This is a genomic window from Corynebacterium fournieri (assembly GCF_030408775.1).
Classification (GTDB): domain Bacteria; phylum Actinomycetota; class Actinomycetes; order Mycobacteriales; family Mycobacteriaceae; genus Corynebacterium; species Corynebacterium fournieri.
Genome location: NZ_CP047210.1, coordinates 1,238,066 through 1,294,616, shown reverse-complemented (window position 1 = coordinate 1,294,616; position 56,551 = coordinate 1,238,066). Strand labels below are relative to the sequence as shown.

Genomic DNA, 56,551 nt, shown 5'->3' with positions numbered 1-56,551 from the left:
TTGTGGACTCGGACGTGCTTATCGAGCAAGGCGAGGGCAAGGCCTGTGGCGAGGTCTACGCCGAGCTCGGCGAGGAAGCCTTCCGCAAGCTCGAGGTGGGCTACGTCGCCCGTGCGTTGGCCACCGGCGGCGTGGTCAGCCTCGGCGGCGGCGCCATTGTCACCGAAGAGGTGCGCACTTTACTGCAGCGTCACACTGTGGTGTGGATCGACGTCAGCGCGGAGGAGGGCATCCGCCGCACCTCAGACGACGAGTCGCGCCCCGTGCTTCAAGGTGACGACCGTCAGCAGCGCTACCGCAACCTGCTGGCGCAGCGGGAGCCCTTTTACCGCGAGGCGGCAACCTTCCGCGTGCGCACCGACGAGCGCCCGCCCCAGCGCGTGGTGGCGGAGATTCTCGGTTTCATCGAAGTGGACTAGGACTAAAAGGACTACTCATGGCTGTTGTCGAGGTAACCGGGCCGAACCCGTATTCCATCAGTATTGGTCGCGACAACTTGCCGGAGGTGGTCCAGCGCGTCGAAAGTACCGGTGCCCGCCGGGCACTGGTCGTGCACCAGGCGCCGCTGCAGCAGGTGGCGGACGAGCTTGCCGCGCGGCTGCGCGAGGCGGGCATCGTACCGGTTGCGGTGCGCGTGCCCGACGCAGAGGCAGGCAAGGACCTCGACGTCCTCGCCGGGCTGTGGGAGACTCTGGGCAGTAACGGATTCTCCCGCCAAGACATCGTGATCGGCCTCGGCGGTGGCGCGGTGACCGACCTCGCGGGGTTTGCGGCGGCGACGTGGATGCGCGGCATCAACGTGGTGCAGGTGCCCACGACCTTGTTGGCCATGGTGGATGCGGCGGTCGGCGGGAAGACTGGCATCAACACCGCGGCGGGCAAGAACCTCGTCGGCGCGTTCCATGAGCCGGATAGCGTGTTTATCGACCTGGGCCGCATCGACACGCTGCCACGCGAGGAGGTCGTCTCCGGCTCTGCGGAGCTGATCAAGACCGGTTTCATCGCGGATCCACGCATCTTGGAGCTGTACCGCGACGGCGCGCAGAAGCATTGGGCGGAGTTGGTCGAGCGCTCGGTGGCGGTCAAAGCGAACGTGGTGGGCCAGGACCTCAAAGAGTCCGGCCTGCGCGAGATCCTCAACTACGGGCACACCCTGGGCCACGCCATCGAGCGGCGCGAGCGTTACACCTGGCGCCACGGCAATGCGGTGGCGGTGGGCATGATGTTTGTCGCCCACCTTGCCAAGAACAGGGGGCTTATCGACGCACCTTTGGTGGACCTCCACCAGGAAATCCTGACCGGTGCCGGCCTGCCCACCCGCTATGAGGCCGGCGCCTTCGACGAGCTGCACGATGCGATGCTGTTGGACAAGAAGAACCGCGACGGTCGCATCCGCTTTGTCGTGCTTGACGGCCTCGGCTCATGCACGAGGCTCGAGGACGCCACCGTCGACGAGATGCGAGCGGCGTATGAGGAGGTGTCGGAGTAATGAAGGTGTTGGTGCTCAACGGGCCGAACTTGAACAGGTTGGGCAAGCGGCAGCCGGAAATCTATGGGGCGACCACGCTTGCGGACGTCGAAAAGCAACTGCTCGCACAAGGCGCGGAGTTGGGGGTGGACGTGGAGTGCCGCCAATCCAACCACGAAGGCCAGCTGATCGACTGGGTGCATGAAGCCGCGGACAACGCGTGGGCCGTAATCATTAACCCCGGCGGATTTACCCATACCTCCGTCGCGCTGCGCGACGCGCTGGTAGAACTAGGGGATCACCACGGCTTCATCGAGGTGCACATTTCCAACGTGCATGCCCGTGAGCCGTTCCGGGCGCATTCGTACCTTTCCCCGATCGCAGTCGGCGTCATCGCCGGATTGGGGGTGGAAGGCTACCGGCTCGCGCTGGACTACTACGCAAGGAGGCACTGATGGCATTGGCAGATACGCGTTTTGAAGACCGCCGACGCAAACTTTCCACGAAGCTGGCGGAGCGCCGCATCGACGACATGCTGGTCACGCATTTGACCCACGTGCGATACCTGTCCGGATTTTCCGGTTCCAACGGCGCGATGCTCATCTCCAAAGACCGCACCGCCGAAATTGCCACCGACGGGCGTTACACCACCCAGATCGCTGAAGAGGTCCCCGACATTCAGGCGACGATCCAGCGCAATGTCGGCGTCGCCATGCTCGAGCGGGCACCTCAAGGCCACCGCGTCGGTTTCGAGGCCGACTACCTTTCTGTGGCCCAGCTGGAGAAGCTGCACGAGGCGTGCCCGGAGGGGGTCATCCTGGTGCCGGTTAGTGGGGTGATTGAGGATATCCGCTTGATCAAGGACAATCTTGAGCTGACACGTCTGACCGAGGCAGCGGAGCTGTCCGTGCAGGCGTTGGACGAGATGGTCCAGGCGGGGCAATTGCGTGCCGGCCGCACCGAGCGCGACGTGGCGGCGGACCTTGAGTACCGCATGCGTGTGCTCGGTTCGGAGCGGGTCAGCTTCGACACCATCGTCGCCTCCGGGCCGAACTCCGCGAAGCCGCACCACAGCGCCGGCGACCGGGTCATCGCAAACGGGGACCTGGTCACGATCGACTTCGGCATGCACCGCCTCGGCTTCAACTCCGACATGACCCGCACGTTCGCAATCGGCGAGATCGGTGCGCTGGAGCGCGAAATCTACGAAGTCACCCTGGCTGCCCAGCTCGCCGGCGTAAAGGCGTCGGTGCCCGGCGCCAAGCTCGTAGACGTGGACAAAGCCTGCCGCGACGTCATTGAGCAAGCCGGCTACGGGGAATACTTCGTGCACTCCACCGGCCACGGCGTGGGCTTGGACGTGCACGAGGCCCCGAGCGCGGCCAAGACTGGAACGGGCGAGCTGGTCGAGGGCATGACGCTGACCATCGAACCCGGCATCTACATCCCCGGCAAGGCGGGCGTGCGCATCGAGGACACGCTGATCATCACCTCTGCCGCACCGAAGGTGATCACGGAATACCCTAAGGATTTGGCCGTGCTGTAACATTGCTGTGTTTGCACACGTCCCGACACTCCCAGGAGGAAGGTACTCACATGGCAACTACCGCCGATTTCAAGAACGGCCTGGTGCTGAAGAACGAAGGCAAGCTGCAGCAGATTGTCGAGTTTCAGCACGTCAAGCCCGGCAAGGGCCCGGCGTTCGTGCGCACGAAGCTCAAGGACGTCGTCTCCGGCAAGACCGTGGACAAGACCTTCAACGCTGGTGTGAAGGTGGAGACCGCGACGGTGGACCGCCGCGACATGACCTACCTCTACAACGACGGCACCAACTACGTCGTGATGGACGACAAGACCTTCGAGCAGTACGAGCTGCCGGCCGAGAAGTTCGGCGACGCTGCCCGCTTCCTGCTGGAGAACATGCGCGTGCAGGTTTCCTTCCACGACGGTGACGCGCTGTTCGCCGAGCTGCCGATCTCTGTGGACCTGAAGATCGAGCACACCGAGCCGGGCCTGCAGGGCGACCGCTCCTCCGGCGGCACCAAGCCGGCCACCCTGGAAACCGGTGCCGAGATCCAGGTGCCACTGTTCCTGGAGACGGGCAACGTGGTCAAGGTGGACACCCGCACCGGCGAGTACCTCTCCCGCGTGAACAACTAATGCCCGATTACAAGCGACACGGCGCACGCTACCGCGCGCGCCGCCGGGCAGTAGACATCCTCTTCGAGGCCGAGACGCGCGACATCGACCCGGTGTCCATCGTGGAAGAACGCGCGCAGCTTTCCCAGGATCCGGCTAACGCCGTCGCGCCGGTGGCGGATTACACCCGCATTATTGTGGCTGGTGCCGCGGAGAAGCTAGACGACCTCGACGACGCGATCGAGCGCCACCTCTCGGAAGACTGGGAGCTGTTCCGTCTTCCAGCGGTGGACCGCCAGATCCTGCGCGTGGCCGCATGGGAGATCCTCTTCAACGACGAGGTTGACGCCCCGATCTCCATCAAGGAGGGCGTCGAGATGGCCGCCGAGTACTCCGGGGTCGACGCAGCGCCGTACATCAACGTCGTGCTCGACGGCGTTGCCCAGCGCACGGCCACGAACGCGCCGTTTGCCAGCGAGGAGGCCGAAGACGCCTACGCCGTGGACGAGGACGACGCACCTGCAGCCAGGGAACCGGATACGGACCTCGAGGACGAGGCTGCGGATAAGGCGCGCGAGGTCGCCGAATCCACCGAGGACCTGGAGGCCGGGGAACCGGCGCCAGACGAACCCCGCGGCTAGTCCTGGGGCCCGGCAGAAAGTCGAGCATAGGAGGTCGAGTACATGCCCCATTGAGGGGCGTACTCGACCTCCTTTACTCGACTTCCAGACCGCACACCAACGAAAGGAACCGAGATGTCCAAACTCACCGTCGAAGAAGCGCAGCAGTTCAAGGTGGGCCCAGATTTCCAGCTCGCGGATGTGGACCCGGCGGACACTCCCGACGCGTCCGACGTGGACGAGGCGTTCCACACCTACGACGACGAGCTGGAAGAGCTGCAGGAGATGCTCTACGCCAACGGCCGCGCGGACAACGACGACGCCGGGTCCGTGCTGTTGGTGCTGCAGGGCATGGATACTTCGGGCAAGGGTGGCATTGTCCGCCACGTCATCGGCGAGACGATGGATTTGCAGGGCGTGCACGTGCAAGCGTTTGGCCGGCCGACGGAAGAGGAGGCGGCGCACGACTTTTTGTGGCGTTTCACTGCGCACCTGCCTGAGCCCGGACAGATCGCTGTGTTCGACCGCTCCCACTACGAGGATGTGCTGGTGCAGCGCGTAAAGCAGATGGCGCCGCCGGAGGAGATTGAGCGCCGGTACGGCGCTATCGTCGAGTTCGAAAACGAGCTCGCCGCCAGCGGCACGAAGATTATCAAGGTCATGCCGCACATTTCCCGCGAGTTTCAGGCGGAGAATTTGAAGGAGCGCATCGAGCGTCCGGACAAGCACTGGAAGTACAACCCGTCCGACATCGACGACCGCAAGTTGTGGAGCCAGTTCATGGCCGCCTACCAGATCGCCATGACGCGCACGTCCACCGAGGTTGCGCCGTGGTACTGCGTGCCGTCGGACAACAAGACGTACTGCCGCAGTGTGGTCAAGGCGCTGCTTTACGACGCTCTAAAGTCGCTCAACCTCGAGTGGCCAGCCGCCGACTTCGACGCCGAGGTCGAATTGGAGCGGCTGAAAAACTCCTAGTTGTCGGAGCTGTCGGCGTCGCTGCGGGAGTCCTCGGCCGGCGCGACGCCCGCGGCCTCGGCCTGCTTCTGAATCTCGCCGACGAGTGCGCGCATGGCGTCCTGCGTTTCCAGCACGCCGTTCACGGCGGCCTTCAGTGCGCCCGAGAGCTGCTCGTCCGCGAGCCCGGCGCCGACCTGGACCTCGGACTCCGTGCGCACGACGAGGTTTTCGGTGCGGTTGACCACCAAGGCGCGGGCGTCGAGGTAAGAGCTGTTGACCTGGTTCGCCGCGAGGTAGAGCGTGGCATCCGGGGTGTCTGCGGGGGTATCCGTGACGGAGTCGGCGCGGACGATGAGCACCGAGTCGAGCAGCACGAACAGCAGGTTGTAGCCGTTGACGTTGGCGTGGCCCGCGCGGCCCGAGGGGTCGTCGGAGACCTCCACGTCGTGGCCTGCCATGGCCTTGATGACGCGGTCGATGGTCACAAGAGTTGCGTTGCTCATTGCTGCGGTTCCTCCCAGTTGACGACGGTGGGGAAAGTGCTCTTGAGAAATTCGAACGCCCGCAAGGTTGCGTCGATGGAGCTGACGATGAAGGCGCCGAGCTGGTTGAAGGACGCACCTTCGGCGACGCGCATTGCGCGGATGGCGCTGACCGCCAACTTGTCCTCGCCGCGTTCGAAGAAGCGCAGGGTGGGCGCGAAGTGCGATTGGTTGTGCTCGTTGCAGGCGTAGAGCACCTTGGGGGCGAGGTCGCGGGGGAACTCGCCGCGCCACAGCGCCTCGAAAATGAGGTGGTCGCCGTCGATGGCGATGACGATCGCGGCGTTGATGAAGCCGGATCGCACGACCTTGTCTTCGATGCGGTACTCGAGGTTTTCTTCCTCGAAGATCGCGGCGACGGCCTCCGGCGTGACCGTTTCGATCACGTTGCGTTCGGGGTGCTCGCTCGGCTGGACCGGCTCTTCGGTGTTGTCTGTAGTCACCCTTGCGAGACTAGCAGCTGCTCCCGGCCCAGTTCGTGGCGCAGTGCCGCCTCGAGGGTGGGGTAGCGCATCTGCCAGCCGCGCTCAGCGGCGACGGTGGGCACGACCCGCTGGTCCGCCAGCGCCAACTCGTGCGCGCCCTCGTCTCCGAGCAGCAGCTTCGGGCCGAACGCCGGGATGGCCAGAAGATTCGGACGGTGCAGCAGCGCGGCCAGGGCAGCGGACATCTCCGCGTTGGTTACAGGCTCCGGGGAGGTGGCGTTGACGGGGCCCGACACCGTGGTGTCGAGCAGCGCGCGGACGTAGAAGTCCGTCAGGTCGTCCAGCGCCACCCAGCTCATCCAGAAGTCGCCTGCGCCGAACTGGGCGGTCAACCCGGCGTTCACGCTCGCTTTGAGCACCGGCAGCAGTCCACCGGCGCCGGAAAGCGCCAGGCCGGTGCGGATGTGCACGGTGCGAAGCCCCTCGACGCGGGCGGCTTCTTCCCAAGCCTCGCACACTTCCGCGAGGAACCCTTCGCCCGGACCGTCGGCTTCGGTGTGGGGGAAGCTGCCGGCGTCGGTGCCGTAGTAGCCGACGGCGGAGGCGCCGACGAACACCTCGACGCCCGAATCCGCGGCCAGCCGGGCGAGTTTTCGGGTCGGCTCCACGCGCGAATCCTGGATCTTGCGCTTTTTCTCGTCGGTGAACCTGCCCATGATGGTCTCGCCGGCGAGGTGCACGACAGCGTCAACACCGCGCAGGAGATCGGGGGAGGGGTTGTCCATCTCCCAGTGGCGCTCGCCTGGGCCGGCAGCACCGCGCACCAGCGGGATCACTGTGTGGCCGGCGGTGGTCAACTGCGCGCGCAGGTGCGTGCCCACTAGGCCGCTGGAGCCGGTCATGGCCACCGTTTTCGGTGCTGTGCGGGGCAAAGATGCGATGAACTTCAGGTCTTCAAGCAGTTGGCGCTGGCGGTAGGCCCAGGCTGGGCGGAGCAGGGGTTCGGGGATGCGGGCGGAGACGTCGTCGATAAGCAGTGTGCCTTGGCCCGCGTCCTCGAACCGGTGCACGTGGCGCCACTGCGTCGCGGCGCGCACCGGCTGGTTGGCCGCAACATCGGTGAACTGGTGGCCGGCGACGTAGCCGCTATCCAGGTGGCGCGCGACCCATTGCTGGCCGGCGGGCAGCGAAAACACGGTGGTGCCGCTGCGTATCGACGCAGCTTCGCGCGCCACCCGCATCGGCAAAAACCCGGGCGTGAGCCGTGTGACGGCGCCGGGGCGGGTGTGCCACCGCCAGACGGTGTCGCGGTCGAAGGGGAGCGTGTGCTCGGCATGGATGCCCATGGTTGGAATCCTTCACGGTTGAGAAGTGCAGCTGCTAAGGTGAAACGCGGTCCCAAGACTACATCTGGCCCCGGCAGGCGGGGTCGGCTCGAAATCCTTTAAATTCCGCACTGTGAGGCGGGGAAGGAGGTTCGATGAGTGGAAACGAACGGTCGACCGTCGAGTTGTTGAACGCTCAGGACGTTGTCCGCACTGTTGCACGCATCGCGCACCAGATCATCGAGAAAACGGCACTGGACGACGCTGCCAGCCCGCAAATTGTGCTGCTGGGCATCCCCTCTGGAGGCGTGCCGCTGGCGCAGCGCATCGCTGAAGCCGTGGAGGAATTTTCCGGGGTGGCAATCCCCGTGGGCAGCTTGGACGTCACGCTCTACCGCGACGACTTGCGCAACCGGCCCCACCGCGCGCTGCGGCCCACCAACGTCCCGGTCGACATCGACGGGGCAGTGGTCATTCTGGTCGACGACGTGCTCTACTCCGGGCGCACCATCCGCGCCGCGTTGGACTCTCTGCGCGATATCGGCCGCCCCAGCGCAATCCAATTGGCGGTCCTGGTCGACCGTGGCCACCGCGAACTGCCCATCCGCGCGGACTACGTGGGCAAAAACATCCCCACCTCAAAGGACGAGGACGTCACGGTTTCGCTGACGCCGCTCGACGCCGAGGACCGCGTTGCCCTGATTCGGGCTGACTAGGGAGACATCAATGAAGCACCTCATCGACATTGCAGACCTCACCCGCGACGAGATCGTCGGCTTGATGGACGAGGCCGACCGGTTCCGCGAGGCGTTGGACGGCCGCGAAATCAAGAAGCTGCCCACCCTGCGCGGGCGCACGGTGATGACCCTGTTCTACGAAAACTCCACACGCACCCGCTCCTCCTTCGAAACGGCGGGCAAGTGGATGAGCGCAGACGTGATCAATCTGTCTGCGTCGTCGTCTTCGGTGAAAAAGGGCGAGTCGCTCAAAGACACCGCCTCCGCGCTCGAGGCCGTGGGCGCCGACGCAATTATCATGCGCCACCCGGCCTCCGGCGCGGCGCAGCTGCTGAGGAAGTGGCTGCCGGAGACGAGCATCATCAACGCCGGCGACGGCCAGCACCAGCACCCGACCCAGGCGTTGCTGGACGCGGTGACGATGCGCCAGCACATCGGCGACGTGGCTGGCAAGACCGTCCTCATCGTCGGCGACATCCTCCACTCGCGTGTGGCGCGGTCCAACGTGGACCTGCTGCACACGCTGGGCGCTGAAGTCGTGCTGGTGGCTCCGCCGACGCTTCTGCCCACCGGGGTGGAGTTCTGGCCGGCGCGCGTCGCCTACGACTTCGACGCCGAGATCGAACAGGCGGACGTGGTGATGATGCTGCGCGTGCAGGCCGAGCGCATGCAGGGCGGGTTCTTCCCGTCGCACCGCGAGTACGCCACCTTGTACGGCCTGAGCAAGGATCGCGCGGATCGCATGAAGGACTCCGCGCTGATCATGCACCCGGGCCCCATGCTGCGCGGCATGGAAATCAACTTCGACGTCGCGGACCGCGACAACGCCGTGGTGCTGGGCCAGGTGTCGAACGGCGTGTACACACGCATGGCCGTGCTGTTTACCCTGCTCTCCGGATCCGGTGAGAGCGGCAATGAGGAAGGAGCCTCCAAGTGACTACGCTCGCGCTCAACAACGTCCGGCCGTACGGCGAGGACGAGACCAACATTCTTATCGACGTCGAAGACGGCGTCATCGACTCCATGGGTGAAAACCCATTCGACGACGCCGACGAGGTTGTGGACTGCGGCGGCAACGTTTTGCTGCCGGGCCTGGTTGATATGCACGTGCACCTGCGCGAGCCGGGACGCGAGGACACCGAGACCATCGCCACCGGCTCCGACGCCGCTGCCAAAGGCGGGTTTACCGCGGTGTTTACGATGGCCAACACCAACCCGGTAATTGACCAGCCGTTTTTGGCTGAGGCGGTGTGGGATAAAGGCCAGGTGTACGGCAAGTGCGACGTCTACCCGGTCGGCTCCATCACCCAAGGCCTCAAGGGCGAACAGCTCACCGAGATCGGACTGATGGCGCGCAGCGGCGTGCGCATGTTCTCCGACGACGGCAAGTGCGTCAACGACCCGCAGCTGATGCGGCGCGCAATCGAGTACGCAAAGGCGCATGACGTGGTGCTTGCGCAGCACGCCGAGGACCACCGCATGACTGTCGGTGCCGCCGCACACGAAGGCGAGCAGGCCGCCCGCCTGGGGCTGCGCGGTTGGCCGCGTGTCGCTGAGGAATCCATCGTGGCGCGCGACGCGATCATGACCCGCGACTACGGCGGGCGCTACCACCTGTGCCACGCGTCGACGGAAGGCACAGTAGAGCTGCTGCGCTTTGCTAAGTCCCAGGGAATCGAGGTCACCGCCGAGGTCACCCCGCACCACCTCCTGCTCACCGACGAAAAGCTGGCGAGCTACGACGGCCTGTTCCGCGTCAACCCGCCGCTGCGCGAGTCACGCGACGCCGAGGCGCTCAAGCAGGCGCTTCTCGACGGCACCGTCGACGTGGTTGCCACCGACCACGCCCCGCACGGCTCCGAGGACAAATGCGTGGAGTTCGAGCACGCCAAGCCGGGCATGCTCGGGCTGGAAACCTCGCTGGCCGTGGTGCACCGCATCTTTGTGGAGAGCGGATTGGCGGATTGGCGCTTCGTGGCCAAGGTCATGAGTGAGCGTCCCGCCGAAATTCTGCGTCTTGCGGACCAGGGTCGCCCGATCGCTGTGGGCGAGCCGGCGAACCTGGTGCTCGTGGACCCGCAAGCCCCCTGGACCGCACGCGGTGCCGACATGGCGTCCAAGGCCTCCAACACCCCCTACGAAGGCATCGAATTCACCGCGCGCGTAGCTGCCACCTGGCTGCGCGGCAAGACCACTTACATGGAGAAGGATTCCTAATGAGCAACAACCGCACCCCCGCAGTTCTGGTCTTGGCGGACGGCACGTCGTACCCCGGCTACGCGTTCGGCGCGTCGGGCCGCACCCTCGGCGAGGCCGTATTCACCACGGCAATGACCGGCTACCAGGAGACGTTGACGGATCCGTCCTATCACCGCCAGATTGTGGTGGCCACCGCCCCGCAGATCGGCAACACCGGCTGGAACGACGAGGACAGCGAAAGCCACGACGACAGGATCTGGGCCGCAGGCTACGTTATCCGCGACCTGTCGCGCCGCGTGTCCAGCTGGCGGGCCCAGCGCAGCCTCGAAGACGAGATGAAGGCCCAGGGCATCGTCGGCATCTACGGTGTGGACACCCGCAGCCTGGTGCGCCACCTGCGCAACAACGGTTCGATCGCGGCCGGCATTTTCACGGGGGAGGAGGCACTGGAAGACGTCGACAAGCTGCGAGCTCAGCTCAACGAGCCGAACTCGATGGCAGGCGCGGACCTCGCAGGCGAGGTGACCACCAGCCAGCCCTACACCATCCCCGCGCGCGACAAGAAGCGCTTCACCGTGGTGGCCTACGACATGGGCATCAAGATGGCCACGCCGGAGCAGTTCGCCTCCCGCGGAATCGAGACCGTCGTGGTGCCGGCCGACACCCCGTACGACGAGATCGCGCAGTACAACCCCGACGGCGTGTTCATCTCCAACGGCCCCGGCGACCCCGCCACCGCCGACAAAATGGTGGAAATCTCCCGCCAGGTGATTGAGGCGGGCGTACCCCTGTTCGGCATCTGCTTCGGCAACCAGATCCTCGGCCGCGCGCTGGGGCTTCAGACCTACAAGATGAAGTTCGGCCACCGCGGCGTGAACGTACCGGTGAAAAACCACCTCACTGGAAAGATCGACATCACCAGCCAAAACCACGGATTCGCCCTTCAGGCGCCGGAGGGCGTCGGCCCGGGCGGCAAGTTCGACACCGACTTCGGCCCCGCGGTGATCACCCACACCTGCCTCAACGACGGCGTTGTGGAGGGCGTGGCGCTGGAAAACGGGATGGCCTACTCAGTGCAGTACCACCCTGAGTCCGCAGCGGGCCCGCACGACGCGAACCCCCTGTTCGACCAGTTCATCGACCTTATGCAGCAGCACCGGGCGCAGTAAGCAACACCAGGAAGGCAAGATATGAAACGCACAGACATCAACCACGTCCTGGTCATCGGCTCCGGTCCAATCGTGATTGGGCAGGCCTGCGAGTTCGACTACTCCGGCACCCAGGCGTGCCGCGTGCTCAAGGAGGAAGGTCTGCGAGTCACGCTGATCAACTCCAACCCGGCGACGATCATGACCGACCCGGAGTTCGCGGATCACACCTACGTCGAGCCGATTCAGCCCGAATACATCGACCGCATTCTCGCCCGCGAGGCGGAGCAGGGCCACCCGGTGGACGCCATACTGGCCACGCTCGGCGGACAAACAGCTCTCAACGCGGCGATTCAGCTCGATCGCCAGGGCATCCTGGCTAAGCACGGCGTCGAGCTGATCGGCGCGAACATCGACGCCATCGAGCGCGGCGAAGACCGCCAGAAGTTCAAGGACATCGTGGAAAAGATCGGCGGCGAATCCGCCCGCTCTCGCGTGTGCTTCAACATGGACGAGGTCCACGAGACGGTCGCGGAGCTCGGTCTGCCGGTTGTGGTGCGCCCCTCCTTCACCATGGGCGGGCTGGGTTCCGGCCTCGCATTTTCCATGGAGGACCTCGAGCGCATCGCAGGCGACGGCCTCGAGGCCTCCCCGGAGGCGAACGTGCTCATCGAGGAGTCCATTCTGGGCTGGAAGGAGTTCGAGCTCGAGCTCATGCGCGACGGCGACGACAACGTCGTCGTCATCGCCTCCATCGAGAACGTGGACGCGCTTGGCGTGCACACCGGCGACTCTGTGACTGTGGCTCCGGCGCTGACGCTGACGGACCGCGAATACCAAACCATGCGCGACCAGGGCATCGCGATTATCCGCGAGGTCGGCGTTGACACCGGCGGCTGCAACATCCAGTTCGCGGTCAACCCCAACGACGGGCGCATCATCACTATCGAGATGAACCCGCGCGTGTCGCGTTCCTCCGCCCTCGCATCCAAGGCGACCGGTTTCCCGATTGCGAAGATCGCCTCGAAGCTGGCCATCGGCTACACCCTTGATGAGATCACCAACGACATCACTGGAGTGACCCCGGCAGCGTTCGAACCGACGCTCGACTACGTCATTGTGAAGATGCCGCGGTTTACGTTTGAGAAGTTCCCGGGCTCCGACGTCACTTTGGGCACGTCCATGAAGGCCGTCGGCGAGGCAATGGGCATCGGCCGCAACTACATCCAGGGCCTGAACAAGGTCATGCGCTCGATGGAGGACAAGCCGAACGGCTTTTGGACCAAGTCCGACGAGTACATCGCGGGCGAGCGCGCGAGCGACGTGAATGCGGTGCTCGAGGACCTGAAGGTCCCCACCGACAAGCGCCTGTACGACGTTGAGCTCGCGCTGCGCCTCGGCGCCACCGTGGAGCAGGTCTACGAGGCCAGCCACATCGACCCCTGGTTCCTCGCCGAGCTCGAGGGGCTCATCGAGTTCCGCCAGGAGCTTATCGACGCCCCCGTGCTGGACGCCACGCTTCTGCGCGAGGCGAAGACGCTGGGTCTTTCGGATCTGCAGATTGCGGCGCTGCGCCCGGAGCTCGCCGGCGAGGACGGGGTGCGTGCGCTGCGCTGGTCGCTCGGCGTGCACCCGGTGTTTAAGACGGTGGATACCTGCGCAGGTGAATTCGAGGCGCAGACGCCGTACCTGTACTCGGCGTACGAGCTGGACCCGAACGCGGAAAGCGAGGTGCTCACCGGCGCCGGCGAGGATGCGGGCAAGAAGGAAAAGGTGATCATCCTAGGCTCCGGCCCGAACCGCATCGGCCAGGGCATCGAGTTCGACTACTCCTGCGTGCACGCTGCACTTGAGCTGTCGCGCGTGGGCTACGAGACCGTCATGGTCAACTGCAACCCGGAGACCGTCTCCACCGACTACGACACCGCCGATCGCCTCTACTTCGAGCCGCTCACGTTCGAGGACGTGATGGAGATCTACCGCGCCGAGAGCGAGACCGGCACCGTTGCCGGCGTCATCGTCCAGCTCGGCGGCCAGACCCCGCTGGGGCTCGCGCAGAAGCTTGCCGACGCCGGCGTGCCGGTCGTGGGCACCACCCCGGAAGCGATCGACCTGGCGGAAGACCGCGGCGAGTTTGGCACGGTGCTTGAAAATGCGCAGCTGCCGGCACCGCAGTACGGCACCGCCACATCCTTCGTGGGCGCCCGCGAGGTCGCTGCCCGCGTCGGCTACCCGGTGCTGGTGCGCCCCTCCTACGTGCTGGGTGGGCGCGGCATGGAAATCGTCTACGACGAGAACAACCTGCGCGATTACATCGAGCGCGCCACTGAACTGTCGCCGGACCACCCGGTGCTGGTGGACCGGTTCTTGGACAGCGCCATCGAGATCGACGTGGACGTGCTCTGCGACGGCGAGGAGGTCTACCTCGGCGGTGTGATGGAGCACATCGAGGAAGCCGGCATCCACTCCGGCGACTCCGCGTGCGCGTTGCCGCCGATGACGCTGAGCCCCGACGACATCGACAACGTGCGCCGCTCCGCGGAGGCGCTCGCGCACGGCATCGGCGTGAAGGGTCTGATGAATGTCCAGTTCGCGCTCAAGGACGACATCCTGTACGTGATCGAGGCCAACCCGCGCGCCTCCCGCACCGTGCCGTTCGTGTCCAAGGCCACCGGCGTGCACCTGGCCAAGGCCGCCGCGCGTGTGATGATGGGCTCCACGATTGCCCAGCTGCGCAGCGAGGGCCTGATTCCCTCTGGCTACGACGGCGGTTCGCTGCCGCTGGAGCACCCGATCGCGGTGAAGGAAGCAGTGCTGCCGTTTACCCGCTTCCGCCGCCCGGACGGTGCGCTGCTGGACACCATCCTGGGCCCGGAGATGAAGTCCACCGGTGAGGTGATGGGCCTTGCGCCGTCCTTCGGCGTCGCGTACGCGAAGGCGGAAGCGGCGGCGTTCGGCGAGCTGCCCACGGAGGGTACCGTCTTTGTCTCCCTGGCCAACCATGACAAGCGCACGCTGATCTTCCCGATCCAGCGGTTGTCCACGATGGGGTTCAAGGTGTTGGCCACGAAGGGCACCGCCCAGATGCTGCGCCGCAACGGTATCGAGTGCGAAGTGGTGCTCAAGGCGTCCGAGGTCCGCGACGGCGCGGAAGGAAAGTCCATCGTCGACCGCATCTTGGAAGGCGAGATCGACATGGTGCTCAACACGCCGGCAGGTTCGTCCGGGTCGCGCCACGATGGCTACGACATCCGTGCCGCAGCGGTCATCGCCGATGTGCCGATCATGACCAATGTGCAAGGAATCACCGCTGCAGTCCAAGGCATCGAGGCTCTGCGCGCCAAGGAAATTACGGTGACGAGCCTGCAGGAACTCGAGCACGGCAAGACGGCGGACGAGTAAATGGCGAAGCAGATCTTCAGCAACCGGCTCGTTGAGGCGGGCAGCGAGTTCGGCCGGGTGTGCGTGGGCATTGACCCGCACGCCGCGCTGCTTCAGCAGTGGGGGCTTGCGGATACTGTGGACGGCCTCCGGTCGTTCGCGGAGATCTGTGTGGACGCGTTTGCCGGTCACGTCGCCGCAGTCAAGCCTCAAGTGGCGTTTTTCGAGCGCTTCGGCGCTGCGGGCTTTTCCGTGCTCGAAGCGACGCTGGCTGCGCTGCGTGAGCGCGGCACGCTGGTGATTGCAGACGCGAAGCGCGGCGACATCGGCTCCACCATGGCCGGATACGCGTCTGCCTGGTTGGCGCCTGGCGCGCCCTTGGAGGCCGATGCGCTCACGCTGACGCCGTACCTCGGTGTCGGTTCGCTCGCGCCTGCAATTGAGCTCGCGGCGGAGCACGGCAAGGGCGTGTTCGTCATGGCGGCGAACTCGAACCCGGAGGCAGAGGCGTTGCAGACAGGGCTTATCGACGGCCGGATGCTCTCGCAACGGATGGTCGACGAGTGCGCGGAGTACAACCAGGTCGACGGCGTTGGCCACGTCGGTGTGGTCGTCGGCGCCACCGTGAGCACCCCGCCGGTGCTGGACCGCCTCAACGCCCCGGTGCTCATGCCGGGCGTGGGTGCGCAGGGGGCCACGATGGCCGATGCGGAGGCGATTGCCGGCGAAGTTGGACACCTGGTTTTTCCGAGCGTATCGCGCGCAGTGTTGACGGCTGGACCGGACGTGGCTGAGCTGCGCAAACGAGTATCTGACCTGGGAAAACAGCTGAAACGCTAGGGGTTATTTACCGCCCGGCAAAATCCCTGGTAGTTTAGTTCCGTCGCACGGTGACGTGGAGAAATGCGGTGGATAACGCGCTCTGCGGAACTGATGCCGAATAAGCAGTGTTAGACTGTGCGGAACGTGGCGAATTGCACCGATGACATTCGGCGGAGTGCGCCCCGGATCCGGCACATGTCGGACTGGACAAAATGTTCGTAACTATTACATGGAGGAACACGTGGCACTTCCACAGTTGACCGATGAGCAGCGCAAGGCAGCCCTCGAGAAGGCAGCGGAGGCCCGCAAGGCCCGCGCCGAGCTGAAGGCTTCCCTCAAGCGCGGCGAGACCACGCTGCAGGACGTCCTGAACAAGGCTGACACCGACGAGATCATCGGCAAGACCAAGGTCTCCGCTCTCCTCGAGGCTATGCCGAAGGTTGGCAAGGTCAAGGCTCGCGAGATCATGGAGGAGCTGGAGATCGCCCAGACCCGTCGTCTGCGTGGTCTCGGCGACCGTCAGCGTCGCGCGCTGCTCGAGCGCTTCGGCTACGAAGAGAACTAAGCGTGTCCGAGGTGGCTCCCCGCGGTCGGCTGGTCGTGCTGGCCGGCCCGTCTGCGGTGGGTAAGTCGACGGTGGTCAGCCGCCTTCGCGGTGCGGTGCCGGACCTGTATTTCTCGGTGTCGATGACCACGCGCGCTCCGCGCCCGGGTGAGGTGGACGGCAAAGACTACTTCTTTGTCAGCCCCGAGCAATTCCAGGGCCGGATCGATCGTGGGGAGATGCTGGAGTGGGCCGACATTCACGGCGGCTTGCAGCGCTCCGGCACTCCGGCCGGCCCCGTCAATGAGGCTTTGGATGCCGGCCGCCCCGTGCTTGTCGAGGTCGACCTCGTAGGCGCGCGCAACATCAAGCGCCTGCTGCCGGAAGCGAACACCGTTTTTCTGGCTCCGCCGTCCTGGGACATCCTGGTCGAGCGCCTTACCGGTCGCGGCACTGAGACCCCCGAGGTGATTGAGCGTAGGCTCACCACCGCACGGGAGGAGCTCGATGCGCAGGGGGAGTTCGATGTTGTGGTGGTCAACGACGACGTGGACACCGCGGTGGCTTCTATCGCCGATATCCTCCAAGGCACATCTTCCAACAACAGTTAGCGAGTGGGTTTACACGTGAGCAACACAACCAAGGACCTGTCGGAAGCGTCCTCCGCTGAGGAGACGCAGCAGGAGAGCGTCTACGACACGCCGGAGGGCATTACTGCGCCCCCGATCGACGAGCTTTTGACCAAGGTGTCGTCGAAGTACGCGCTCGTCATCTTCGCCGCGAAGCGTGCCCGCCAGATCAACAGCTTCTACCAGAACTCCGAGGACGGCGTCTTCGAGTTCATTGGCCCCCTGGTCTCCCCGGAGCCGGGCGAGAAGCCGTTGTCTATCGCGCTGCGCGAGATTGAGGCTGGTCTACTCGAGCACGAGGAAGGCCAGTAAGGTCCCGCCACTAGCGCCGAGCGCGCTGTTTGCGCCGTAACGTATCCGCCGCCGCCTAGCGATCCCGCTGGGCGGCGGCGGTTTTGTATGCTTGGAGGCCATGAGCGAAGCGTTGCACTCGTCCCGTCCTCTGCGCGTAGTCGTCGGCGTCGCCGGCGGCATCGCGGCCTACAAGGCCTGCCACCTCGTGCGCGATTTCAAAGAACGCGGCGACGAGGTGCGCGTTATCCCCACCGCCAACGCGTTGAACTTCGTGGGGGCGGCGACCTTCGAAGCGCTCAGCGGCAACCCGGTGGATACGGGGGTGTTCACCCGCGTCGACGAGGTGCAGCATGTGCGGCTGGGGCAGGAGGCGGACCTCATCGTTGTCGCCCCTGCCACCGCCGACCTGATGGCCCGTATCGCGGCGGGGCGTGCAGACGATCTGCTCACCTCGACGATCCTCGTGGCTACCTGCCCGGTCGTACTGGCTCCGGCGATGCACACGGAGATGTGGTTGAACCCGGCCACGCAGGCCAACGTGGAGGCGCTGCGCCAGCGCGGCATCTCCGTCATCGAGCCCGCGCACGGCCGGCTCACCGGCAAGGACACCGGGCCGGGACGGTTGCCCGAGCCGCACGTGATTGCCGAGCTGGCCCGCACGGTGCACCAGACAGGTCCGTTGGTTCCGACGCTGGCAGGCAAACGGGTGCTCATCAGCGCTGGCGGGACGCAGGAGAACATCGACCCGGTGCGCTACATCGGCAACCGCTCGTCCGGTAAGCAGGGCTATGCGCTCGGCGATATTGCGGCGCAGCGCGGCGCGGAGGTGACCATCGTCGCCGGTGCGACAGACGAGCTGGAGGCACCGTCCGGCGCGGAGGTGATCAAGGTGCGCTCCACCCGCGAGATGCAGCAAGCGATGGCGCAGCGTGCCCCGCACGCCGACGTTGTTGTCATGGCTGCGGCGGTGGCCGATTTCCGGCCTGAGTCCGAGGCGGAGACGAAGCTGAAAAAGGGCAAGTCCGATGGCGCGTTGTCTACCATCCACCTGGCTGAAAACCCGGACATCCTCAAGGGGCTGGTGCAGATGCGTAAGGCGGGGGAGACTGCGGCGACCATCATCGGTTTTGCGGCGGAGACCGACAACGAACTGGAAAACGGGCGCGCGAAGCTGAAACGCAAGGGGGCAGATCTTCTCATGCTCAACTCGGTTTCGGGCGGTGGAGTGTTCGGCCAGACGCGCAACCGCGGGTGGTTGCTCAGCGCAGACGGGCGTGAAGAGGAGATTCCGGACGGCACGAAGCATGAGGTCGCTGTGCGTATCTGGGATGCGATTGCGCGCCTCGCCCAGTGACATTGCGCATTTAGACAGCTTGGTCTATCGTTGGCTTCACCTTACGACGTGACGTACCCGTGCTAGCCCTGCAACTGCTGAGCTGACCAGCTGGTGCGCCGCAACGCCAATCGTCCGTTCCGACGCGAAGGAAAGACTGCTTTGTCCACCGATACGTACTTCCGCTTCTTTACCAGCGAATCCGTGACCGAGGGCCACCCAGACAAGATCTGCGATGCCATTTCGGACTCCATCCTGGACGACATGCTCTCCCAGGACCCGGATGCGAAGGTGGCCGTGGAAACCTTGGCAACCACCGGTCAGGTACACGTCGCGGGCGAGGTGCGAACTTCCGCCTACTCCAACATTGCGCGAATCGTGCGCGAGAAATTGGTGGAGATCGGGTTCGACTCCTCCGAGGTCGGTTTCGACGGGCGCAGCTGCGGCGTGAACATCGCCATCGGCGATCAGTCGTCTGAGATCCACGACTCGGTGTTGACGTCCCAGGAGGTGCGCCAGAACACGTCGACAGGAGCGGACGATCAGTTGGGCGCCGGCGACCAGGGCTTGATGTTCGGCTACGCCACCGACGAAACACCCGAGTACATGCCGCTGCCAATTTCCACGGCGCACCACCTTGCCCGCCGTCTGTCGCAGGTGCGGCACGAGGGCATCGTGGAGGGGCTGCGCCCGGACGGCAAGACCCAAGTCACCTTCGCCTACGACGGTCAGACTCCCGCGTTCATCGACACCATCGTCATCTCCACGCAGCACGATCCGGACTTCACCGGCGAGTCGCTGGAGTCCGCCCTGCGCGAGCACGTCATCGCTTGGGTGATCAAGGACGCAGGCCTTGAGCGCTACTTCCGCGAGGACACCAAGGTGCTGGTGAACCCGTCTGGTTCTTTCACCCAGGGCGGCCCGATGAGCGATGCCGGTTTGACCGGCCGCAAGATCATCGTGGACACCTATGGCGGCATGGCCCGCCACGGCGGCGGCGCGTTTTCCGGAAAGGATCCGTCGAAAGTGGACCGCTCCGGCGCCTACGCCATGCGCTGGGTGGCCAAGAACATTGTCGCCGCCGGCCTTGCAAAGCGGGTGGAGGTACAGGTGGCGTATGCCATCGGCCGCGCGAACCCGGTCGGCCTGTACGTGGAAACGTTCGGGACTGCCGCCGAGGGGCAGACCGATGAGAGCATCCAGCAGGCCGTGGAGAAGGTTTTCGACCTGCGCCCGGAGGCCATCATCCGCGAGCTGGATCTGAAGCGCCCGATCTATGCGCAGACCGCGGCGTACGGCCACTTCGGCCGCACGGACATCGACGTGCCGTGGGAGCGCACGGACAAAGTTGACGACCTCAAGGCGGCTGCGGGCCTTTAGTCGGCCACCTCGTCTGCGTTTTTGGCTGCCGCCTGGCTGTTCTGCCAGGCGGTTTTTTCCTGTTCGGAGCGCTTGTGGTTGCGCAGCGCAACAACGCCGAGGACGATGCCAACGACCACCGGGACCCAGATCTTCGAGTACTCCGCCAACCACAGCGCCCACTCGGGCACTTCGGGCAAGTTGAGATCCGGCCAGTCGATTGCAGGCAGCGGCAGATCCAGCGAGGGCAGGTCGGGCACCGGCAGGTCCATGTGCGGCGGCTGCCAGTCCGGCAGGTCCCAATCCGGAAAGTCCCAATCCGGGAGCAAGCCCAAGAGCCAACGGAACAGCCGGGAAACCAGGGGCCCGAGCACCAGGACCGCCAGCGCCCAGCCGCCCTTGCCGAGGCCTTCCGCCATGGGGATCAGGGTGCGCTTGAGCTCGCTGGACTCCATGGTTTCGCGCCTGCGGGCTCCGCGCGAGCCGGCGGGCGGGTCGAATTCGACTACGGTGGCGCCTTCGCGAAACTCCACGCTTAACAGCTCATCGAGGCCGCTCGCTCGGATTTTCAGGTGCGGTTTTTGCCGGTTGGTACCCAGGCCCACCGGCGATTCCAGCTCCTGTTTCGGGCCGCTTCCGAACAGCGGCAGGCGGGCGCTGTTCACGTCGTTGTAGCGGTGCTGCACCTCGCCCGCGACGCGCACTTCCATCCGCTCGGTGGGGTTGCCGGCCCACAGATTCACCCGCTGCAGCAGTGAACTGTCCGCGCTGGCCAGCGTGCCACCTTTGTCCTGCTCATCGCCGGGCCAACTCGGGTCTTCCGCGGCGAAGTCGCGGTCGAAGCCGACGCGGACTTCGATCAGGCCGTATTCGGGGTGGTCGAGCCTCCACGTTTCCACCAGCTATCCCTCCGCCTTGCCTTGCGACGAGCTGCCGCGAATCACCCTGGCAAGGCCCGTCGCCGCCGCGCAGGTGGCTATCGCGCCGAGGGCGTAGATGAACGTGCCGTCGTTGAAATACAGCGCCTTGGATATCCAAAAGCCCAATCCGGCAAGCAGCGGCAAGGACAGGGTGGGGCGGAACGCGAAGCCGTCGACAAGCCCGGCGATCGCCGCTACGGCGAAAATGAAGCCGACGAGCAACCACGGGCTGTTTGCGAGGGGGATGAGCAGGAGCGGGCCGAGGACGTACGCGGCGATCATCGCGTAGGGGACCGCCTTGACCCACCCGGTGCGTCCTGCGTTGTCGTCGTTGCTCACGGCGTTGTCGTCTACGTCAGTCACGGCTGGCGAGTGTAGGCGCTAATCGGCTCTCGTGTACACATGACCGGCTTCTGGGCGCGGGATCATCTCGTCGAGGCTGACGGGATTGAGGCCTTTCGCCCGCAGCCCGTCGATGACGCACTCAGCGGCGGCGACGGTGGGCTGGTGGATGTCGTGCATGAGGATGATCGATCCTTCGCGCGCGCCCGCGACGGCCTTTTGACACGTGGTGGCCGTGTTGCGGTGCTGCCAATCAGCGGTGTCGACGTCCCAGGTGGCCAGCGACATGCCGCGGGCTGCCGCAGCCGCGACCACACGCGAGTCGTAGGAGCCGTACGGCGGGCGCAGCCAGCGCGCCTCGACTGTGCCCTTGTCCTTGAGCGCGGCGTTTGTCTCGTCGAGTTGCGCGGCGATGCCGGCGTCGGTCTGCTTGGCCAAATCAGCGTGGGAAAACGAGTGGCTTCCGATGGTGTGGCCCTCGTCGCGGATGCGGCGCACAATCTCCGGATGGGCGTTTGCGTTTTGGCCCAGCACGAAGAAAGTGGCGTGCACGTCCTTGCGCTTGAGTGTGTCGAGGAGCTGTTCGGTTGTGCCGGTCACGGGGCCGTCGTCGTAGGTCACGGCGACGCAGTTGGAGCACCGCGGCGACTCAGGCGGGCGGGAGGGATTATGCGCAGGCGCCACGGCGACACCGGCTGGGGCGTCTGCATCGGCCGGGGTGGCCGGGGCAGGCGGGCGCAGGTGCGGCGGCACGGCCTGCTGCATCTGGCCGGGAAGCCCCTCGTAGGCGCGGCGCCACCCGTCCTCGACAGCCCGGGAGGTGCGCTGGGAGGACCCGGTGGCGAAAGCGGAGCTGGCGTCGATAAGCGAACCAGCGCCTTGTGCAGAGGACACCTGCGCCACCTGCGACGAGTCCGCGCTCGCGGGGGTCGGTGCGAGCACTGCGGCGCAAAGAACTGCGACGGTAGACACGGCGGTGAGCAGACGTTTCATCACGGAGAAAGCTTCTTTCAGGCACGCGAACAAGTGGGATCGGATAGTCCTATTAGTATCCCATCGGGCCTGGCTGTCCGCGACCGGGGCGCGGGCCGGGGCGGTGTCGGGGCGTCGTTTAGAATCCGGGGTCATGTCCGACACACCCGCAGCCGAAGCACCCGTCGCACGCGTGCTGCCCATGCTCGGACTTGCGCACTTGGACCGTCCGTTCGACTACCTCGTGCCGGACACGGATGCAGGTGCTGTTCAGTCGGGGGTGCGGGTGCGCGTGCGGTTCGCGGGGCGGTTAGTCGACGCCATCGTGCTCGAGCGGGCCGCGCAGTCGCGTCACGAGGGCTCGCTGCGCTTCATCGAGCGCGTCATCTCGCCGGAGGTTGTGGCGCCGCAGCGCATGCGCGAGCTTGTCGACGCGCTGGCGGACCGCTACGCCGGAATCAGATCTGACATCTACCGCTCCGCCATCCCGGCGCGCCACGCGAAGGCGGAGGAGACCGATACCAAAACTTCGTGGGATGAGCTGGGGGATGCAAGCGAGCCGGACTTGTCCGCCTGGACTGCGTACGCCTTTGGAGAGTCCTTTGTCGACGCTGTTGTGGGCGGCAAGATCGCGCGTGCGGCGTGGCAGGTGGCGCCAGGCGACGATTGGGCGGCGGGGCTGGCCTGCCTGGCCGCGAAGGTGGCGCTGGACGGCGCCGGTGCGCTGATCGTGGTGCCGGACCAAAAAGACGTCGACGCCTGCGAGGCGGCGTTGCGCGAGATTGTCAGCCCCCGGCAGATTACGACGTTGACCGCCTCCCAAGGACCGCAGGCGCGCTACTCGCGCTACCTGTCGGTGCTGCACGGGCAAGGCCGGATCGTGGTGGGAACCCGCTCGGCCGCATTTGCGCCGGTGAAGAATCTGCGGCTTGCGGTAGTGATGTTCGACGGCGACGACAACCTGGTCGACCCGCGCGCGCCGTACGTGCATGCGCGCGAGGTGCTCACCACGCGTTCGGCGCAGGAGAAGTGCTCGCTGATCATCGGCGGCTTCGCGCGCACGGCGGAGGCACAGCTGCTGGTACAGTCGGGGTGGATGCACGAGCTGGTGGCCCCCCGGCAAACACTTCGCACCCGCTCGCCCTACATCCATGCCGCCGGCGACAGCGACTTTGAGATGGAGCGAGATCCGCGGGCAAAACAGGCCCGCCTGCCGTCGGCGGCGTTCCAGGCTGCGACACAGGCGCTGGAGCGCGGCACACCGGTGTTGTTCCAGGTGCCGCGCACCGGCTACATCCAATCGCTGGCCTGCGGGCAGTGCAGAACACCCGCGCGCTGCAGGTGGTGCAACGGCCCGCTGGGTCTGCCCTCGGGCGGGGAGGCTGCGGCGCCGACGTGTCGCTGGTGCGGGCGGATGGATCCGTCGCACGTGTGCCCGGCGTGCGGTTCGCGCAAGCTGCGGGCTGTCGTCCTCGGCACCGAGCGCACCGCCGAGGAGCTCGGACGGGCCTTTGCCAAGTACAAGGTGATCACCTCTGGCGGCGACAATGTGCGGGCGGAGGTGAACGCGGGCCCGGCGCTCGTCGTGGCCACGCCCGGAGCGGAGCCGCGGGTGGAAGGCGGCTACGGAGCCGCGGTGCTTTTGGATGCGTGGGCGCTGCTGCAGCGGCCCGACCTGCGCGCGGTGGAGGACACGTTTGCCAAGTGGATGGGTGCGGCCACGCTGGTGCAGCCGCACGGATCTGGCGGGGAAGTGGTCGTCGTGGCGGAGCCCTCGCTGCCTGCAGTGCAGCACTTGATTAGGTGGGACGCGCGCGGGTTTGCCGCGCAGGAGCTTGCGTTGCGCAGCGAGGCTCGCTTCCCGCCCGCGGTGCACGTCGCGGTCGTCGATGCCCCGCGCGACGGGCTCGACGAGTTTTTCGCCCGCACCGAACTGCCGGAGCATGCGGAACTGCTCGGCCCGGTGGACTTGCCGCCCGGCGTGCGGCTGCCAGGGGAGTGGAACCGGGAAGCGCTCGGCCCCGCCCAGCGCATCCTCGTGCGCACCCCGTTGGCAGGGCGCACGGCGCTGGGCAAGGCGCTGCGCGCGGGCGCGGTGGCGTGGACGACGTCGAAGCAGGACGTTCCGCTGCGGATCCAGGTCAACCCGGTGGACATCGGCTAGCCGCCTTGCCCGGCGGGCCGGCAGTACACTAGCTGTCCATGGCTATCCGCGACATTCGCCTGTTCGGCGACCCAGTGCTCAACTCCGCCGCCGATCCGGTCACGGTCTTCGACGCCGCGCTTGAGCGTCTTGTGGATGACATGCTCGAAACCATGGACCACGCTGGCGGGGTGGGCTTGGCCGCCAACCAGATCGGCCTGGCGCGACGAATCTTCGTGTTTGACTGCCAAGGCATGCGGGGCCACATTGTCAACCCTGTGTGGCAGCCGGTGAGTGAGGTGCAGCAGACGGGGATTGAGGGCTGTCTGTCTGTGCCGGGAGTGCGCGGAGAGGTCACCCGCCACAACTCCGTTGTCGCCCGCGGCGCCGATTGCTACGGCCGCCCGCTTGCGCTGCGCGGCACAGGGCTGCTGGCCCGCTGCATCCAGCACGAGACGGACCACCTGGACGGGGTGATGTTCATGCAACAGATGGCGCCTGAGCAGCGCAAAGAAGCGATGGCGGCGATCCGCGCTGCCGAGTGGAGCTAGAAGGAGACACACCCATGCGACTCGTATTCGCCGGAACCCCCGAACCCGCCGCCGCGGCATTGCAGCGGCTCATCGCCTCCGACCACGAGGTCGTCGCGGTGCTCACCCGCCCCGATGCGCGCAAGGGCCGCGGTCGCACCCTGCACCCGTCGCCGGTCAAGGCGCTCGCGCTCGAGCACGGCATCGAAGTGCTCACCCCTGAAAGCCTCACGCAGGACGGCTCCATCCAGGGCCAGCTGGAAGCACTTGAGCCGGATGCGATCCCCGTGGTGGCCTACGGCAACCTCATCCCGGCGGACATGCTGGACATCCCGCGCCACGGATGGGTGAACCTGCACTTCTCGCTGCTGCCGCAGTGGCGCGGAGCGGCCCCGGTGCAGGCTGCGATCGCCAACGGCGACGAGGTCACAGGCGCCACCACCTTCCGCATCAACGAAGGCCTCGACACCGGCGACATTGTGGACACGCTGGAAACCAGGATCGGACCGGCGGAAACCAGCGGGGAACTCCTCGAGCGCCTGGCTAAAGACGGTGCAGACCTGCTCGTGCGCACCATGGATGCGCTGGACGCGGGGACGGCGGCGCTGAAGCCGCAGCCCGAAGAAGGCACGTACGCGCACAAGATCAACCCGGCAGACGCCCGTGTGGCGTGGTCGCGTCCCGCGGCGGAGATCGACCGCACCATCCGCGCGCACACCCCGGCACCGGGCGCGTGGACGATGCGCGGGGAGGACCGGTTCAAGCTCGGCCCGGTGACCCCGACGGGTGAAGGCTCGCTCGCCCCGGGCGCGACGGCATTCGGCAAAAACGAGGTGCTGGTGGGCACCGCCGACGGAGACGTGCGACTGGGCCGGATCCAGCCGCCAGGCAAGAAAATGATGAACGCGGCGGACTGGGCCCGCGGCCTGTCGCCTGAAGCGAAAGAGGAAGTGATCTTCGAGTGAGCGGCGGATTCAGATCCCGTTCGGCGGGGCGCAGGCAAGACAAGCCCGAGCGCAGGCCAGGCAAACCTGTGCGCAAGCAGAGCCCGAAGTCGGCGGGCAAGTACACAGACACCAAGCGCAGCGGCCGCACGCGCTACACCGTCAAGGGGCGGCCGGCCAGCATCGGCGACCCGGCCCGCGAGGCCGCCTTCGAGGTGGTGCTGCGCGTCGCGCGCGACGGCGCGTTTGCCAACCTGACGTTGCCCGGCATCTTGCGGGAGCGGGAGATTTCCGGCCGCGACGCGGCGTTTGCCACTGAGCTGGCGTACGGCACGCTGCGCAGCCTCGGGGTGCTCGACGCGGTCATCGCGGAGAACTCCTCGCGCGAGCTCGAGCGCATCGCGCCTGAGGTGCTGGCCGCGCTGCGGCTGGGCGCCTACCAGTTGCTGTACACGCGCGTCAGCGACCACGCCGCGGTGGACACCTCGGTGCGATTGGTGGAGGCCGCAGGGCAGGACAAGGCGAAAGGCTTCGCCAACGGCGTGCTGCGCTCGATCGGCCGCACGCCGTCCGAGCAGTGGCTGCGCAAACTGGCGCCGACTAGCGAGCTCGGGGCACTTGCGTTTACCTATGCCCACCCGGAGTGGATCGCGCGCTCCTTCGCCGAGGCGCTGGGCAACAGAGGCGACGAGCTGGAAGCCGCGCTCGAGGCCGATTCCGCGCGCCCTGTGGTGCACCTGGTGGCGCGCCCCGGCGAGATTTCCGCGGAGGAGCTCGCGCTGACCATCGGTGGCGAGCAGGGCAAGTACTCGCCCTATGCGGTGTATCTGCCGGAGGGTGATCCGGGTCAGCTCGAACCGGTGCGCGAGGGGCTCGCGGCGGTGCAGGACGAGGGCTCGCAGATCATCGCCCGGGCGCTGACGGAGGTTCCCGTCGACAAGGATCAAGGCCGTTGGCTTGACCTGTGTGCTGGGCCGGGCGGCAAGGCGGCGCTGATCGGGGCGATCGCGGCTATCGACGGCGCCAAGGTCGACGCCGTGGAAGTCAGCCCGCACCGGGCAACATTGATTGAAAAGACGGTGCGTAACCTGCCCGTGCGCGTCCACACCGCTGACGGGCGCGAGCCGGGCCTTGCCCCGGGCTACGACAGGGTGCTCGTGGACGCCCCCTGTTCCGGCCTGGGCGCGCTGCGCCGCCGCCCAGAGGCGCGTTGGACAAAGGTCGAAAGCGACATCGCCGAGCTCAACCAGCTGCAGGAAGAGTTGTTGGAATCCGCCGTCGCGCTCACCAAACCGGGCGGTGTGGTCGTGTACTCGACGTGCTCGCCGGATGTGCGGGAGACCCGGAGGATCGTCGAGAAGCAGCTGGCCAAAGGTGGGGTGCAAGAGCTTGACGCGCGCGAGTGGGCCGCCGGCCTGGAGGACGTCGGCGAGGAGCCGAGCGTGCAGATGTGGCCGCACCGTCACGGCACGGACGCGATGTTTTCCGCGGTCCTGCGCAAGACGGAAACGCTAGGGTAGGACCCATGATTCAGATTGCCCCATCAATTCTGGCGGCCAACTACGCCGCCCTCGGCGACGACGTGCGCAAGGTGGCGAACGCGGACCTGATCCACGTGGACATCATGGACGGCCATTTCGTACCCAACCTTTCCTTCGGCCCGGACGTGACCAAGGCGGTCGACGGGGTCACGGAGCAGTTTTTGGACATGCACCTGATGATCGAGGAGCCCGAGCGCTGGCTCGCCACCTACGCCAAGGCCGGCGGCGACCGCTTGGTGTTCCACGTCGAGGCCACCGACGACCACGTGGCGGCCGCGAAGCAGTGCCGCGAGCTGGGAGTGCAATCCGGCTTTGCCATCAAGCCCGGCACGGCCATCGAGCCGTACTTGGACGACCTGTCGCACTTCGACGAGGTCATGGTGATGAGCGTGGAGCCCGGCTTCGGCGGCCAGAAGTTCATGCCGGAGGTGTTGGACAAGGTGATGGTACTGCGCGACCGCATCGCCGAGGCTGGTCTGGACACCGTCATCGGCATCGACGGCGGCATCGCGGGCGCCACCATCGCGCAGGCCGCCGCAGCCGGTGTGGACGCGTTCGTGGCCGGTTCCGCAGTCTTCGGCGCCGACAACCCGGCCGAGGCGGTGGAGCGGCTGCGCGAGCTGGCGCGCGAGGCCCGGCAGTGACCTCCGACGACCAAGCGCTTGCGGCGGCCATCGCCGCTGGCGAGGAGGTGCGCGGCACGACTTCGCCGAATCCGCCGGTGGGATGCGCAATAGTCAGCGCAGACGGCGAGCTCATCGCTACCGGGGGCACCGCGCCGGCAGGCGGGCCCCACGCCGAAATCAACGCGCTGCGTGAGGCGGGGCAGCGCGCCCGCGGGGCGACCGCCGTGGTGACGCTCGAGCCGTGCAATCACACCGGGCGGACCGGACCGTGTACGCAAGCGCTGGTGGAGGCCGGCGTTGCCAGGGTGGTCTATTGCACCGCCGACCCGTTCGCACCCGCGGCGGGCGGAGCCGAGTACCTGCGCAAACACGGCGTCGAGGTGCGCCACCAGCCCACCCGCATCGACGCGCTGCAGCCGTGGCTGCGGTCGGTGCACCACAACCGGCCGAGTGTGACATTGAAGTTCGCGTCCACCCTCGACGGGTTCACCGCGGCCGCAGACGGCACCTCGCAGTGGATCACCGGAGAAGCCGCGCGCGAGCTGGTGCACGAGGACCGGGCCAGACGCGACGCCGTCGTCGTCGGTACCGGCACCGCAATTGCGGATAACCCATCGTTGACGGCGCGCTTTCCGGACGGCACGCTGCGGCCGCACCAGCCCCGCCGCGTGGTCGTGGGTACCCGCGAGGTGCCCGAGGGCAACCTCACCCGCATGGGCTTCGAGCAGTACGCCACCCCGCAAGAGGCGCTCGACGCACTGTGGGAGGCCGGCGCGCGCGACGTGCTGGTGGAAGGCGGTGCCGGTCTCGCCGCTAGCTTCCTCGAGCTGGATTGCGTGGATGCGGTGCAGGCCTACATCGCCCCGGCGCTGCTCGGGGCGGGCCGCGGGGTGTTGAATCGCGCCGTTGCCGGCACGATCGCGAACGCGCGTCGCTTCCGCACCGTCTCTGTCCGTGCCGTCGGCGGGGACGTGGTCGTAGAAATGGAGAAAGATGTTTACGGGTCTCGTTGAGGAAATTGGAGCGGTAGAGCAGCTGGACAGCCTGGGCAGTGCCGTGAGGATCGCGGTTCGCGCCCCCAAGGTCACCGAGGATGCCGCCCCCGGCGATTCCATCGCCGTGGACGGGGTGTGCCTGACCGTGGTGGACAACGCCGGCGACGTGTTCACCGCAGATGTGATGCAGGAAACGCTCGACCGCTCCCGGCTGGGCACGTACGAGGCCGGATCGAAGGTGAACCTCGAGCGCGCCCTGGCCGCCGGGCAGCGCATGGGCGGCCACATCGTGCAGGGGCACGTCGACGCGGTGGCCGAACTTGTCTCGCGCACCCCCTCCGAGCACTGGGAGGTGCTGCGGTTCACGCTGCCTAAGCAGGTGGACCGCTACGTCGTGGAGAAGGGCTCCATCGCCGTCAACGGCACGTCGTTGACGGTCTCAGCTGTGGGCGAGGGCTATTTCGAGGTTTCGCTGATTCCCACCACGCTGCGCGAGACCACCGCGGGCGATCTCACTCCGGGCGAGCACGTCAACCTCGAGGTGGACGTGCTGGCTAAATACGTTGAGAAGATGGTGCAGGGATAGTCTTGACCGCTATGCATTCCCACAACAGCTTGGACAGCGTCGACGACGCCATTGCTGCGATACAGGCTGGCAAGGCCGTGGTCGTCGTGGACAGCGAGGACCGGGAAAACGAGGGCGACCTCATCTTCGCCGCCGCAGACGCCACCCCTGAGCTGGTGGCGTTCATGGTGCGCCACACCTCTGGCTACATCTGCGTTTCCATGTCGGGCGAGCGCGCCACGGCGCTCGAGCTGCCGCCGATGACGGCGGACAACCAGGACCTGCACGGCACCGCGTACGCGGTCACCGTCGACGCGGCCACAGGCACCACCGGTATTTCGGCGCGTTCGCGAGCGACGACGATTGCGCTGCTTGCAAACGCCTCCGCCACCCCCGCGTCGTTCACGCGCCCCGGCCACGTGGTGCCGCTGCGCGCCCGAGAGGGCGGCGTGCTCGCGCGCCCCGGACACACCGAGGCGGCGGTGGACCTCGCGCGCCTCGCCGGCAAGGCGCCTGTGGGGGCGCTGTGCGAGATCGTCTCCGAGGACGACCCGACCGACATGGCGCGCTTCGACGAGCTGCGCCGCTTTGCCGATGCGCACAACTTGCCGATGATCTCCATCGAGCAGCTCATCGACTACCGCCAGCGTCGCGAGCACTTCGTGGAACGCGTCACCGAGGCGAGCCTGCCCACCGAGTTCGGCGACTTCACCGCGGTGGGGTACCGCGACACAGTGACCGGGGTGGAGCACGTGGCTCTGGTTGCCGGAGACGTGGACAAGCTGCGCGACGCCTGCGACGTGCTGGTGCGGGTGCACTCCGAGTGCCTGACAGGAGACGCCTTCGCGTCGAAGCGCTGCGATTGCGGCCCGCAGCTGCACGAATCCATGCGGCGGGTGCAGGAAGCCGGGCAAGGCGTGGTGGTCTACCTGCGCGGGCACGAGGGGCGGGGCATCGGCCTCATGTCCAAACTGAAGGCCTACACGCTGCAGGACGGCGGCCTGGATACCGTGGACGCGAACGTCGAGCAAGGGCTGCCGGAGGACGCGCGCGAGTATTACGCGGCCGGCCAAATTCTGGCCGATTTGGGGGTGGAATCCATCGACCTGCTCAGCAACAACCCGGGCAAATCCGACGCGCTGGTGGGTTACGGCCTCGAGGTGGCTCGTCGCAGTAGGATCGAGATCGTTCCAACACACAACAACATCGCGTACCTGCGCACCAAGCGCGACCGAATGGGCCACGACTTGCCCGGCGTGGGCGAGTGGCTCACGGCCCATCCGGGGTACCCCAACTAAGGAGCAGCAGTGGCATCGAGCGGAGCACCCGAGGACTATTCCATACAGGCGGAGGGCATGACCATCGCGGTCGTCTACACCCGCTGGAACGACAAGGTCGTCGACCTGCTGCGCAACGGCGCACGCGACGAGGCCCGGGAGCTCGGCGTCAAAGTCGAGGAGTACGCCGTCGCCGGCTCACTTGAGCTGCCGGTGGTGGTGCAGGCCTGCGCCAAGCGTTACGACGCGGTGGTCGCCCTCGGCTGCGTCATCCGCGGCGAAACCGCCCACTTCCAGTACGTGTGCGACTCCGTGACGGCGGGGCTGACCCGCATCGCCCTGGACGAGCAGACGCCGGTGGGCAACGGCGTGCTCACCGTCGAAGACGAGGACCAGGCCTACGAGCGCGCCGGCGGCGAGGACGCCAAGGAAGACAAGGGCGCAGAGGCGATGCGCGCGGCCGCCGGTGCGGCCGCCGAACTGCGCAAAGTTCGTGCCTTGCCGTTGAAAGGCTAAGGTAAGCCCAAAGGCGTGGGCGCTGTAGACGTCCATAAGCAACCAGCTCGAGTGCTTGAAGGAGAGTGTCAGTGGACGCACCGCACAACCCCACGGGACTGACGGACGACAGGGAGCTCGCCTACCTCAACGCGCTCGACCCCCACGCGGTGACCACCACCAAGCCGTGGGAGCTCGAGCTGTCCTCGCCGTTCCTGCGCAACGTGGCGCTCGGGTGGATCGTGCTGGTCATGGCCGTGCACGTGTTCATGGCGTGGGCCGTGGACGCCGAATTCACGGGCGTGGCCATCACCGGCTTGGACAAGTTCGCCTTCATCGGCGTGGGGCTGATCATTTCCGCGCTGTCCTGGATAGCGCTGACCCGGCCTCGCGTGCGCGCGAATGCCGACGGGGTAGAGGTGCGCAACATCGTCGGCACCCGCTTCTACCCGTGGGTCGTGATCTACGGGCTGAGCTTTCCCAAAGGCTCGCGCATGGCGCGCCTCGAGCTGCCTGATTTCGAATACGTCCCGCTGTGGGCCATCCAATCCGGCGACAAGGAAAAAGCTCTGCGGGCCGTGGAGCAGTTCCGCGCGCTCGAAGCCAAGTACATGCCGCAGGACTAAGCGTTGGCGGATCCCCAGAGCTACCGCCCGGCGCCGGGCACCATCCCGACAGACCCGGGCGTGTACAAATTCCGCGACCGCGACGGCCGCGTCATCTACGTGGGCAAAGCGAAAAGCCTGCGCGCGCGCCTGAACAACTACTTCCAACCGCCGGAAACGCTGCACCCGCGCACCCGCCAGATGGTCTACACCGGCGCCTCCGTGGAGTGGACCGTGGTCGCCTCCGAGGTGGAGGCGCTGCAGCTCGAATACACGTGGATCAAGCGCTTCGACCCGTGGTTCAACGTCATGTACCGCGACGACAAGACGTACCCCATGCTGGCGGTCAGCGTGCGGGAGCGCTACCCGCGCGCGTCTTTCTACCGCGGCCCCAAGCGCAAAGGCGTGCGCTACTTCGGGCCGTACTCGCACGCCTGGGCGGTGCGCGAGACGCTGGATCTGCTCACCCGGGTCTTTCCCATCCGCACCTGCTCTAACGGCGTGTTCAACCGCCACGAATCACTGGGCAGGCCGTGCCTGTTGGGCTACATCGACAAGTGCGCTGCCCCGTGCGTTGGGCGCGTCAACGAGGCGGAGTACGACGAGATCGTGCAGGGCTTCCTCGGCTTCATGTCCGGACGCACGGATCAGCTGGTGCGCGGGATCACTCAGCAGATGCAGCAGGCCAGCGAGGACCTGGAGTTTGAAAAGGCGGCGCGGCTTCGCGACGACTTGGGCGCCGTGAAGAAGGTCATGGAACGCCAGACAGTGGTGCTGAGCCAGGACACGGACGCCGACATCGTCGCCTTCGACACCGATGAGCTCGAGGCGGCGGTGCAGATCTTCAACGTCCGCGGCGGCCGCATCCGCGCCCAACGCGGCTGGGTGGTGGAGAAAACCGGCGACGAACCGGGCGCCTCCGAGCGCTTGGAGGAGGGCAAGCACGACCCGACACTGCCCACACTGATGCAGAACTTCCTCGTGCAGTACTACTCGGACGCGGTGGAGCGCACCCGCTTGGAGCAGGAGGAAGACCGCAAGATTGAGGCGCAGAAGGTGCGCCGCCGAGGCGTGGACCAGGAGTCCCGCGCGAAGGCGGAGGCTCCGCTTCCGGTGCCGCGCGAAATCTTGGTGGAAACACTGCCGGCGGAGCTTGCGGAAGTCTCCGCGCTCCTGGCGGAGTTGCGCGGCGGTCCGGTGGACATCCGCGTGCCCCAGCGCGGCGACAAGCGGGCGCTGATGGAGACGGTGCACAAAAACGCCTCCGAGGCGCTGCACCAGCACAAGCTCAAGCGCGTCGGCGATCTCACGGCGCGCTCCCAGGCGTTGCAGGACATCCAAGAGGCGCTCGGCATGGACGAGGCACCGCTGCGCATCGAGTGCACCGACATCTCGCACATCCAAGGCACCGACGTGGTTGCCTCGCTCGTCGTGTTCGAGGACGGCCTGCCCAAGAAGAACGACTACCGCCGCTACCGCATTAAGGAGGCCGCGGGCGACGGCCACTCCAACGACGTGGGCTCCATCGCGGAGGTCACCCGGCGCCGCTTCAAGCGCTACAACGAGGACAAGCTGGCCAACCCCGACGAGATCGCGGACCAGCAGACCTTCGACGACGAAGCGGACGAAGCGACTGGGGCGAAGCGCTTCGCCTACCCGCCGCAGCTGTTCATCGTCGACGGCGGCAAGCCCCAGGTCACCGCCGCTCAGGAGGTGTTCGACGAGCTGGGCATCGTCGACGTGCAGCTGATCGGCCTGGCCAAGCGCCTAGAGGAGGTCTGGGTACCGGACGACGACGAGCCGGTCATCCTGCCGCGTAACTCGGAGGGCATGTACCTGTTGCAGCAGGTGCGAGACGAGGCGCACCGCTTCGCCATCACCTACCACCGCCAGCAGCGCTCGAAGCGCATGCGTGCCTCTGCGCTGGATGCGGTGCCGGGGCTGGGGCCTGCCCGCCGCACCGACCTGGTCAAGCACTTCGGCTCGCTGAAGAAGATCAAAGAGGCCTCGGTGGAGGAAATCCAGCAGGTCAAGGGCGTTGGGCCGAAATTGGCGGAGACGATCTACGCGCATTTGCACCAATAAGCGCAGGGTGCTTTTCGACGGCGCTTCGCGTCCCCCTTAGATAGAATGAGACGCATGCCCACAACATCCACCGCACACGTGTTGCCCCAGGAAGATTCCGCGAGCCCGATGCGCCCCGTGATCATCACGGGCCTGTCCGGTGGCGGACTGTCCACGGCGGCGAAGGTGTTCGAGGACAAGGGATTTTTCGTCTCCCAGAACCTCCCGCCCCAGCTGATTTTGGAGCTGATGGATTTGGCCGCCGCCGACGATTCCCCGGTGGAGAAACTCGCTGTGGTCACGGATATCCGTGCGGAGCGGTTCAAGGGCTCGCTGATGGAGACGATCTCGGCGATCAAGGAGCGCGGCCACCAGGCGTTCGTGCTGTTTTTAGAGGCGCGTGACGATGTGCTGATCCGCCGCTTCGACTCGGTGCGCCGCACGCACCCGCTGCAGGGCGACGGCACGTTGCAGTCCGGCATCGAGCGCGAGCGCGAGGCGATGGAGGAGCTGCGCGCCGGCGCCGACGTCATCATCGACACGTCGAACCTTTCCGTGCACGATCTGCGCCGCGCCGTTGAGGCGTCCGTAGGCGAGCTACCCGTGGGCCGCCAGCACGTGACCATCGAATCCTTCGGGTTCAAGCACGGCTCCCCGCGCGACGCTGATATCGTGCTGGACGTTCGTTTCCTGCCAAACCCCTACTGGGTGGAGGAGCTCCGGGAGTTCCGCGGCGTGGATCAGGCGGTCTCGGATTACGTGCTCAACCAAGATGGTGCCAGCGAGTACGTGGACAACTTTGTCGAGCTGCTGTCCAGCACGCTGTCCGGCTACCGGCACGAGGGCAAAGACTTCATCACCGTCGGCATCGGCTGCACGGGCGGCCACCACCGTTCGGTGGCGGTGGCGGAAGCCGTGGGCAAGCGGCTGCGCCAGCTGGGCCAGGTGGATGTCAGCGTCATCCACCGCGACCTCGACCGCCACTAGCCGGGACGCATTGGCCGAAGAAAGAAGGATCAATTGAGCCATACGTCGTTCACCTGCCTCGGGGGAGGGCACGGTCTGTACCAGACGCTCACTGCTGCGCGTCAGGTCGGCGCGTCGTCGATCAACGCTGTGGTCACCGTGGCCGACGACGGCGGCTCGTCCGGTCGCCTGCGCCGCGAGATGGCGATCGTGCCGCCGGGCGATTTGCGCATGGCGCTGGCCGCGCTGACTGCGGAGGGTGCTGCCGGCGAAACGTGGCGCGACACGCTGCAGCACCGGTTCGGCGGGCACGGCGCAATGGCGGGCCACGCGCTGGGCAACCTGCTCATCACCGGCTTGGCGGAGCGCCTCGGCGACACCCAAGCGGCGCTGGACCAGGTGGCGGAGTGGACCGATTCCGCCGGGCGCGTCATTCCGGTGTGCCCGCAGCCGCTGGATATCGAGGCGGACGTGGCGGGGTTGGACGACGACCCGCGGGTGCTGCGCTCCGTGCGCGGGCAGGTAGCCGTGGCTACCACCCCCGGAGCGGTGCGCCGCGTGCGTCTCACCCCGGCTGAGCCGGCTGCGAGTGAGGCGGCGGTCCAGGCGATCATGGACGCCGACGTGGTCACCATCGGCCCCGGTTCCTGGTTCTCCTCGGTGATTCCGCACATTCTCGTGCCGGAGATCGCCCAAGCCCTCAACGAGACATCCGCAACAGTCGTTGTGATTTTGAACTTGTCCCCGGAGGCGGGGGAGACGCACGGCTTTACCACCGAACGCCACATCCACGTGTTTTCTCAGCATGCCCCGCAGCTGCGCGTGGACTACTTCCTAGCCGACGAGCACACGGCGACCTCTGATGGCGAGCGCGACAACATTGCCCGCGCGGCCGCCCGGCTGGATGCAGAGGTGGTCTTCGCCCCGCTGCGCGAGGTGGACGCCGTCGGCGCGCCGCTGAACCGGCACGACCCGAAGCAACTAGCAGCTGCGCTCAAGACGCTTGGTCGGCCGCGCTAGAATGCTGGTCGATCTGATAGCTGTACGTAACGAGGGGAGGCGCCGGTGGCGCTCACTGCCAAGGTGAAGGATGAGCTGTTGCGGGCCACCGGCGGCACGCTTGACGTGCGTGCTGCCGAGGCGACCGCGCTCATCCGTTTCGGGGGCGAGTTGCGGCACACCGAGGGCGGCGTTGAGATTGTGGCCGACTTTGAGGAGGAGGCCGTGGCCCGCCGTCTCGCTGGCACTATCGCTGACCTGTGCGCGGTCGACGCAGCGGTGGAGCTCGTTTCGTCTTCCGCAGGCAGCCGCGAGCCGCGATACGAGGTGCGTGTCGGCGAAGGCGCGGCCGATGTGATCCGCCGCCTGAAGCTGGTTACCGGCTCTGGCCACCCCGTTGTGGGCATGCCGCGGCAGGTCATCTCCGGCCCGATGGCGGGAGTGGAAGCCGCGTGGCGTGGAGCGTTCCTCGCCCGCGGACGCCTGGCCGAGCCGGGCCGCACCGCTGCGCTGGAGGTGGCGTGCCCGGGGCAGGAGGCCGCGCTCGCGCTCGTCGGGCTCGCCCGCCGCATGGGGCTGACCGCCAAGACGCGAGAGACGCGCGGCATCGAGCGGGTGACCTTGCGCGACGGTGAAGCCATCGGCATCCTACTCAGCCGAATGGGGGCGCAGGCCACGCGCATCGAGTGGGACACCAAGCGGGAGTCGCGCGCGGTGAAGGCGAAGTCCAACAGCAGGTTGGCTACGTTCGACGACGCGAACACCCGCCGTTCGGCCCAGGCGGCCGCGGCGGCCGCGGCCCGCGTGGAGCGCGCGATGGAAATCCTCGGCGACGACGTGCCGGAGCATTTGGCCGAGGCCGGCTATTTGCGCGTGGAGCACCGCCACGCGTCGTTGGAGGAGCTGGGGCGGTTGGCGGACCCGCAGATGACCAAGGACGCGGTGGCCGGGCGCATCCGCAGGCTCCTGTCGCTCGCCGATAAGCGGGCCGCTGAGCTGGGGGTGGAGGACACCCATGGGAGCGCCACCACCTGATCCCGCAGGTGGTGATGCACTTCACATGCCGTGCTGTGGGGTGCAATTCAGGGGCAGTGTGAGCCTCAAATCTCCACCCCTGCCACGCGGAACCGGGCGCAAACCAACATCGCTGCGAGTTAGGGAGTGCGGTTTCCACCCCTGGTTTCGTCGCCAAGCAAAAGCTCCCTGCAGGTGACAACGTTGCTCATTAGACTCGGGGGTGGACCGACACAGGTACGAGCACGAGGAGTTTTGACTGTGACCACCCGCATTGGCATCAACGGTTTCGGACGCATCGGCCGCGCAGCGTTCCGCATCATCGAGGACGAGTACAAGGGCGAGCTCGAGGTTGTGAAGATCAACGACCTCACCGACAACGAAACGCTCGCGCACCTGATGAAGTACGACACCGCGTACGGCAAGTTCGACCACGAGATCGAGCACGACGACACCTCCATCACCGTCGACGGCCGCCGCATCGAGGTCTCCGAGGAGAAGGACCCGGCCAACCTCGCGTGGGGCGAGGCCGAGGTCGATATCGTGCTCGAGTGCACCGGCGTGTTCCGCAAGGGCCCGGAAGCGAAGGCGCACATCGACGCCGGCGCGAAGAAGGTCATCATCTCCGCCCCGGGCAAGGAGGTCGACGGCACCTACGTGTGGGGCGTGAACCACAACGACTACACCGGCAGCGAAACCGTCATTTCCGCAGCGTCGTGCACCACGAACTCCCTGGCACCGGTGGCCAAGGTCATCGACGAGGCATTCGGCATCGAGCACGGCCTGATGACCACGATTCACGCCTACACCGGCGACCAGCGCCTCCAGGACGCTCCGCACAAGGACCTGCGCCGCGCCCGCGCCGCCGCGCAGAACATCGTGCCGACCACCACCGGCGCTGCGAAGGCCGTCGGCCTGGTGCTGCCCAACCTGGAAGGCAAGCTGGACGGCTTCGCCATGCGCGTGCCCACCATCACCGGCTCCGCAACCGACCTGACCGTCACCCTGTCCAAGGACACCACGGTTGAAGAGCTCAACGCCGCCGTGAAGAAGGCCGCGGAGGACGCCGAGTTCGGCCACGCCTTGCAGTACACCGAGGATCCGATCGTCTCCTCCGACATTATCGGCAACCCGCACGGCGCGATCTTCGACGCAGGCATGACCCGCGTGATCGATGGCAACATGGTGAAGATCATCTCCTGGTACGACAACGAGTGGTCCTACACCGCGCAGTACATCCGCCTGACCAAGTTCGTGGCAGACAAGCTCTAAGCACAGTTGCTCACGGGTCCGTGGTGCCTTACGGCACGGCGGGCCCGTTTTTCATACGATGGTGAGTGTTCACGAAGCAAAGGAGATACCCATGACCAAAAACTTGCAGCAGCTTCTCGACGAGGGCGTGGACGGCCGCCACATCCTGGTCCGTTCCGACTTCAACGTGCCCCTGGACGAGGACGGCAACATCACCGACGCGGGCCGCATCGACGCCTCGCTGCCGACGCTGAAGGCGCTGCTGGACGGAGGCGCGAAGGTCATCGTCATGGCCCACTTGGGCCGCCCCAAGGGCGAGGTGAACCCGAAGTTCTCCCTGGCGCCGGTGGCCGAAGCCCTGTCCGAGCGCCTCGGGCAGTTCGTCCCGCTCGCCGGCGACGTCTCTGGCGAGGACGCCCACGAGCGCGCCAACGGCCTGACCGAGGGTGAGATCCTCCTGCTCGAAAACGTCCGCTTCGACGCGCGCGAGACCTCCAAGGACGAAGCGGAGCGCACCGCCTTCGCCGAGGAGCTGGCAGCGCTCGCCGCGGACAACGGAGCGTTCGTCTCCGACGGCTTCGGTGTGGTCCACCGCGCGCAGGCCTCCGTCTACGACGTGGCGAAGAAGCTTCCCGCCTACGCCGGCTACCTCGTGGACAAGGAGGTGGAGACCCTGTCTTCCATCAAGGACAACCCGACCGCGCCGTACGTGGTTGTCCTGGGCGGCTCGAAGGTCTCCGACAAGCTCGGCGTGATTGAGGCGCTGGCGGAAAAGGCCGACACGATCATCATCGGCGGCGGCATGTGCTACACCTTCCTCGCCGCTCAGGGCCACAACGTGCAGAAGTCCCTGCTGCAGGAGGACATGGTGGATACCTGCAAGCAGCTCATCGAGCGCTTCGGCGACAAGCTGCTTTTGCCTGTCGACGTCGCCGCCGGCGCAGCGTTTGACAAGGACACCGAGAAGAAGGTCGTCGGGCTGGACGAGATCCCGGAGGGCTGGATGGGCCTGGACATCGGCCCGGAGACCGCAAAGAACTACGCGGAGGCCATCAAGGGCTCCAAGACCGTGTTCTGGAACGGCCCAATGGGCGTGTTCGAGTTCCCGAACTTCGCCGACGGCACGAAGGCTGTCGCGGAGGCGATGATCGCGGCCACGAAGGACAACGGTTCCTTCACTGTGGTCGGCGGCGGCGACTCCGCGGCGTCCGTGCGCACCCTTGGCCTGGACGAGGACGGCTTCTCCCACATCTCTACCGGCGGCGGCGCCTCCCTCGAGCTCATCGAGGGCAAGGACCTGCCGGGCGTTTCTGTACTGAACTAGCTGAACGAGGAGGTATGCACGTTATGGCACGCACGCCATTGATCGCGGGCAACTGGAAGATGAACCACGACCACCTCGAGGCCATCCAGAGCGCCCAGAAGCTCGCGTTCGCGTTTCCGAAGGACGGCTACGAGTACGTCGACATTGCGCTGACGGTGCCGTTTACGGACCTGCGCTCCATCCAAACGCTGGTGGAGGGCGACAAGCTGAAGATCACCTACGGCGCCCAGGACGTCTCTGAGCACGACAACGGCGCTTATACCGGCGAGATCTCCGCCGCCATGTTGGAGAAGCTGGGCTGCTCCTGGGTGGTCGTGGGCCACTCGGAGCGCCGCGAGTACCACGGCGAGACCAACGCGCAGGTCGCGGCGAAGGCGGCGAAGGCCGTCGAGCACGGCATTACCCCGATCGTGTGCGTGGGCGAGCCGCTCGAGGTGCGCGAGGCTGGCGAGCACGTCTCCTACGTTGTTCAGCAGGCGCGCGAGTCGCTGCAGGGCGTGGACCTGTCCAAGGTGGTCATCGCCTACGAGCCGGTGTGGGCGATCGGCACCGGCCAGGTCGCATCCGCCGAGGACGCGCAGGAGGTCTGCCACGGCATCCGCGAGCTGGTCCGCGGGCTCAGCGACGACTCCGTGGCCGAGGGCATCCGAATCCTCTACGGTGGTTCGGTCAAGGCCGACACGGTGGCCGAGATCATCGGCCAGCCGGACGTGGACGGCGGGCTTGTCGGCGGGGCATCCCTCGACGGCCAGGACTTTGCCAAGCTGGCCGCGTCTGCGGCGAACTCGGTGATGTAGCCCAGCCGCTGCACGGGATCGATCTTGCAATGGTGTAAGCTCCTTTGGAGTTTGCACCATCGCCCATTTTGAAAGGTGTCGCACACATGGCTATAGCACTCGAGATTGTGCTGGTGATTGCCGCGATCATCATGACCGTTTTTGTCCTGCTGCACAAGGGCAAGGGCGGCGGCCTGTCTAGCCTGTTCGGCGGCGGCGTTCAGGCCAACCTGTCCGGTTCGACGACGGTGGAGAAGAACCTCGACCGCATCACCGTGCTGATGGCCCTGATCTGGATCTTCTGCATCATCGGCCTGAACCTCATTCAGACCTACGCGGTCTAAACCGCCGCGCGCTTGAAGCGGCGCGCTGTCTAGAACGGTCCTGTTGCGTCCTCAGTGGCGAACAGGACCGTTTCTTTGCGCCCGATCGCGCCAGCGACCGGCCACGCTTCGGCAGCAGCCGCGCCGTCTGCGGCGTGGCTGGCGGCTTCCGCCTTCTCCGTGCCGGAGACGAGCAGCCACACCTGGTCCGCGGATTGCACCGCCGGCAAGGTCAACGTGGCGCGCTGGGCGGGCGGCTTGGGGGAGTCGGTCACAGCGACCACCAACGCGTCACGCTCGCGCACGGCGTCGGTGTGGGGGAACAGGGAGTTGATGTGGCCTTCGCCGCCCATGCCCAAAAGGTGCAGGTCGAACCCGCCGTCGCCGACAACAGTGCGGTAGCGCGAGACGGCGGCGTCCATCGAGCCGCCGTCGAGACCGTAGCCGTGGATGTTCTCCTCCGGGATGTCTACCTTGTCCAGCAGCGCGGCGCGGGCCTGGCCCTCGTTGGAATCCGGGTGGGAAACCGCGACGTTGCGCTCGTCGCCGAAAAAGACCTCCACACGCGACCAGTCGATCTCCTGCTCAACCAGGCGCTCGAGCAGGGCAATGCCTGCAGTACCGCCGGTGAGTACGACGCGCGCGGTGCGCCCCTGGGCGTGAATGTCGGACATCAACGTGGTGAACCGTGAGGTTGCGTCGTCGAGAAGCTCTGCGAGATTGCTATAGCTCATTGTGCACTCCTGAAAGTCCGCGCAGCGCGCGCTCGTAGGTCGAATCGGGACCGAGGTGGCGCAGGTCCTCGGCGAGGCTCTCCGCCTCGGTGCGCTCGCCCATGGCCACGAGGGAATCGGCGTTGCCGGGCGCGGAAATACGCACCGTGTTGTGGTCTTGCACCGCCACTTCCACATCGCCGCCCTCGCAGTGCAGCACGAGGCGGTCGATGGGGAAGTCCCCGGACGCCTCGCCAATGAGGCGCGTGACCTTGACTCCGAGACTGGAAGCGAGCCAGCCGGCGGCAAGATCCACGCTGGGATCCTCGGTGGCGCCTGCGATCTTCGCGCTGAGCACGCGCGCGCCCGGGTGACGGTCCAGCGCGGAGGCGACAATGCCGCGCCACGGGGTGATGCGCGACCACATCATGTCGGAATCACCCGGGGCGTAGCCCTGCGTGAGCTGCTCGAGCGTGACCCCGTTCGTGCCGCGGCGCAGGTTGGTGATGCGGCGCTGCGCGATCCGGCCCAGCTGGGTGAGCGAGGGGCGCTGCGGCGCCTTCTGCGGCCAGCACGCCACAACCGGGGTGTCCGGCAGCAGCAGCGGCGTGACGACGGCCCCAAGGTGCGCCGTCAGCTCCCCGTACAACCGCATCACTACCACCTCAGACGCACCGACGTCCGTGGCCACCAGCACTTGAGCGTCCAGGCGGGTTTCGGCTTCGGCGTCGCCGTTGATGAGCACCAGCACGCGGGCGGGGTGCTCGAAGGAGGCGTCGCGCAGGACTGCCAGGGTTTCGTCGATGCTCTCGGCACCCGCGTCGTCGACAGCTACCAACAGGGTGAGCACGCGCCCGGTGGCCAAGGAGTGCCGATCGCGCGCGCACGCCAGCTCGGCGGCGATGGCCTTGGTGGTGGTGTCCGGCAAGTCGGTGATCATGGTGTCAGGCCTTTCTAGTGCTCACAGGTCTTACGGGCGGCGCCAGGCGCGCCCGTCCTTGGACAGCATGCGGTCGGCGGAGGCGGGGCCCCAGGTGCCTGCGGCGTAGTCCTCGGGGCTGCCCTGTTCCGCCCAGTAGTCCAGCACAGGATCCAGAATCTCCCAGCTGCGCTCCACTTCGGAGTTGGTGGGAAACAGGCTGGACTCGTCCAACAGCGCGTCGAGGATGAGACGCTCGTACGCCTCCGGGGACTGCTCGGTAAACGCCTCGGAATAGGCGAAATCCATGTTCACGTCGCGCAGCTCCATGCCGGGACCCGGCACCTTGGAGCCGAAGCGCATGAGCACGCCCTCCTCGGGTTGCACGCGGATGACCACGGCGTTGTTGGTGAGCTGGTCAGTCTGGCCCTTGCCAAACGGCTGGTACGGCGGGCGCTTGAAAACCAGCGCGATCTCGGTGACACGGCGGCCCAGCCGCTTGCCGGTGCGCAGGTAAAACGGAACGCCGGCCCAACGGCGCGAGTCGATCTGCAGGGTGCAGGCGGCGAACGTCTCAGTGGTGGAGTTCGGGTCGAAGCCTTCCTCCTCCCGCAGCCCCACAACCTTCTTCGAGCCCTGCCAGCCCGCGGTGTACTGCCCGCGGGCGGTGGTCTTGCCGAACGGGCCCACCGCGGAAGTCGCGCTCAACACCTTTAGCTTCTCAGAGCGCAGCTGGGCGGGGGAAAACGACGTCGGTTCCTCCATGGCCACCAGCGCCAGCAGTTGGATGAGGTGGTTTTGGATGACGTCGCGGGCGGCGCCGATGCCGTCGTAGTAGCTGGCGCGCCCGCCCAAGCCGATGTCTTCGGCCATGGTGATCTGCACGTGGTCGATGTAGTGCGAGTTCCACACCGGCTCAAACATCTGGTTGGAAAACCGCAGCGCCAGGATGTTTTGCACCGTCTCCTTGCCCAAGTAGTGGTCGATGCGGAACACGGAGCGCTCGTCGAACACCGCGCCGACGACCTCGTTGAGCTCCTTCGCGGAGGCCAGATCGTGGCCGAACGGCTTCTCAATGATCACGCGGCGCCACTGGCCTTCGCTGGCGCGGGCCATGCCGGAGCGGTCGAGCTGGTGGACCACCTCGGCGAAAAACTCCGGCGGCACGGACAGGTAGTAGGCCCAGTTGCCGGCGGTGCCGCGCTGCTCGTCGCTGCGCTTGCAGGTCGCAGCCAACTCGTCGAAGGCGGCGTCGTCGTCGAAGTTGCCCTGCACGAATTCCAGGCCCTCGGCGAGGCGGCGCCACACGTTTTCGTGGAACTCGGTGCGGGCACCCTGGTCCACGGCCTCGCGCACGTACGCCTCAAAGTCCGCCTTGGTCCAGTCGCGCCGGCCGTAACCGATCAGGGTGAACCCGCCCGGCAAAAGACCGCGGTTGGCCAGGTCGTAAACAGCCGGAAGGAGTTTCTTGCGTGCGAGGTCGCCGGTCACCCCAAAGATCACCATGCCGGAAGGGCCGGCGATCTGGGGGAGGCGCTTGTCGGCGGGGGAACGCAGCGGGTTGGACCACTGCCGGTGCGGTTCAGTCACGTCACGCGAGCTTAGCAGCCATGGAATCGAGCAGCTCCTGCCACGCGTTGACGAACTTATCCACGCCTTCGCGCTCGAGCACGGCAACCACGTCGTCCATGTCGATGCCCACCGACCGCAACGCGGCGAAGACCTCCCGGGACACGGCCTCGGTGCCGGTGAGGGTGTCGCCGGACACGCCGCCGTCGCGAAGCACCGCATCCAGCGTCTTTTCCGGCATAGTGTTCACGGTGTTGGGGCCAGCGAGCTCGGTGACGTACATCGTTGCCGGGTAGGCGGGGTTCTTCACCCCCGTGGAGGCCCACAGGGGGCGCTGGACGTTCGCGCCGGTGGGAAGCTGGTCCGCGCAGGCTGTGCCGAACTCCGACTCGAACAACGCATACGCCAACCGGGCGTTGGCGATACCGGCCTTGCCTCGCAGCGCGAGGGCCTGATCGGTGCCGATCGTCTCCAGGCGTTTGTCCACCTCGGTGTCCATGCGGGAGACGAAGAAGGAGGCCACAGAGTGGATCGTGCCCACATCGAGCCCGTTCGCGGCAGCCTTGCGGATGCCCTCCTTGTACGCCTCGATGACCTGCTTGTAGCGCTCGACGGAGAAGATCAAGGTGACGTTGACGGAGATGCCCTCGGCCAGCGCGGCGGTCACTGCGGGCAGCGACTCGTCGGTCGCCGGGATCTTGATCATCAAGTTTTCCCTGTCCACCAGCTGCCACAGCTCGCGGGCCTGCGCGATCGTCTTCGCCTCGTCGGCGGCGTAGCGCGGGTCCACCTCGATGGACACGCGTCCGTCCTTGCCACCGGTGGCCTCGTAGGTGTCGCGGAACAGGTCGCAGGCGTCCTGCACGTCCTTGACGCTCATGGCGTAGACGGCGGCGTCGGCGGTGGTGCCAGCCTGCTTCAGCTCGGCCAGCTGCTCGTCGTAGTGGGTGCCGGAGCCCATCGCGGCGGCGAAGATCGCCGGGTTGGTGGTCACGCCCACGATGGACTTTGCGTCCTTCACCTCGGCAAGGTTGCCGGTGGCGATGCGCTCGCGGGAGAGGTCGTCAAGCCAGGTGGAGGTGCCAATCTGGTAGAGATCGTCTATAGCAGTCATGTCTAATTCCTTCCTCTTCGGGCCTCTTTGGGCATCTTCGGGCAAGGTGAGCCAGCGAACCTAGCGCCCGTCGCCGCGGGTCGGCTCAGCCTCGGTGTCGCCCACGCGCACGCTCGTGGCGACGCTGCGCTGCTCGCGCGCGCACTCGAGCGTCTCACGGGCGGTGCGCACCACGTTGTCGGTGGTGAAGCCGAAACGCTCGAACAGCTCTGCGCCCGGGGCGGAGGCGCCGAAGTGCTCCAGCGAGACGGCGCGGCCGTACTCGCCGAGGAAGCGGAACCACGGCATGGAGGTGGCGGCCTCGACGGAGACGCGGGCCTTGACCTCGCGCGGCAGCACCTCATCGATGTAGGCGTCGTCCTGCTCCATGAACCAGTCCATGGACGGAACGGACACCACGCGGGTGGCAGTGCCCTCGGCCTCGAGCACCTTCGCGGCATCCACGGCGTACTGCACCTCGGAGCCAGAAGCCATCAGAATCAGATCCGGCGTGTCGGTAGATTCGGCGACCAGGACGTAGGCGCCGCGGGCCACGCCCTCGAACGCCTTTTCCTTCGTGCCCTCCAGCACCGGGAGGTTCTGGCGGGATAGCGCCAGCGCCTTCGGCTGCTCCTTCGCCTCCAGGGCGGCGATCCAGGCCGCGGAGGTCTCGTTCGCGTCCGCCGGGCGGATCACGGCGACATCCGAGATTGCGCGGAGAGCGGCCAAGGTCTCCACCGGCTGGTGGGTTGGGCCGTCCTCGCCGAGGCCGATGGAGTCGTGCGTGAACACGTAGTAGCCGTCGATGCCCGACAGCGCCGCGACGCGGATGGCGGGGTAGAGGTACTCGGAGAAGATGAGGAAGGTGCCGCCGTACACGCGCGTGCCACCGTGCAGGGCGATGCCGTTCATCACCGCGCCCATGGCGTGCTCGCGGATGCCGAAGTGCAGGTTGCGCCCGTACGGGTCCGCAGCGAACATCTCAGTGGAGATGGAGCGCGGGCCGAAGGACTTCTCGCCCTTGATCAGGGTGTTGTTGGAGCCTGCGAGGTCGGCGGAGCCGCCCCACAGCTCCGGCAGAACCGCGGCGGCCGCTTGGATCGCGGCCTCGGAGGCCTTGCGGGTGGCCAGACCCTTCGCGTCGGGCTCCCAAGTGGGGAAGTCCTTCTTCCAATCGGCAGGCAGCTCGCGGGCGGTCAAACGGTCCAGCAGCGCCTTGCGCTCGGGGTTCGCCTCGGCCCAGGATTTGAACTTCTCTTCCCACGCAGCGTGCTTCTCGGCGCCGCGCTCGCGCAGTTTGCGGGTGTGGGCGATCACCTCGTCCTCTTCCGGGAAGGTCACGGACGCGTCGAAGCCGAGCGCCTCCTTCACAGCGGCGACCTCCTCGGCGCCGAGGGCGGCGCCGTGGACCGCGCCGGTGTTCATCAGGTTCGGGGCCGGGTAGCCGATGACGGTCTTGACCCGGATGATGGTCGGCTTGGTCGGCTCCGCCTTCGCCTCAGCCACTGCGGCCTCGATGGCGGCGACATCCTCGCCGGATTCGACGGTGAGGGTTTGCCACCCGTAGGCGTCGTAACGCTTCAGCACATCCTCGGTGAACGCGATCTGGGTGTCGTCCTCGATGGAAATACGGTTGTCGTCCCAGAACAGGATCAGGTTGCCCAGCTGCTGGGTGCCGGCGAGCGAGGAGGCCTCGGCGGTCACGCCCTCCTGCAGGCAGCCATCGCCGGCGATGACGTAAATGAAGTGGTCGAAGGGGGATTCGCCGGCGGGTGCATCCGGGTCGAACATGCCGCGCTCGCGGCGTGCCGCCATGGCCATGCCCACGGCGGAGGCCAGGCCTTGGCCGAGGGGGCCGGTGGTGATCTCGATGTGGTCGGTGTGGTTGTACTCCGGGTGGCCCGGCGTCTTGGAACCCCAAGTGCGCAGTTCCTTCAAGTCCTGCAGCTCAAGGCCGAAGCCGCCGAGGTAGAGCTGCACATACTGCGTGAGCGAGGAGTGGCCGTTGGACAGTACGAAGCGGTCGCGGCCCACCCAGTCCTTGTCAGCCGGGTCCACGTCCATCACGCGCTGGAACAGGGTGTAGGCCAACGGTGCGAGGGACATCGCGGTACCGGGGTGGCCGGAGCCGCAGTTTTCCACCGCATCCGCGGCCAGCACACGGGCCGTGTCCACAGCTCGGGTGTCGGTGTCGGTCCAGCCTTCCGGGTAGTTGCGCTCGGTCATTGCCTGCAGTTTCGGGGGCAGCGTCATGGGGTCCTCGCTTTCTTTAAGGTCGCACAAGAGCATATCGCTTATCCGCGCCTTGCGGTCCCACCCCCTTCCTCGATTCGTCCCACCGTGCCGGTTAGGGCTACCATCGTCCAAAGGTATGATTGCCCGCGCTAATCGGCGGTACAAAAAGGAGAGAGTTGTTGGAGACCATCAAGGCATATTTCGCGTTGACGAAGCCGAGGGTCATTGAACTTCTCTTGGTCGCCGCGATCCCCGCAATGCTGCAGGCGCACCGCGGCGAAGTCCACCTCTGGCTCGTGCTGGGCACCCTGCTCGGCGGCTGGATGGGCGCCGCGGCCGCGAACACCTTCAACATGGTCGCGGACTACGACATCGACCAAAAGATGGGCCGCACCCGCGCCCGTCCGTTGGTGCGCCACTCCGTGACCAAGGGCAGGGCCGCAGTATTCGCTTGGGTGATGCTCGCCCTATCAGTGCTGTGGTTGGGCGTGCTGTGCCACTCGTGGCTCGCCGCCTTTTTCATCCTGCTGACCAACTTCTTCTACATCTTCATCTACACGAAGTGGCTCAAGCGCCGCACCTGGCAAAACGTGATCTGGGGCGGGGCGGCCGGCTGCATGCCGGTGATGGTCGGCTGGGCCGTCATCCGCGACAACGTCCACGACGGTTCCGCCGACAACTGGTGGCAGGCCGTGGTGATGTTCCTGATCATCTTCTTCTGGACCCCGCCGCACACCTGGGCGCTGGCCATGAAGTACAAGGACGACTACGCCCGCGCCAACGTGCCGATGCTGCCGGTGGTGGCCTCGGCGCAGGAGACCAGCCGCCAGATCGTGCTCTACTCCTGGCTCACCGTCGTCGTTTCGTTGGGCCTGGTGCCCGCCGCGTCCTGGATTTACCTGGTGGTGGCGGTGGTCTCCGGCGTGGCCTTCCTGGTGATGGCGACCAAGCTGCACCACGGCATCGTGCGCGGAGAAAACGTCAAGCCGCTGAAGCTGTTCATCCTCTCCAACAACTACCTCGCCGCCCTGTTCCTCGGGCTGTCCTTCGACGCGGTGCTGGGCTGGCAGACCGTCGGCGAGATGCTGTTCTAAACCTTCAGCACCACCGAGCCGGTGGTCTTGCGCGCCTGCAGATCCTCATGGGCCTGGCGGGCGTTTTTCAGTTCGTAGGGCGGGTGGATACGGATCTGCACCGTCCCGTCCTCCACGGCCCGGGCGACAGCTTGTGCGCGCATGAGGAACTCGTCGTCGGTGGCGACGTAGTGCTTCAGCGACGGCCGGGTGAGAAATAGCGCGCCGTGCGCGTTGAGCTGCTGGATCTCGAACGGTTCCACGTCGCCGGAGGCTGAGCCGAAGGAGCACACCAGCCCGCGCGGGCGGGTGACGTCGAGGCACATCTCGAAGGTGTCTTTGCCGACTCCGTCGTAGACAACGTCCACGCCGCCGCCGTTGGCCTCTTTGATCTGCTCCGCCAGGTCGTCTCCGTAGCGGAACACCTTTGTCGCGCCCGCGTCGTAGGCGAGCTGTTCCTTCTCGTCGGTGGACACGACCGAGTAGACGGTGGCCTCCTCGGCCGCCGCCATCTGGGTGAGGATGAGCCCGACGCCACCGGCGCCTGCGGTGACCACCATCGTGTCTCCCGGCTGCGTTTCGCGCACACCGTGGAGCAGGTAGTGCGACGTCATGCCCTGCAGCAGCATGGAGGCCGCCACTTCCGGCTCCACGCCTTCAGGCACGGCGACGAGGCGGTTGCGGTCGACCACGACCTGCTCCGCGTAGGAACCCGGCGCCGCGTGCCAGGCCACCAGCGTGCCGGGCGCGATCTTGCCGAGCGGGTCGTCCACGACGCGCCCGCACCCCTCCGTGCCCGGAATGTACGGGGGCTCGGAGGGGTAGGTGCCGGAGCGGAAGTAGGTGTCGATGTAGTTGATGCCGGCGTAGGCGACGTCGACAAGCAACTGCCCCTCGGAGGGGACGGGCGCGTCAACCTCTTTGTACTCGAGGACTTCCGGGCCACCGTGGGATGTGACAACGATTGCTTTCATGTCACACGAGCGTAGGCAACCTGCGCTTCCCGTGTGCGAAAAGGAAGGAACTAAATGCCACCACGGTCGACGACATGGCGATGTGCGCAGGGATTGTCCAGCGTGGAACGCCCATGCGGAACTGGATCACGCCGATGGCCCACTGCACCAAAATGAGGGCGATGAGCACGTAGGAGGTGCGCTTTGCGTCCTCGGGAGCATCAGCCTTGCGCAGCAGCGCCGTGGTGACGATGGTGGCGATGAGGTAGACGTACATGCAAGCCGCGTGGACGTAGGCGAGCATCCGGGTGTCCAGCTCAAGGCGGCCCTCCATGCCCGCGCCTGCGTCGCCCGAGTGCGGGCCGGAGCCGGTGACCATGGTGCCGGTGACAAGCACCACGCACAGCGCGGCAGCGGCGATCAGCGCCCAGTTTTGGGCGGAAGCGGGGTAGCGGCGGGTGGGCGCGACGCCGTCGGGCTCGGCGATGCGCATGTAGAGCAACGCGGCGACGAACACCAGCACCATCGAGGGCAGGAAGTGCACAGCGACAGACCACCAGCGAAGATCCAGCCGCACGGAGATGCCGCCGATGACCGCCTGCACCACCACGCCGATCAGGGAGATCCAGGCGAGGGTGGTGATCTCGTTGCGGCGCCCGGCGCGCTTGACGGCGAGCAATACCAGCCCGGCGGCGAGGGCGACCACGAAGGTGAGGGTGCGGTTACCGAACTCGATGACTTGGTGGATCCACGGCGCCGCGCCCGCGACAGGCACGAGGGAGCCTTCGTGGCACAAGGGCCACGTGTCGCAACCGAGGCCGGAACCGGTCACGCGGACGAGCGCGCCGGTGACGGTGATGCCGCCCTGGCACAGCAGCAGCACGAGCGCGAGGATGCGCTGCAGCCGGAGGGACGGGTCGCGCCACGCCTCTCTCCAGGAGCTCGGGCGGGTCTCAGCTGTGGTGGCAGTCACGGTCTCTCCAACTTTCGGACTATACGGAATCGTGCAGAGTGTATCGCGCCTAGCCGTCGAAACGGAATAGGCGCACAGCAGCGGTCATTGCGGCCACCCCCCACGCGGCGAGCGCAATCCAGGCGGGCCAGTTCACGGTCAGCTCCAGGGCCTGCACGAGCGCACCGGCCAGCGCGACAGTGGGCACCGCGTTCCACCACCCGGCGTGGGCGATGTCGCCCGCGTAGCCCACCCAGCCGAGGATGCCCATCAGCACAAGCCAGATGAGGTTCGCCAGCGCCAGCACCATCTCCGAACTCAGCGTGCCGCCCATCAGCAGCCCCATGGCGGTAAACGCCGCCACACCGAAAAAGAGCGTGAACAGGCCGAACAGGGCGCCTGTGATGGAGACACGCCAGCCCAGGGCGAACGCGATCGCTCCCAGCACGGCAATCTGCACCACCACGGTGGCGAGCACTCCGAGGATTTTGCCCACGATGATTGTCCAGGCGGGCACGCCCGAGGCGCCGGTGCGCTTGAGCGCGCCGTACCTGCGGTCGAAGGCGACGGCGATGGCCTGGCCGGTAAACCCGGCGCCGGTGGCCGCGACTGCGAAGACCATGGGTACCAGCACGTGCGAGTCGGTGTTGTCGCCCAAAATCGGCGCGAAATGCGCAGCCAAAAGAATCGCTGCCGGAATGAGCACGTTGAGCAAAAGCTGCTCGCCGTGGCGCAGCATGAGCTTCGCCTCGATGCGCCCTTGGGCCGCGGCCATCGTCGCAAACGACGCGCGCTGCGGTGCCGGTGCGAACATTCCGGGGGTGAGCTTTGCGCTTTCCATCAGCTCCTCAGTTCCTTTCCGGTCAGCTCCAAAAAGACGTCCTCTAGGTCGCGGTGGGACACGCTGAGCTCGCGGATCAGCACGTTCTGCCGCGCCGCCTCGCGCGCCAGCTTCTCGACGACCTCCGGTGAGCCCGTCCCCCGAATCCGGTAACTGCGAGGCCGCAGCTCCTCCACGGAGAGGCCGGCGGGCGACAACTCGCGGTCAAGCGGGCCAATGTCGAGCGCCTCGGCAGTCTCCACCGCCAGCACCGGGAAGCCGTCCCGGCTGGTCAGCGCCGCGGGTGAGCCCTGGGCAACGACCTTGCCGTGGTCGATGATGACCACGTCGTCGGCCAGGGCCTCCGCCTCGTCCATCAAGTGGGTGGTGAGCAGGATGGTCACGCCGTCGCGCTTCATTGCGGAGATGATGTCCCAGACAGCGAGCCGGGACTGCGCGTCCATGCCCGCGGTGGGCTCGTCCAAAAAGATCAGCTCGGGCCTGCCGATCATCGCCAGTGCCAGGGAAAGGCGCTGCTGCTGGCCGCCGGAGAGGCGGCGGTAGGAGGTGTCGGCCACGCCCTCCAGGCCGAGCAGCTGGATCAGCCACTGCGGGTCGTGGGGGGTGGTGTTGTAGCTCGCCGCCAACTTCAGCATCTCCTTGACGGAGACGCTGGCGTAGGAGCCGCCGCCTTGCAGCATGATGCCGATGCGGTCGCGCACTTTTTGCGGATGCGCGACCGGGTCGATGCCGAGGACCTGGATCGAACCCGAGGTGGGTTTGCTAAAGCCCTCGCACATTTCGATTGTGGTTGTTTTGCCGGCGCCGTTGGGCCCAAGCAGCGCAAGCAGCTGGCCGCGCTGCGCCGTGAAACTGAGCCCGTCCACCGCCGTTTTTTCGCCGAAACGCTTGACTACGTTGTCGACGACCAGCGCGTGATCACTCATGGGTGGTCAGTCTAGACCTCCGGCGGCTCCGCATCCGAAGCGCGACGGCGGCGCATCCCACCAAAAGCGCGAAGCCCATGAGGGCCGCACCGTAGATGGTGACCACTGCGCCCGGCTGCAGCTTCAAGCCTCGCGGCAGTACCAAAAAGCTCACCAGCGCCGAATACCCGGCCACACTGGCGCGAAAGGGGAAGCGGTTGGCCCACGCTGCGAGCGGGAGCACCGCCCAGAGCGGGTACCAGGGGTGAACGACCGGAAACAGCACGACCAGCACGATGGTGGATACACCCAGTCCGCCGACGGGGTGGATCGTGCCGCGGTAGGTCGCCCACAGCATGCGCACGACAAAGGCAGCCGCCACGCTCAGGCCAGCCCAGCGGGTGACGGTGAGCATCGCGTCGGTATGGTCGCCAAGCCCCAGGTTCATGCCGAGGAAACCGGCCGCCACGCCGATGTCGGTGGTAATGGACAGCCAGCTGCGGATTTGGGCGGCACCACCCTGGCCGGTGACCCAGCCCAGGCCGATGCCCGAGGCGATGGAGACCGCGACGGCGGTCGCCGCCAAAACGAGTGCTTGCAGCGCGGCGGCAGTAAGAATTGCGCGCGGGCCGCGGCGCGGGCTGCGCTTACGGGTGCGCAGGTGGTGGGCGAGTGCCATGCCGGTGAAGCCGAGGGCCAAAAATCCGATGACCTTCACCATCCCGGCGCAACTGATCAGTGCCGCGGACGCCGCCAGCAGTGCCCATCCGGACGCCGGCGACGCGTCGAGACGGTCGATGCCGCGCAGCCCCACCTCGAGCCCCACCAGCAGCAGGCCCATCATGATGGCCTCGTTGTGGATGCCGCCGACCATGTGCAACACGGTCAGCGGGTTGAGAATGCCCAGCCACAGCGCGGCCGGTCCGGTCACGCCGCAGCGCTTGGCCAGCGCGAGTACCGCCCAGGCAGCCGCGAGGATGCCAGCCACGGACACAGTGCGGTGAGCGAGCACGCCCCAGAAGATGGAATCGCCGGTGACATGGGAGATCACCGCTGCCGTGCCGAGCGCGACCGGGCCGTAGGGGCTGGGGGAGTGCGCCCAGATAAACGGCACGGAGCGGGCTAGGTGGTGCTCCACACCCAGCAGCTCCACCGGGCCCGAGGAATAGGGGTCCAGGCCCTGGCGGACGATGGTGCCGTTGGCCAGATAGGAATAGATGTCCTGGGTAAAAAGCGGCGCCGTGGCAATGAGGGGAGCCACCCACGCGATGAAGGTGCGAAACATCTCCGGGTTGCTCACGCGCGTGCCGCGGGCCGCGCCCGGCGACGCGCCCACAAACGGGGCCATAGCCAACCACGCCGCCACCATCACCCCGACGCCGATGAGCACCAGCGAGTTCGAGGCCAGCATCATCCGGCCCATCTCCGCGCCCAGGGGAAAGTGCTGCCACGGGTTTTCCACCACCGGCAGTGCGCCGCCGCCGATACCGGCGAAGCCAATCAGGCAGGCTCCGGTGGCGCCCAGCCAGCGCAGCACGGCGAAGCGGCCGCGCTCGCGGGCGCGTACCGCCACACTGGAGACGGCGCTGCTCCCGGGCGCCGCCGCGGGGTCGTGCAGCAGAGTCGAGCGCGACCCCGGCTGGCCCATCCGGGGCAGCTCGCTGGCCACGCCTGCGCGGCGCCGCCGCGGGGCGCGGCCGTCTTGGCCCGGAAGGTGTTGAGAGCTCACGGCTGAACAGTTTAGGGTGCGCGGCCGCGCGCACCCCGTACGGCGACACACCAGCGACACCCGGTGCAGCGGGAATATTTAGAACACACTAGTGTTGTGAAAAGGCAGCGACCCAGACCACATCGAGCGAAAGGTGGTGCCATCGTGGATTCCCACAACCCCGCTTCTGCGGACGCGTCCCGCGCTGGCGGCGACACGCGCTCGCAGGTGATGTCGGTCCTGCTCAAGCGGGGCCCGGTAACGGCCAACGATATCGCGGAAGCACTCGAGCTCTCGGCGGCGGGCGTGCGCAGGCACGTATTCAAGCTCGTCGAAGAAGGGCTGGCGGAGGCCTGCGCGGCACGCGCCGTCGCGGGCGAGGAACAGGGGCGCGGCCGGCCCGCGCAACACTTCCAGCTCACCGCCGCCGGGCGCGAGCGCTTCGGCTCGAACTACGACGGTCTCGCGCTGGACGCCGTGGAGCTGATCCAACGGATCGGGGGCGATGACGCCGTTCGCGACTTCGCCCGCGCTCGGGTGGAAAAGATCCTCGGCGAAGTGGAGCCGGGGGCCGACGCGGAGGAAACGGCGCGGCGCGTCGCGGCCGCGTTAGAAGCGCACGGCTACGCCCCGAGCGTCCACCGCACCGACGCAGGCATCCAGATCTGCCAGCACCACTGCCCGGTGTCCGCGGTTGCCGCCGCGCACCCGGAGTTCTGCGAGGCGGAACGGGAGGCGGTGGCACGTATCGTCGATACGCATGTGCAGCCGCTCGCCCTCATCGCTGACGGCGACGGACTCTGCACGACAAACATCCCCCTGACCGAAGCGCGAGCCGCAGCGCCTACGGCGGGAACATCAATGAAAGGAGCGGCTGACAATGACTGAAGTGAAGCCCACACCAGGCCTTGAAAAGCCGATGAACGACGACGAGATCATCGAGTCGATCGGCGCCTACAACTATGGTTGGCACGATTCGGACGTCGCGGGCGCCTCCGCGCGCCGTGGCCTGAACGAAGATGTCGTCCGCGACATCTCCGCGGTCAAGGGCGAGCCGGAGTGGATGCTCAACCAGCGTCTGAAGGCCCTGGAGATCTTTGACAAGAAGCCGCTGCCCACCTGGGGCGCGGATCTGTCTGACATCGACTTCGACAACATCAAGTACTACGTCCGCTCCACCGAGCAGCAGGCCGCCTCCTGGGACGATCTGCCGGAGGACATCAAGAACACCTACGACAAGCTGGGCATCCCCGAGGCCGAGAAGCAGCGCCTGGTTGCGGGCGTGGCCGCCCAGTACGAGTCCGAGGTGGTCTACCACCAGATCCGCGAGGACCTGGAGGAAAAGGGCGTCATCTTCGTCGATACCGACACCGCCCTGCGCGAGCACGAAGAACTGTTCAAGGAGCACTTCGGCTCCGTCATCCCGGCGGGCGACAACAAGTTCTCCGCCCTGAACACCTCGGTGTGGTCCGGCGGTTCCTTCATCTACGTTCCGCCGGGGGTCCACGTGGACATCCCGCTGCAGGCGTACTTCCGCATCAACACTGAGAACATGGGTCAGTTCGAGCGCACCCTCATCATCGTCGACGAGGATGCGTACGTGCACTACGTCGAGGGCTGCACCGCCCCGATTTACAAGTCGGATTCCCTGCACTCCGCGGTGGTGGAGATCATCGTGAAAAAGGGCGGCCGTTGCCGCTACACCACCATCCAGAACTGGTCGAACAACGTCTACAACCTGGTTACCAAGCGCGCGAAGGCGGAAGAGGGCGCGACCATGGAGTGGGTCGATGGCAACATCGGCTCCAAGGTGACCATGAAGTACCCGGCTGTGTGGATGACGGGCCCGCACGCGCGCGGCGAGGTCCTGTCCGTGGCGTTCGCCGGCGAGGGCCAGTTCCAGGACACCGGCGCGAAGATGACGCACATGGCGCCGCACACCTCCTCGTCCATCGTGTCTAAGTCCGTGGCTCGCGGCGGCGGGCGCGCCGCCTACCGTGGCCTGGTGCAGGTCAACGCCAACGCGCACAACTCCGTGTCCAACGTGGAGTGCGACGCGCTGCTGGTGGACGACATCTCGCGCTCGGACACATATCCGTACAACGACATCCGCAACGACCGCGTCACTCTCGGCCACGAGGCGAAGGTGTCCAAGGTCTCCGAGGACCAGCTGTTCTACCTGATGTCCCGCGGCATCGCGGAGGAAGACGCCATGGCGATGATCGTGCGCGGCTTCGTCGAGCCGATTGCCAAGGAGCTGCCGATGGAGTACGCCCTCGAGCTGAACCGCCTCATTGAGCTGCAAATGGAAGGATCGGTGGGCTAAATGTCCGACCAGCAAACCGTTGCAAACGTGGTGCGCAACGCCACCACGCACAACAACAAGGGCGATCTGTTTTCCTCCTTCAACGTGGAGGACTTCGAGGTCCCGGGCGGCCGCGACGAGGTCTGGCGCTTCGTCTCCCTGCGCCGCCTGCGCGGTCTGCACAACGGCCAGTTCGCGCCGCAGGCACCCGCGCAGATCGCAGTCGAAGGCCCGTCTGAGGTCACAGTTGAGCAGGTTGCGCTTGACGACGACCGCGTGACCGCCGCCGGCGCCCCAGTCGACCGCATCGCCGCACAGGCGTGGACCTCTTCCGAAAACGCCACCCTGATTTCGGTGCCGGCCAACGCCGAACTGAGCGAGGCGATCACCGTGACTGTCACCGGCGCGGGCGCGGACGTGACCACCTTCGGCACCGTCGTGGTGGAAACCGGCGCGAACTCCTCGGCCACGGTCGTGGTGCGCTACGCCGGCTCCGGCACGCATGCCGACAACGTCAACTGGGTCATCGGTGAAGGCTCCCGCGTCGACGCGGTGGTGGACGCCGATTGGGAGCTCGACGCTGTGCACGTCGGCCAACAGTCGATCGTCGTCAAGCGTGATGCAACCCTGCGCCACCACGTGGCAACCTTCGGCGGCGAGGTCGTGCGCATCACCCCGCGCCTAGCCT

56 protein-coding genes (2 of these 56 cut by a window edge) are annotated in these 56,551 nt (G+C 66.6%); 40 read left to right on the top strand and 16 right to left on the bottom strand.

Going from position 1 to position 56,551, the window contains the following annotated elements; genetic code table 11:
• The 7 genes from CFOUR_RS06295 to CFOUR_RS06265 form a co-directional block, all read left to right on the top strand.
• Positions 1-419: the 3' portion of a shikimate kinase gene (locus CFOUR_RS06295; protein ID WP_085958492.1), read on the top strand. The gene continues 97 nt to the left of window position 1, outside the view; 419 of the gene's 516 nt are visible here — the last part of the coding sequence; its start codon lies off the left edge, out of view; it ends in the stop codon at positions 417-419.
• Between the two features lie 17 nt (positions 420-436).
• Entirely contained in the window at positions 437-1,489 is a 1,053-nt protein-coding gene (aroB, locus tag CFOUR_RS06290) for a 3-dehydroquinate synthase (RefSeq protein WP_085958049.1), read from the top strand.
• Complete coding sequence (gene aroQ, locus CFOUR_RS06285; protein WP_085958048.1) at positions 1,489-1,923, top strand: type II 3-dehydroquinate dehydratase; 435 nt, start codon at positions 1,489-1,491, stop codon at positions 1,921-1,923. The genes aroB and aroQ overlap by 1 nt, the downstream gene beginning before the upstream one ends.
• A complete protein-coding gene (locus CFOUR_RS06280; RefSeq protein ID WP_085958047.1) occupies positions 1,923-3,014 on the top strand; it encodes a M24 family metallopeptidase in 1,092 nt (363 codons plus the stop codon). Before aroQ ends, CFOUR_RS06280 begins: the two co-directional genes overlap by 1 nt.
• 50 nt (positions 3,015-3,064) lie before the next feature.
• Positions 3,065-3,628, top strand: a complete 564-nt coding sequence (gene efp / locus CFOUR_RS06275) for an elongation factor P (protein ID WP_085958046.1) — start codon at positions 3,065-3,067, stop codon at positions 3,626-3,628.
• The gene (gene nusB, locus CFOUR_RS06270) at positions 3,628-4,248 is read left to right on the top strand and encodes a transcription antitermination factor NusB (protein WP_085958045.1); all 621 of its coding nucleotides are present in this window, start codon (positions 3,628-3,630) and stop codon (positions 4,246-4,248) included. The genes efp and nusB overlap by 1 nt, the downstream gene beginning before the upstream one ends.
• A 114-nt stretch (positions 4,249-4,362) precedes the next feature.
• Positions 4,363-5,205 (top strand): PPK2 family polyphosphate kinase, encoded by an 843-nt coding sequence (locus tag CFOUR_RS06265; protein WP_085958044.1) that lies wholly within the window; start codon positions 4,363-4,365, stop codon positions 5,203-5,205.
• Here CFOUR_RS06265 and CFOUR_RS06260 read toward each other — a convergent pair.
• The 3 genes from CFOUR_RS06260 to CFOUR_RS06250 are packed head-to-tail and all read right to left on the bottom strand — an operon-like array spanning position 5,202 to position 7,500.
• Positions 5,202-5,690 carry a YbjN domain-containing protein gene (locus tag CFOUR_RS06260; RefSeq protein WP_179154850.1) on the bottom strand — a complete coding sequence of 163 codons (489 nt, stop codon included), beginning with the start codon at positions 5,688-5,690 and terminating at the stop codon, positions 5,202-5,204. The genes CFOUR_RS06265 and CFOUR_RS06260 overlap by 4 nt on opposite strands.
• Positions 5,687-6,172: a type III secretion system chaperone family protein gene (locus CFOUR_RS06255; RefSeq protein ID WP_230471848.1), complete on the bottom strand. Its 486-nt coding sequence runs from the start codon at positions 6,170-6,172 to the stop codon at positions 5,687-5,689. The genes CFOUR_RS06260 and CFOUR_RS06255 overlap by 4 nt, the downstream gene beginning before the upstream one ends.
• Positions 6,169-7,500 carry a TIGR01777 family oxidoreductase gene (locus CFOUR_RS06250; protein WP_085958043.1) on the bottom strand — a complete coding sequence of 444 codons (1,332 nt, stop codon included), beginning with the start codon at positions 7,498-7,500 and terminating at the stop codon, positions 6,169-6,171. Before CFOUR_RS06250 ends, CFOUR_RS06255 begins: the two co-directional genes overlap by 4 nt.
• A gap of 134 nt (positions 7,501-7,634) precedes the next feature.
• On the opposite strand from CFOUR_RS06250, the gene pyrR reads away from it, so the two are divergent.
• From pyrR to metK, 11 genes are all read left to right on the top strand, one after another.
• The gene (gene pyrR, locus CFOUR_RS06245; RefSeq protein WP_085958042.1) at positions 7,635-8,195 is read left to right on the top strand and encodes a bifunctional pyr operon transcriptional regulator/uracil phosphoribosyltransferase PyrR; all 561 of its coding nucleotides are present in this window, start codon (positions 7,635-7,637) and stop codon (positions 8,193-8,195) included.
• A gap of 10 nt (positions 8,196-8,205) precedes the next feature.
• Positions 8,206-9,153 carry an aspartate carbamoyltransferase catalytic subunit gene (locus CFOUR_RS06240; protein WP_085958041.1) on the top strand — a complete coding sequence of 316 codons (948 nt, stop codon included), beginning with the start codon at positions 8,206-8,208 and terminating at the stop codon, positions 9,151-9,153.
• Positions 9,150-10,433 carry a dihydroorotase gene (locus CFOUR_RS06235; RefSeq protein WP_290179057.1) on the top strand — a complete coding sequence of 428 codons (1,284 nt, stop codon included), beginning with the start codon at positions 9,150-9,152 and terminating at the stop codon, positions 10,431-10,433. Before CFOUR_RS06240 ends, CFOUR_RS06235 begins: the two co-directional genes overlap by 4 nt.
• Positions 10,433-11,584 carry a glutamine-hydrolyzing carbamoyl-phosphate synthase small subunit gene (gene carA, locus CFOUR_RS06230; protein WP_290179056.1) on the top strand — a complete coding sequence of 384 codons (1,152 nt, stop codon included), beginning with the start codon at positions 10,433-10,435 and terminating at the stop codon, positions 11,582-11,584. Before CFOUR_RS06235 ends, carA begins: the two co-directional genes overlap by 1 nt.
• Before the next feature lie 21 nt (positions 11,585-11,605).
• Complete coding sequence (carB, locus tag CFOUR_RS06225) at positions 11,606-14,965, top strand: carbamoyl-phosphate synthase large subunit (RefSeq protein ID WP_085958038.1); 3,360 nt, start codon at positions 11,606-11,608, stop codon at positions 14,963-14,965.
• Positions 14,966-15,784, top strand: a complete 819-nt coding sequence (pyrF, locus tag CFOUR_RS06220; protein ID WP_085958037.1) for an orotidine-5'-phosphate decarboxylase — start codon at positions 14,966-14,968, stop codon at positions 15,782-15,784. It begins immediately after the preceding gene.
• Positions 15,785-16,007: 223 nt separating this feature from the next.
• Positions 16,008-16,331, top strand: a complete 324-nt coding sequence (gene mihF, locus CFOUR_RS06215) for an integration host factor, actinobacterial type (protein ID WP_085958490.1) — start codon at positions 16,008-16,010, stop codon at positions 16,329-16,331.
• A gap of 2 nt (positions 16,332-16,333) precedes the next feature.
• The gene (gmk, locus tag CFOUR_RS06210; protein ID WP_085958036.1) at positions 16,334-16,921 is read left to right on the top strand and encodes a guanylate kinase; all 588 of its coding nucleotides are present in this window, start codon (positions 16,334-16,336) and stop codon (positions 16,919-16,921) included.
• A gap of 15 nt (positions 16,922-16,936) precedes the next feature.
• On the top strand, positions 16,937-17,251 hold the full coding sequence (gene rpoZ, locus CFOUR_RS06205) for a DNA-directed RNA polymerase subunit omega (RefSeq protein WP_413540786.1): 315 nt from the start codon (positions 16,937-16,939) through the stop codon (positions 17,249-17,251).
• Positions 17,252-17,351: 100 nt separating this feature from the next.
• Positions 17,352-18,587, top strand: coding sequence for a bifunctional phosphopantothenoylcysteine decarboxylase/phosphopantothenate--cysteine ligase CoaBC (gene coaBC, locus CFOUR_RS06200; protein ID WP_085958488.1), 1,236 nt, complete (start codon positions 17,352-17,354; stop codon positions 18,585-18,587).
• Between the two features lie 141 nt (positions 18,588-18,728).
• Entirely contained in the window at positions 18,729-19,946 is a 1,218-nt protein-coding gene (gene metK, locus CFOUR_RS06195; protein ID WP_085958035.1) for a methionine adenosyltransferase, read from the top strand.
• On the opposite strand, the gene CFOUR_RS06190 is transcribed toward metK, so the two are convergent.
• Genes CFOUR_RS06190 through CFOUR_RS06180 form a run of 3 tightly spaced genes read right to left on the bottom strand, consistent with a single transcriptional unit; the run spans position 19,943 to position 22,180 of the window.
• On the bottom strand, positions 19,943-20,824 hold the full coding sequence (locus tag CFOUR_RS06190) for a hypothetical protein (RefSeq protein WP_085958034.1): 882 nt from the start codon (positions 20,822-20,824) through the stop codon (positions 19,943-19,945). The genes metK and CFOUR_RS06190 overlap by 4 nt on opposite strands.
• 3 nt (positions 20,825-20,827) lie before the next feature.
• Positions 20,828-21,208 carry a hypothetical protein gene (locus CFOUR_RS06185; RefSeq protein ID WP_085958033.1) on the bottom strand — a complete coding sequence of 127 codons (381 nt, stop codon included), beginning with the start codon at positions 21,206-21,208 and terminating at the stop codon, positions 20,828-20,830.
• Positions 21,209-21,226: 18 nt separating this feature from the next.
• Entirely contained in the window at positions 21,227-22,180 is a 954-nt protein-coding gene (locus CFOUR_RS06180) for a polysaccharide deacetylase family protein (RefSeq protein ID WP_179154849.1), read from the bottom strand.
• A 133-nt stretch (positions 22,181-22,313) separates the two neighbouring features.
• Here CFOUR_RS06180 and CFOUR_RS06175 point away from each other — a divergent pair, with 133 nt between their 5' ends.
• The 18 genes from CFOUR_RS06175 (at position 22,314) to secG (ending at position 40,618) form a co-directional block, all read left to right on the top strand.
• Positions 22,314-24,323, top strand: coding sequence for a primosomal protein N' (locus CFOUR_RS06175; protein ID WP_290179055.1), 2,010 nt, complete (start codon positions 22,314-22,316; stop codon positions 24,321-24,323).
• Between the two features lie 38 nt (positions 24,324-24,361).
• The gene (gene def / locus CFOUR_RS06170) at positions 24,362-24,853 is read left to right on the top strand and encodes a peptide deformylase (protein WP_290179054.1); all 492 of its coding nucleotides are present in this window, start codon (positions 24,362-24,364) and stop codon (positions 24,851-24,853) included.
• Between the two features lie 14 nt (positions 24,854-24,867).
• Positions 24,868-25,797, top strand: a complete 930-nt coding sequence (gene fmt, locus CFOUR_RS06165; RefSeq protein ID WP_290179053.1) for a methionyl-tRNA formyltransferase — start codon at positions 24,868-24,870, stop codon at positions 25,795-25,797.
• Positions 25,794-27,296 (top strand): RsmB/NOP family class I SAM-dependent RNA methyltransferase, encoded by a 1,503-nt coding sequence (locus tag CFOUR_RS06160; RefSeq protein WP_085958028.1) that lies wholly within the window; start codon positions 25,794-25,796, stop codon positions 27,294-27,296. The genes fmt and CFOUR_RS06160 overlap by 4 nt, the downstream gene beginning before the upstream one ends.
• Before the next feature lie 5 nt (positions 27,297-27,301).
• Positions 27,302-27,961: a ribulose-phosphate 3-epimerase gene (gene rpe, locus CFOUR_RS06155; RefSeq protein ID WP_290179052.1), complete on the top strand. Its 660-nt coding sequence runs from the start codon at positions 27,302-27,304 to the stop codon at positions 27,959-27,961.
• Positions 27,958-28,956: a bifunctional diaminohydroxyphosphoribosylaminopyrimidine deaminase/5-amino-6-(5-phosphoribosylamino)uracil reductase RibD gene (gene ribD / locus CFOUR_RS06150; protein WP_290179051.1), complete on the top strand. Its 999-nt coding sequence runs from the start codon at positions 27,958-27,960 to the stop codon at positions 28,954-28,956. The genes rpe and ribD overlap by 4 nt, the downstream gene beginning before the upstream one ends.
• A complete protein-coding gene (locus CFOUR_RS06145) occupies positions 28,937-29,524 on the top strand; it encodes a riboflavin synthase (protein WP_085958027.1) in 588 nt (195 codons plus the stop codon). Before ribD ends, CFOUR_RS06145 begins: the two co-directional genes overlap by 20 nt.
• Before the next feature lie 11 nt (positions 29,525-29,535).
• On the top strand, positions 29,536-30,801 hold the full coding sequence (locus CFOUR_RS06140) for a bifunctional 3,4-dihydroxy-2-butanone-4-phosphate synthase/GTP cyclohydrolase II (RefSeq protein ID WP_290179050.1): 1,266 nt from the start codon (positions 29,536-29,538) through the stop codon (positions 30,799-30,801).
• A 9-nt stretch (positions 30,802-30,810) separates the two neighbouring features.
• Positions 30,811-31,296, top strand: a complete 486-nt coding sequence (gene ribH, locus CFOUR_RS06135) for a 6,7-dimethyl-8-ribityllumazine synthase (RefSeq protein ID WP_085958025.1) — start codon at positions 30,811-30,813, stop codon at positions 31,294-31,296.
• A 71-nt stretch (positions 31,297-31,367) separates the two neighbouring features.
• Positions 31,368-31,901, top strand: a complete 534-nt coding sequence (locus CFOUR_RS06130; protein ID WP_179154847.1) for a PH domain-containing protein — start codon at positions 31,368-31,370, stop codon at positions 31,899-31,901.
• Between the two features lie 3 nt (positions 31,902-31,904).
• Entirely contained in the window at positions 31,905-33,965 is a 2,061-nt protein-coding gene (gene uvrC, locus CFOUR_RS06125; RefSeq protein ID WP_085958023.1) for an excinuclease ABC subunit UvrC, read from the top strand.
• A gap of 54 nt (positions 33,966-34,019) precedes the next feature.
• Complete coding sequence (rapZ, locus tag CFOUR_RS06120) at positions 34,020-34,931, top strand: RNase adapter RapZ (protein ID WP_101706407.1); 912 nt, start codon at positions 34,020-34,022, stop codon at positions 34,929-34,931.
• Between the two features lie 33 nt (positions 34,932-34,964).
• Positions 34,965-35,930 (top strand): gluconeogenesis factor YvcK family protein, encoded by a 966-nt coding sequence (locus CFOUR_RS06115; RefSeq protein WP_085958021.1) that lies wholly within the window; start codon positions 34,965-34,967, stop codon positions 35,928-35,930.
• Between the two features lie 45 nt (positions 35,931-35,975).
• Positions 35,976-36,944, top strand: a complete 969-nt coding sequence (gene whiA, locus CFOUR_RS06110) for a DNA-binding protein WhiA (RefSeq protein ID WP_290179049.1) — start codon at positions 35,976-35,978, stop codon at positions 36,942-36,944.
• Between the two features lie 240 nt (positions 36,945-37,184).
• Positions 37,185-38,195, top strand: a complete 1,011-nt coding sequence (gap, locus tag CFOUR_RS06105; protein ID WP_085958020.1) for a type I glyceraldehyde-3-phosphate dehydrogenase — start codon at positions 37,185-37,187, stop codon at positions 38,193-38,195.
• A 91-nt stretch (positions 38,196-38,286) separates the two neighbouring features.
• Positions 38,287-39,498: a phosphoglycerate kinase gene (locus CFOUR_RS06100; protein ID WP_085958019.1), complete on the top strand. Its 1,212-nt coding sequence runs from the start codon at positions 38,287-38,289 to the stop codon at positions 39,496-39,498.
• Between the two features lie 23 nt (positions 39,499-39,521).
• Positions 39,522-40,295, top strand: coding sequence for a triose-phosphate isomerase (tpiA, locus tag CFOUR_RS06095; RefSeq protein ID WP_085958018.1), 774 nt, complete (start codon positions 39,522-39,524; stop codon positions 40,293-40,295).
• An 86-nt stretch (positions 40,296-40,381) separates the two neighbouring features.
• On the top strand, positions 40,382-40,618 hold the full coding sequence (gene secG, locus CFOUR_RS06090; RefSeq protein ID WP_085958017.1) for a preprotein translocase subunit SecG: 237 nt from the start codon (positions 40,382-40,384) through the stop codon (positions 40,616-40,618).
• 29 nt (positions 40,619-40,647) lie between these two features.
• On the opposite strand, the gene pgl is transcribed toward secG, so the two are convergent.
• From pgl to tkt, 5 genes are read right to left on the bottom strand one after another with little or no spacing between them, the layout of a single operon-like run.
• Entirely contained in the window at positions 40,648-41,331 is a 684-nt protein-coding gene (gene pgl, locus CFOUR_RS06085) for a 6-phosphogluconolactonase (RefSeq protein WP_085958016.1), read from the bottom strand.
• Positions 41,321-42,250, bottom strand: coding sequence for a glucose-6-phosphate dehydrogenase assembly protein OpcA (locus CFOUR_RS06080; protein WP_085958015.1), 930 nt, complete (start codon positions 42,248-42,250; stop codon positions 41,321-41,323). The genes pgl and CFOUR_RS06080 overlap by 11 nt, the downstream gene beginning before the upstream one ends.
• A 30-nt stretch (positions 42,251-42,280) precedes the next feature.
• Positions 42,281-43,819, bottom strand: coding sequence for a glucose-6-phosphate dehydrogenase (zwf, locus tag CFOUR_RS06075; protein WP_085958014.1), 1,539 nt, complete (start codon positions 43,817-43,819; stop codon positions 42,281-42,283).
• A 1-nt stretch (position 43,820) separates the two neighbouring features.
• On the bottom strand, positions 43,821-44,912 hold the full coding sequence (tal, locus tag CFOUR_RS06070) for a transaldolase (RefSeq protein ID WP_085958013.1): 1,092 nt from the start codon (positions 44,910-44,912) through the stop codon (positions 43,821-43,823).
• Positions 44,913-44,972: 60 nt separating this feature from the next.
• Complete coding sequence (tkt, locus tag CFOUR_RS06065; RefSeq protein WP_290179048.1) at positions 44,973-47,144, bottom strand: transketolase; 2,172 nt, start codon at positions 47,142-47,144, stop codon at positions 44,973-44,975.
• Between the two features lie 161 nt (positions 47,145-47,305).
• On the opposite strand from tkt, the gene CFOUR_RS06060 reads away from it, so the two are divergent.
• Entirely contained in the window at positions 47,306-48,220 is a 915-nt protein-coding gene (locus CFOUR_RS06060; protein ID WP_085958012.1) for a heme o synthase, read from the top strand.
• Here CFOUR_RS06060 and CFOUR_RS06055 read toward each other — a convergent pair.
• From CFOUR_RS06055 to mptB, 5 genes are read right to left on the bottom strand one after another with little or no spacing between them, the layout of a single operon-like run.
• Positions 48,217-49,173, bottom strand: a complete 957-nt coding sequence (locus tag CFOUR_RS06055; RefSeq protein ID WP_290179047.1) for a quinone oxidoreductase family protein — start codon at positions 49,171-49,173, stop codon at positions 48,217-48,219. The two genes, CFOUR_RS06060 and CFOUR_RS06055, sit on opposite strands and share 4 nt — an antisense overlap.
• Position 49,174: 1 nt before the next feature.
• Positions 49,175-50,125 (bottom strand): COX15/CtaA family protein, encoded by a 951-nt coding sequence (locus tag CFOUR_RS06050; protein WP_085958011.1) that lies wholly within the window; start codon positions 50,123-50,125, stop codon positions 49,175-49,177.
• A 49-nt stretch (positions 50,126-50,174) separates the two neighbouring features.
• Complete coding sequence (locus CFOUR_RS06045) at positions 50,175-50,945, bottom strand: ABC transporter permease (RefSeq protein ID WP_085958010.1); 771 nt, start codon at positions 50,943-50,945, stop codon at positions 50,175-50,177.
• Entirely contained in the window at positions 50,945-51,871 is a 927-nt protein-coding gene (locus CFOUR_RS06040) for an ABC transporter ATP-binding protein (RefSeq protein WP_085958009.1), read from the bottom strand. Before CFOUR_RS06040 ends, CFOUR_RS06045 begins: the two co-directional genes overlap by 1 nt.
• A complete protein-coding gene (gene mptB, locus CFOUR_RS06035; RefSeq protein WP_179154883.1) occupies positions 51,864-53,498 on the bottom strand; it encodes a polyprenol phosphomannose-dependent alpha 1,6 mannosyltransferase MptB in 1,635 nt (544 codons plus the stop codon). Before mptB ends, CFOUR_RS06040 begins: the two co-directional genes overlap by 8 nt.
• Before the next feature lie 291 nt (positions 53,499-53,789).
• On the opposite strand from mptB, the gene CFOUR_RS06030 reads away from it, so the two are divergent.
• The 3 genes in view from CFOUR_RS06030 to sufD are tightly spaced (each overlapping or abutting the next) and all read left to right on the top strand, a layout consistent with a single transcriptional unit that may run on beyond the window.
• On the top strand, positions 53,790-54,446 hold the full coding sequence (locus CFOUR_RS06030) for a helix-turn-helix transcriptional regulator (protein ID WP_085958486.1): 657 nt from the start codon (positions 53,790-53,792) through the stop codon (positions 54,444-54,446).
• Positions 54,439-55,884 carry a Fe-S cluster assembly protein SufB gene (gene sufB, locus CFOUR_RS06025; protein ID WP_085958007.1) on the top strand — a complete coding sequence of 482 codons (1,446 nt, stop codon included), beginning with the start codon at positions 54,439-54,441 and terminating at the stop codon, positions 55,882-55,884. The genes CFOUR_RS06030 and sufB overlap by 8 nt, the downstream gene beginning before the upstream one ends.
• A protein-coding gene (sufD, locus tag CFOUR_RS06020; RefSeq protein ID WP_085958006.1) for a Fe-S cluster assembly protein SufD crosses the window boundary here: on the top strand, positions 55,885-56,551 show its 5' portion. The gene runs 515 nt beyond the window's last position; 667 of the gene's 1,182 nt are visible here — the first part of the coding sequence; it begins with the start codon at positions 55,885-55,887; its stop codon lies beyond the right edge, outside the window.

What these genes read in the sequence shown, in the direction of transcription:
- aroB (WP_085958049.1), top strand. Translation starts at nt 437, where the DNA reads ATGGCTGTTGTCGAGGTAACCGGGCCGAACCCGTATTCCATCAGTATT.
- CFOUR_RS06030 (WP_085958486.1), top strand. Translation starts at nt 53,790, where the DNA reads ATGTCGGTCCTGCTCAAGCGGGGCCCGGTAACGGCCAACGATATCGCG.
- CFOUR_RS06280 (WP_085958047.1), top strand. Translation starts at nt 1,923, where the DNA reads ATGGCATTGGCAGATACGCGTTTTGAAGACCGCCGACGCAAACTTTCC.
- secG (WP_085958017.1), top strand. Translation starts at nt 40,382, where the DNA reads ATGGCTATAGCACTCGAGATTGTGCTGGTGATTGCCGCGATCATCATG.
- def (WP_290179054.1), top strand. Translation starts at nt 24,362, where the DNA reads ATGGCTATCCGCGACATTCGCCTGTTCGGCGACCCAGTGCTCAACTCC.
- tkt (WP_290179048.1), bottom strand. Translation starts at nt 47,144, where the DNA reads ATGACGCTGCCCCCGAAACTGCAGGCAATGACCGAGCGCAACTACCCG.
- mptB (WP_179154883.1), bottom strand. Translation starts at nt 53,498, where the DNA reads ATGGGCCAGCCGGGGTCGCGCTCGACTCTGCTGCACGACCCCGCGGCG.
- pgl (WP_085958016.1), bottom strand. Translation starts at nt 41,331, where the DNA reads ATGAGCTATAGCAATCTCGCAGAGCTTCTCGACGACGCAACCTCACGG.
- CFOUR_RS06080 (WP_085958015.1), bottom strand. Translation starts at nt 42,250, where the DNA reads ATGATCACCGACTTGCCGGACACCACCACCAAGGCCATCGCCGCCGAG.
- aroQ (WP_085958048.1), top strand. Translation starts at nt 1,489, where the DNA reads ATGAAGGTGTTGGTGCTCAACGGGCCGAACTTGAACAGGTTGGGCAAG.
- carB (WP_085958038.1), top strand. Translation starts at nt 11,606, where the DNA reads ATGAAACGCACAGACATCAACCACGTCCTGGTCATCGGCTCCGGTCCA.
- CFOUR_RS06265 (WP_085958044.1), top strand. Translation starts at nt 4,363, where the DNA reads ATGTCCAAACTCACCGTCGAAGAAGCGCAGCAGTTCAAGGTGGGCCCA.
- carA (WP_290179056.1), top strand. Translation starts at nt 10,433, where the DNA reads ATGAGCAACAACCGCACCCCCGCAGTTCTGGTCTTGGCGGACGGCACG.
- CFOUR_RS06240 (WP_085958041.1), top strand. Translation starts at nt 8,206, where the DNA reads ATGAAGCACCTCATCGACATTGCAGACCTCACCCGCGACGAGATCGTC.
- CFOUR_RS06180 (WP_179154849.1), bottom strand. Translation starts at nt 22,180, where the DNA reads ATGAAACGTCTGCTCACCGCCGTGTCTACCGTCGCAGTTCTTTGCGCC.
- sufB (WP_085958007.1), top strand. Translation starts at nt 54,439, where the DNA reads ATGACTGAAGTGAAGCCCACACCAGGCCTTGAAAAGCCGATGAACGAC.
- CFOUR_RS06140 (WP_290179050.1), top strand. Translation starts at nt 29,536, where the DNA reads ATGCATTCCCACAACAGCTTGGACAGCGTCGACGACGCCATTGCTGCG.
- coaBC (WP_085958488.1), top strand. Translation starts at nt 17,352, where the DNA reads ATGAGCGAAGCGTTGCACTCGTCCCGTCCTCTGCGCGTAGTCGTCGGC.
- CFOUR_RS06055 (WP_290179047.1), bottom strand. Translation starts at nt 49,173, where the DNA reads ATGAAAGCAATCGTTGTCACATCCCACGGTGGCCCGGAAGTCCTCGAG.
- CFOUR_RS06045 (WP_085958010.1), bottom strand. Translation starts at nt 50,945, where the DNA reads ATGGAAAGCGCAAAGCTCACCCCCGGAATGTTCGCACCGGCACCGCAG.
- CFOUR_RS06100 (WP_085958019.1), top strand. Translation starts at nt 38,287, where the DNA reads ATGACCAAAAACTTGCAGCAGCTTCTCGACGAGGGCGTGGACGGCCGC.
- tal (WP_085958013.1), bottom strand. Translation starts at nt 44,912, where the DNA reads ATGACTGCTATAGACGATCTCTACCAGATTGGCACCTCCACCTGGCTT.
- CFOUR_RS06175 (WP_290179055.1), top strand. Translation starts at nt 22,314, where the DNA reads ATGTCCGACACACCCGCAGCCGAAGCACCCGTCGCACGCGTGCTGCCC.
- pyrF (WP_085958037.1), top strand. Translation starts at nt 14,966, where the DNA reads ATGGCGAAGCAGATCTTCAGCAACCGGCTCGTTGAGGCGGGCAGCGAG.
- CFOUR_RS06260 (WP_179154850.1), bottom strand. Translation starts at nt 5,690, where the DNA reads ATGAGCAACGCAACTCTTGTGACCATCGACCGCGTCATCAAGGCCATG.
- nusB (WP_085958045.1), top strand. Translation starts at nt 3,628, where the DNA reads ATGCCCGATTACAAGCGACACGGCGCACGCTACCGCGCGCGCCGCCGG.
- pyrR (WP_085958042.1), top strand. Translation starts at nt 7,635, where the DNA reads ATGAGTGGAAACGAACGGTCGACCGTCGAGTTGTTGAACGCTCAGGAC.
- CFOUR_RS06040 (WP_085958009.1), bottom strand. Translation starts at nt 51,871, where the DNA reads ATGAGTGATCACGCGCTGGTCGTCGACAACGTAGTCAAGCGTTTCGGC.
- rapZ (WP_101706407.1), top strand. Translation starts at nt 34,020, where the DNA reads ATGCCCACAACATCCACCGCACACGTGTTGCCCCAGGAAGATTCCGCG.
- tpiA (WP_085958018.1), top strand. Translation starts at nt 39,522, where the DNA reads ATGGCACGCACGCCATTGATCGCGGGCAACTGGAAGATGAACCACGAC.
- rpe (WP_290179052.1), top strand. Translation starts at nt 27,302, where the DNA reads ATGATTCAGATTGCCCCATCAATTCTGGCGGCCAACTACGCCGCCCTC.
- CFOUR_RS06250 (WP_085958043.1), bottom strand. Translation starts at nt 7,500, where the DNA reads ATGGGCATCCATGCCGAGCACACGCTCCCCTTCGACCGCGACACCGTC.
- fmt (WP_290179053.1), top strand. Translation starts at nt 24,868, where the DNA reads ATGCGACTCGTATTCGCCGGAACCCCCGAACCCGCCGCCGCGGCATTG.
- CFOUR_RS06145 (WP_085958027.1), top strand. Translation starts at nt 28,937, where the DNA reads ATGTTTACGGGTCTCGTTGAGGAAATTGGAGCGGTAGAGCAGCTGGAC.
- efp (WP_085958046.1), top strand. Translation starts at nt 3,065, where the DNA reads ATGGCAACTACCGCCGATTTCAAGAACGGCCTGGTGCTGAAGAACGAA.